The organism is Agrobacterium bohemicum (genome assembly GCF_001562555.1).
Taxonomy (GTDB): Bacteria; Pseudomonadota; Alphaproteobacteria; order Rhizobiales; family Rhizobiaceae; genus Agrobacterium; species Agrobacterium bohemicum.
Window position 1 is genome coordinate 217,635 of sequence record NZ_KQ961025.1, and the last position, 41,009, is coordinate 258,643.

Below are 41,009 nucleotides of genomic sequence, written 5' to 3' on the forward strand. Positions count from 1 at the left end.
ACCACCCGATCAACCGTCCGGTTCACGATCCCGTCACGGGCCGCGTCATCCATGGTTACGGCCTGCTTCAGCCACGCGTGACACCATCGCTGACGACGGGCAAGGACGCCTCCGTCTTCCAGCGCGTCTTTTCTATCAATCGCGGTATTGACCCCTACGTCTTTACCGTATCCGACGTTTATCAGGACCTCACGTCCGAAGGCACCTTCACCGGCAAGGGCCTTTACGATGTCGATGCCTTCGAGACGGCCCTCAAGGGTCGCATCGATGAAAATGCCGTTTTGTCCCACGACCTTCTCGAAGGCTCGTTTGCGCGCTGCGCACTTGTGACCGACGTGGAACTGGTCGAAGACTTCCCGACCCGTTACGAAGTCGAAGTCTCGCGTCAGCACCGGTGGGCGCGTGGCGACTGGCAGCTTCTGCCTTACATCATGGATGCCAAGCGCGGCGTGACAGCTATCGGCCGCTGGAAGATGGTCGATAACCTGCGCCGCTCGCTGACGCCGATTGCATGGTTTGCAGCCTCTGTCCTCGGCTGGTATTTCATGGGCCCGCTCGGTGCGCTAATCTGGCAGATTCTGCTGATTTTCTCGCTGTTCGTCGCTCCCACCATATCGCTGCTATCAGGCATCGTGCCGCGCTCCACCGATATCGTACCGCAGGCGCATTTTCACTCGATGTGGGCAGAAATCCGCGCCACCAATGCGCAGGTCGCACTGCGTATTGTCTTCATCGCCGACAGCGCCTGCTTGATGGCCGATGCCATCGCTCGTTCGCTTTACCGCTTGTTCGTCAGCGGCAAGCTTATGCTGGAATGGCGCACAGCCGCCAGCATCCAGTCCAGCGCGCAGGGCAGCATTTTTGATTATTATCGCCAGATGTGGCATGCGCCTGTTGCAGCCCTTCTCGGCCTGGCGCTTGCTTCCCTTCCGGGTGACAACGCGTTTCTCGTTGGCCTTCCCTTTGCTCTGCTATGGATTCTATCTCCGGTCGTCGCATGGTTTGTCAGCCAATCTGCCGAGACCGAAGACCGTCTGTTCGTATCCGAACATGTGTCGAGCGAGTTGCGCAAGATCGCGCGCCGCACATGGCGTTACTACGAAGCTTTCGTGAATGCGAAAGAGAATTATCTGCCGCCGGACAACTATCAGGAAACGCCGGAGCCCGTCGTTGCCAGCCGCACGTCGCCGACCAATATCGGCGTCTACCTGCTGTCGGTCATTTCGGCACGTCAGTTCGGCTGGATCAGCTTTTCCGAAACCGTCGAGCGGATGGAAAAAACCATCGAGACGGTTGAAAAGATGGAGAAATATCGCGGCCATCTCTACAACTGGTATCACACCGATACCTTGCAGACGCTTGGCCCCCGTTATGTCTCCGCGGTCGATAGTGGCAACCTTGCCGGCCACCTGATCGCCATCTCGTCAGCCTGCCGCCAGTGGGCGGAAGCGCCGTCGGCCCATCTTCAGGGAAATCTCGATGGCATCGGCGATGTCGCCGGTATCCTGCGCGAGACGCTGAAAGAACTGCCCGATGATCGAAAGAACCTGCGGCCTCTGCACCGCCGCCTGGAAGAGCGGATCATCGGTTTCTCCAACGCTCTCGCATCGGTCAAGCGCGAGCATGAATTCGCGTCGATCCGTGTCATCAATCTTGCAGTGTTGGCCCGAGATATCCAGAAGCTCGCATCCAACCTCAATCTCGAGGTCAAGTCGGAGCAAAGCGCTGAGGTCACCCGTTGGGCACAGTCACTGCTCGATTGCTGCGAAGCGCATATTTCCGACAGCGCCTTCGATCTTTCCACCATCGATCCGCTGCGGGATCGTCTGAACTCGCTTCGCGATCGCAGCCGCAATCTCGCCTTCTCGATGGACTTCGCGTTCCTGTACCGCAAGGATCGTCGCCTGCTGTCCATCGGCTACCGCGTGGATAGCCAGGAGCTGGACGAGGCCTGCTACGACCTTCTGGCGTCAGAATGCCGCCTGACCAGCCTGTTTGCGATTGCCAAGGGCGATCTGCCGACGGAACACTGGTATCGTCTCGGTCGTCAGGTCGTGCCGATCGGCGCACAGGGCGCGCTCGTCTCCTGGTCCGGCTCGATGTTCGAATATTTGATGCCTCCGCTGGTCATGCAGGAGCGTCACGGCGGTATTCTGAACCAGACCAACAATCTGATCGTCAAGGAACAGATCAGCCATGGCCGTCGCCTCGGCACACCGTGGGGTATTTCCGAAGCGGCGTTCAACGCCCGCGATCACAACATGAACTATCAGTATACCAACTTCGGCGTGCCGACGCTGGGCCTGAAGCGCGGCCTTGGCCAGAACGCGGTCATCGCGCCCTATGCCTCGATCCTCGCCTCGCAATACGACCCGGACGCGGCTCTGGAGAACCTCGACAAGCTGCGCAAGCTGGGTGCTCTCGGCCAGTACGGTTTCCACGATGCTGTCGACTTCACACCGACCCGCGTGCCGGATGGCAAGGTCTGCGCCATCGTCTACAACTATTATGCCCACCACCATGGCATGTCGATTGCGGCTGTCGCCAACGTGGTCATGGACGGCGTATTGCGCGAACTCTTCCACGCCGATCCGGTGATCGAAGCAGCCGAACTGCTGCTTCAGGAAAAGGCACCGCGCGAAGTGCCTGTCATGAGCGCCAAATACGAGCCGGAAACACCTGGCAAAGAACAGGCGGATCTCTTGCGCGCAGAAGTGCGCACCATCAACGATCCTGCCGTGCGTGACCGTGAGGTCGTATTCCTGTCGAACGGTCACTATTCGACCATGCTGACGGCAACGGGTGCCGGTTATTCCAAGTGGAATGGTCAGGCGATATCGCGCTGGAAGGCCGATCCGACCGAAGATCGCTGGGGTACCTTCCTGTTCCTGCGTGATACGACATCCGGGCAATGGTGGAGTGCAACAGCCGAGCCACGAGTTGCCGAAGGCGAAAAGACCAAGACCGTCTTCTCGGACGACAAGGTCGAATTCCACAAGACGGTGGGCGATCTGCAAAGCGTGGTCGAGTGCATCGTCGCTACCGAACACGATGCCGAAGGCCGTCGCGTGACGCTCCTGAATGTCGGTTCGGAAGATCGTTATATTGAAGTGACGTCCTATCTGGAGCCCGTCATCGCAAATGAAGACGATGACAATGCTCATCCGCTCTTCTCGCGTATGTTCGTGCAGACCGAGATCGGCAAGCGTGGTGACGTCATCCGCGCATGGCGCAACAAGCGCAGCCCGAGCGAACCCGGCACTGTTATCGCGCATCTGGCTGCCGATAATGCCGGTCCCGCCCGTCCCACCGAGTATGAGACGGATCGTGCCAAATTCATCGGTCGTGGACGCTCGCTGGGTGAAGCTGCGGCTTTCGATGCGGCGGCTACGCTTTCCAACACGGATGGGTTTACGCTCGACCCTATCCTGTCACTTCGTCGCGTCGTCCGCGTCCCGGCGGGCAAGAAGGTCAGCGTCATCTTCTGGACGATCGCCGCACCCAACCGCGAAGACGTGGACAAGGCCATCGACCGCTACCGCCACCCGGATGCCTTCGCGCATGAATTGGTGCATGCCTGGACCCGCACACAGGTGCAGATGCGCCATGTCGGCGTGACCTCGCAGCAGGCAGCTGCCTTCCAGCATCTGGCCCGTTACCTCGTCTATCCCGACATGCATCTGCGCGCCGACTCCGATACGCTGAAAACTGGTCTCGGCTCCCAGCGCTCCCTATGGCCGCTGGCAATTTCCGGGGATTTCCCGATCTTCAGCCTGCGTATCAATGACGACATGGACATGGATATCGCCAAGGAAGCCTTGAGCGCGCATGAATATCTGCGCGCCCGTGGCGTTATCTTCGATCTCGTCATCGTCAACGAGCGGGCCGCCTCCTACGCGCAGGATATGCAGCACGCCCTGGACTTCATTTCCGAGGCACAGCGCCGCATCAACCCGGCAGATGGCGGCAGGCAGCATGTCTTCTCCGTCCGCCGCGATTTGATCGATGAGGAAACATGGTCGGCGCTGCTGGCTGCATCGCGTGTCGTTCTTCACGTTCGCAACGGCAAGATTGTGGATCAGGTCAACCGCGCAGTATCTCTGTTTGCGGCCCATCGTGGGCCGGAAGGCAGCGACACTGCACAGGCTCGCCTTCCAGCACCGATGTTCCCGCATGCGGAGCCGGTCGAAGACGCGCATGATCTCGATTTCTGGAACGGCTTTGGCGGCTTTACCAAAACTGGTGACGAATATGTCGTGCGCCTACACGGTGGCCAATCGACGCCGCATCCTTGGATCAACGTCATCTCCAACGAGAAGTTCGGCTTCCACGTTTCTGCTGAAGGTGCTGCCTTCACATGGAGCCGCAACTCGCGTGACTATCAGCTGACCCCATGGAGCAACGACCCCGTCGTCAACCGTCCGGGCGAGGCGATCTATGTCGCGGACGTCGACAGCGGCAAGATATACTCACCGTTTGCCGCACTGTCTCGTAACCCGGAAGCGATTTTCGAAACCCGTCATGGCCTCGGCTATTCCGTGTTCCGAAGCATTGAAGACGGTCTCGATATAGAAGTCACCCAGACGGTTGATCGTGAAAAGCCGGTCAAGCTGTCTCGCCTGACGGTTCGTAACGTCGGCACACAGAACCGCCGCCTGAAGACCTATGGTTATGTCGAATGGGTTCTGGGCAACAACGTCCAGAAGTCTGCACCGTTCATTCTCAGCTCTCATGATGAGGAAAGCGGCGCGCTGTTTGCGTCCAACCCCTACAGCATCGACTATAATGCCCGCACCGCTTTCTTGGCGTTGGAAGGCCCGGCTGGCAGCTTCACCACCAGCAAGCGCGAGTTTATCGGCCGCTATGGCTCGATCCATGCTCCGCAGGCTGTGTTGTCGGGTGCTGCCCTGTCTGGCAGCCTGGAACTCGACGGCGCGCCTTGCGCCGCCGTCATGCAGGAAATCCACCTGAAACCGGGCGAAGAGAGGCACCTGTTGTTCTATGTCGGTGATGCCGATACCGCAGAAGAAGCACGCGCACTGGTGAAGGATATTCGCCAGTCAGACTTCAACGCGGTGCTGGACGCCAACAAGACATTCTGGAACGGCTTTATCGGCCAGTTGCACGTGTCCACACCGGATGCCAGCTTCAACCACATGGTCAACAGCTGGCTGCCATATCAGGCACTGGCCTGCCGCATCATGGCGCGCACCGCATTCTACCAGTCCAGCGGTGCCTTCGGCTTCCGTGATCAGCTGCAGGATACGCTGGCGTTCCTGCTCTATCAGCCGGACCTCGCGCGTGAGCAAATCCTGCGCGCCGCCGGTCGACAGTTCCCGGAAGGTGACGTTCAACACTGGTGGCTGCCACTGACGGGCGCCGGTGTCCGCACGACCATCTCCGACGACGTCGTCTGGCTGGCCTATGCCACCCACCAGTACATCGTCGCCACCGGCGACAAGGGCATCCTTGAGGAAAGCATTCCGTTCCTCAAAGGCCCTGCCTTGACGCCCGGCCAGCACGACGCTTTCTTCCAGCCGGAGACGACGGACAATGCCGTCAGCCTCTACGAGCACGCCGCACTGGCGCTCGATCTGGCCATTTATCGCACCGGAGAAAACGGCTTGCCGCTCATCCTCGGCGGCGACTGGAATGATGGCATGAACCGCGTAGGCGTCGCCGGCAAAGGCACCAGTGTGTGGCTCGGCTGGTTCCTGTCTGGAACGCTTCGCGATTTCATTGAAATTGCCGAAGAGCGCCGCGATCTGGACCGCGTCGAAAAGTGGAAGACCCATCGCGACAAGCTGCGGGCATCGCTCGAAACCGCTGGCTGGGACGGCGAATATTACCGTCGCGGTTATTTCGATGACGGCACCCCGCTCGGTTCCATCACCAGCGAGGAATGCCGCATCGATTCGCTCGGCCAGAGCTGGAGTGTTCTGTCAGGCGAAGGCGAAGAGCAGCGTTCCGCGCAGGCCATGGACGCCGTAATGAAGGAGCTCGTTGACGAGGAAACGGGCATCATCCGTCTCTTCACGCCGCCCTTCAAGCGCTCTCCGCAGGATCCCGGCTACATCAAGGGCTATCCACCGGGTGTCCGTGAAAACGGCGGCCAATATACGCACGCCGCCACCTGGGTCGTTCTGGCGCTGGCCAAACTGGGCCGCAACGAGGATGCATGGAAATGCTTCTCGATGCTCAACCCGGTCAACCACGCGCTCGACCGCTCGGCTTCGGAAACCTACCGTGTCGAACCCTATGTGGTGACGGCGGATGTCTATGGCGAAGGTGCCTATGCTGGCCGTGGTGGCTGGAGCTGGTACACCGGTTCTGCCGGCTGGCTCTACCGCGCTGCCGTCGAAGGCATTCTCGGCATCACCCGCGTCAACGGCACGCTGCACATTGCACCGTCCTTGCCGGAGGCATGGGATAACTTCTCTGCAAGGATCACGCTTGAAGGCAAGGTCCGCGAAGTCTCGGTCAAGCGCACCGTTGGTTCGCCGGATATCGAAGTATCCGTCGATGGCAAGCCAGTCACGGGCAAGGACAGAGCAATCCCGTTCGATTAAGGGTTCGGGGCTTCGGCCCCAACCGCTCAACAAAAAGCCACGGCTCCAGACGGTGCCGTGGCTTTTTCATTTTGATGAAGGTTCGCTCAGCGTGTGCCGAAAATCGCCGATCCCACCCGCACGCTCGTCGCGCCGAATTCCACCGCAGTTTCGAAATCACCCGACATGCCCATGGACAGTTTTTCCAGTCCGCATTCTCCGGCAAGCTTTGCCAGAAGCGCAAAGTGTGGACCGGGATTTTCATCGGCGGGCGGAATGCACATCAGACCTTCCACATTCAACGCCAGCTCATCCCGGCACATCGCAACAAAGGCGACCGTCTCACGCGGGTCGATACCTGCCTTTTGCGGCTCCAGCCCGGTGTTGACCTGAACGTAGAAACGCAGCGCCCGCCCCTGCTTCTTGACTTCTTCGGCAAGTGCTTTGGCAATCTTCTCGCGATCGACGGTTTCGATCACGTCGAACAGCGCAACCGCATCCGCCGCTTTGTTGGATTGTAGCGGCCCGATCAGATGCAGCTCGATACCAGCGGTCTTTTCCTTCAGAGCGGGCCACTTGCCCTGCGCTTCCTGAACGCGGTTTTCGCCGAAAGTGCGCTGGCCGCAATCGATCACGGGCTGGATCGCATCGCCATCGAATGTCTTGGACACCGCAACGAGACTGACACTACCGGCTTTCCGCCCTGCTTTTTCCGCAACCGCTTCAATCCGCTGCGTGACATCCAAAAGGCGCGCTTCGATTTCCATGACCAGACCTTCATTTAAACTCGAGGAGAGTGGGTTCAGTAGCCGCCGTTGGGCTTGATGCCAAGCGCCATTGTCACCATTTGAACGCTGTCACCCAAGATTGCACCCGCAGCAGCCCCGCCAAACTTGACGCATACGCCGTTTCGTGGTGAAGGTCAGCGCGAATTTTCCCCTTGATACCCGGATTTCAGAAGTATGGCCATCGAACGTTATAATCCTCGCGACGCAGAGCCGCGCTGGCAGCAAAAATGGAACGAAGACAATGTCTTCGTGACAGATAACAGCGATGCCCGTGAGAAATATTACGTTCTCGAGATGTTTCCATATCCATCCGGCCGCATCCACATGGGACATGTCCGCAACTATGCGATGGGTGACGTCGTTGCCCGCTACAAGCGTGCGCGCGGTTATAACGTGCTGCACCCCATGGGCTGGGACGCCTTCGGCATGCCTGCGGAAAACGCCGCCATGCAGAACAACGTCCATCCCAAGGACTGGACCTATCAGAACATTGCCAGCATGCGCGGCCAGTTGAAGTCCATGGGCCTGTCTCTGGACTGGACCCGTGAATTTGCCACTTGTGACGTGGAATATTACAGCCAGCAGCAGGCGCTGTTCATTGACTTCATGGAAAAGGGTCTGGTCTATCGCAAGCAGTCCAAGGTCAACTGGGACCCGGTCGATCATACCGTGCTGGCCAATGAGCAGGTCATCGACGGGCGCGGCTGGCGCTCCGGTGCCTTGGTCGAACAGCGCGAATTGACGCAATGGTTCTTCCGCATCACCGATTTCAGCCAGGACTTGCTGGACGAACTGGATCAGCTCGACCAATGGCCGGAAAAAGTCCGCCTGATGCAGAAGAACTGGATCGGCAAGTCGGAAGGCCTGTCACTGCGCTGGCAGACGGTGGCCTCCACCGCGCCTGCGGGCTTCAACGACATTACGGTTTACACGACCCGCCCCGACACGCTGTTCGGCGCATCGTTCCTGGCCATCGCCGCCGATCACCCCTTGGCCAAGACCCTGTCGGAGACCAACGCTGACATCGCTCAGTTCTGCGACGAATGCCGCCGCCAGGGCACGTCGCTCGCTGCTCTTGAGACAGCCGAAAAGCGCGGTTTCGATACCGGCGTCAAGGTCGTTCATCCGCTCGACCCGTCTTGGGAACTGCCTGTTTACATCGCCAATTTCGTGTTGATGGATTACGGCACCGGTGCCATCTTCGGTTGCCCGTCCGGCGACCAGCGCGATCTGGATTTCGCCCGCAAATACAATTTGCCGGTGGTGGCCGTTGTCATGCCGGAAGGCGAAAACGCTGAAACCTTCGGCGTTGACGATACCGCCTATGTCGATGACGGCGTCATGATCAATTCGCAGTTTCTCGATGGCATGACAACGACGGAGGCTTTCGAAGCCGTCGTGTCGAAACTGTCAGCGCAGACACTGGCCGACGCGCCACAGGCTGAGCGCAAGGTCAATTTCCGTCTGCGCGACTGGGGTATTTCCCGCCAGCGCTACTGGGGTTGCCCGATCCCGGTCATCCATTGCGAAGTCTGCGGTGTCGTTCCGGTTCCAAAGAAGGACCTGCCGGTCAAACTGCCTGATGACGTGACCTTCGATGTGCCCGGCAATCCGTTGGATCGCCACCCCACATGGCGTCATGTTTCCTGCCCGCAATGCGGCCATGCAGCACGGCGCGAAACCGACACGATGGATACATTCGTCGATTCGAGCTGGTACTTCACACGCTTCACAGCGCCTTGGGAAAGCCAGCCGACCGACCCGAAGGTCGCCAGCCATTGGCTGCCGGTGGATCAGTATATCGGTGGCATCGAACACGCGATCCTGCATCTGCTCTACTCGCGCTTCTTTACACGCGCGATGAAGGCCACCGGCCATGTGGACGTAAAGGAGCCCTTCAAGGGCCTGTTTACGCAAGGCATGGTCGTGCACGAAACCTATCGTCTCGGCGAAGGCCAGAACGGCCAATGGGTTGTGCCTGCCGATATCCGCATCGAGGAAGTGGACGGCGCACGCCGTGCCTTCCTCTTGTCAGGCGGTGACGAGGTTCAGATCGGCTCCATCGAAAAGATGTCGAAGTCGAAGAAGAACGTTGTCGACCCCGACGATATCATCGCCTCCTACGGGGCCGATACCGCTCGCTTCTTCGTTCTGTCGGACAGCCCGCCCGATCGTGACGTGATATGGTCGGAAGCCGGTGTCGAAGGCGCACACCGCTTCGTACAGCGCGTCTGGCGCATCATCGGCGAGGCGGCGGATGAGTTGAAATCCGTCAAACCGGCTCCAGCCACGCAGGGCGAAGGACTTGTGGTCTCCAAGGCTGCCCACAAGACGCTGAAAGCAGTGCAGGACGATCTGGACAAGCTGGCCTTCAACAAGGCGATTGCCCGCATCTATGAACTCGTCAACACGCTGGCCGGTCCGTTTGCGGATATCGCCAATGGTGGCAAGGCAGACGATGTAAAGGCCGCCGCGCGTGATGCCGCCGAAATCCTCATCCGCCTGATTGCACCGATGACGCCGCATCTGGCCGAGGAATGCTGGACGGCGCTGGGCAATGACGGCCTTGTTGCGCAAAGCCCATGGCCTGCCTTCGTGCCTGCATTGATCGAAGAAAATGACGTCGTCATGCCGGTTCAAATCAATGGCAAGAAGCGTGGCGAATTGACAATCGCGCGCGATGCGGATCAAGATGCCGTCAAAGCGGCGGTGATGGAACTGGATGCCGTGAAAGCGGCGCTGGCCGGAGCCGAGCCGAAAAAAATCATTGTGGTGCCACAAAGGATTGTGAACATTGTTGTCTGATGCCTATTCCAAATGGGGCCGCATAGCAGCCGCAATCTCTGTCGTTTTGTGCGCTGGCATCCTTGCAGGGTGCCAGGTCCGCCCGCTCTATAGCCAGGCCTCCGGTACGCGTGAGAAGTTCGAGACCGTGAACTTTTCGTCAGCTGAAGACCGGATCACGCAGGAAGTTCGCAACCATCTCGTCTTCCTCGCTTACGGCGGTGCTGGCGCTCCGAAAACCAAGGAATACGACGTCAAGCTGACAGTGACATCCAGCGCGACCTCCACCGAGGTCACCGACGACACCAGCCTGTCTGTCAGCAAGAACAACTATGATGGTCCCTATCCAGGGCGTGTCAGCATGACAGGCAAATATGTGATAACCCGTATCTCCGATGGTCAGGTTCTGCGCGCAGCAACCCGCACCGTCACTTCCATGCTCGACCTGCCGCAGCAGGAATTCGCCAAACTCCGCGCTATCAGGGATGGCCAAAACCGTGCGGCACGGGAACTGGCGGAAATCATCGGTACGGATATCGCCGCCACGCTCGGCCGCTAAGAACCGGCTGATGACGGAAATAAAATCCCATGAATTCGAACGCTTCGCCGAAAAACCGGCGGAGCGTTTTCGTGTTTTTGTCCTCTACGGACCTGACCGCGGTCTTGTCTCCGAACGTGCGTCCCTCATCGCGTCGAGAACCGGCATCGATCCCAACGATGCTTTCGCATCGCTGAAGATTACCGCTGCCGATCTGCAAGGTGATCCCGGCCGTCTTCTGGATGAGGTCAATGCCATTGGCCTTTTCGGCGGCGAAAAGCTGGTCTGGGTCAAGGGCGCCGCCAATGAAAAGGCGCTGGTAGACGCCCTGCAGATTCTGTCGGAAACCCCACCCGAATCGAGCTTCCTCATCATCGAGGCAGGCGATCTGAAGAAAGGCACCGGCCTTCGCAAGATCTCAGAGCCATCACGCGCCATTGCCGCCATTCCCTGCTACGCCGACGATGCCCGCGCATTGAACGCGCTGATCGATCAGGAGTTCTCGACCGAGCACCTGCGCATCGCACCCGCCGCTCGTCAAAGACTGACGGAATCGCTTGGCGGCGACCGTATTGCATCGCGCAACGAGGTGCGCAAGCTGGCGCTCTATTGCCGGGGCCGCGATGTGATCGAAGAAGACGATGTCATGGCCATTATCGGTGACGCGAGCGCCGTGTCCGCCGACGATGCCGTCGATGCGATTCTCAAGGGTGACCGCAACGCCTTCTTTCACGCCACCCAGAAAATCATCGCCTCCAAAACGCCGATCTTTCTGGTCCTGCAAGGTTGCCTGCGGCAGTTCCAGCTGCTGGACCAGATGCGGGCCGAAATGGACGACAAGAAACAGCAGGCCGGTCAGGTCATGCTGACGCTCGGGCGCGGCGTCCACTTCCGTCGCAAACCGATCATCGAACGCGCGCTGCGCACATGGCAGCCAGCGGCGATTGCGCGTGAAATGAACCGATTACAGTCAGCCATACTCCAAAGCCGCCAGCGACAAAGCCTGGAGGAAAGTGTGGCCTTGCTGACCCTGCTCTCAACCACGCTACAATCCGGGCGTGGTAGCTGACGATAACCGAATACGAAAAAGCCTCCACGGTGCAAACCGGGAGGCTTTTTTAAATCCTGTGACAGATGATGGATCAGTCGCCCTTACCCGGCTCAGCCGAAAAATATAGATCGAGCTTGCCGCTGACGCCGTCCATCTCCTTGGCTTCGGGCATCGGATCGCGCTTGATGGTGATGTTGGGCCAGATTGCCGCATATTCGGCATTCAACGTCAGCCACTTGTCGAGACCTGGCTCCGTATCCGGCTTGATTGCCTCTGCGGGACATTCGGGTTCGCACACACCACAATCGATGCACTCGTCCGGGTTGATCGCCAGAAAATTCTCACCCTCGTAGAAGCAGTCGACAGGGCACACTTCAACACAGTCGGTATATTTACAGCGAATGCAATTATCAGTCACGACATACGTCATGATGGACTCCAGAATATGCAAGGCCGGGTCATTGAGCTATCGAACACAAGCCCTCGCCCGGAATTCAGAAAGGGCATTTTTGCAAGTGAGGTAATGCCTTTACCAAGAGATAGCAAGGACAAACGTTTCTGAAAAACCAGCCTATATGAGTGATTTATTCCAGGCCAAGTCGACGTCTTTGGGTTGGATAGCTGCCAAGGTCCATCACTCGAAGCCTTCGCCGCTATCGGAAATAAACCGGTCGAGTGCACGGCGCTCTTTCTTCGTCGGGCGTCCGCTACCTGGCTCTCGCATCGCCTGCTCGAATGGTGTCATGTGGTCGCTTGGTGCGGGTGGTGGGGTCTGGTCGTCGTAGAGAAGCTTGGCTTCCTCATAAGGACCACGTCGCTCGCCGGAAGCCAGAACGACAAGAATACGGCTCGAACGCTCGAAGGAAAGTTCCAGCTTATCACCCAGCTTCACCAAATGGCTGGATTGGCGAACGGCATTGCCGTTGATCCGTACATTGCCGGATTGAATGTAGCTCTGGGCAAGGGAGCGGGATTTGACCATACGGGCGAAGAACAGCCACTTGTCGAGGCGCTGACGGCCTGCATCCTGTGGCTGTTGCTTTTCACCCATACCTTACTTCTTCAGCTGGTCCTTCAGAGCAGCGAGCTTGGCGAAAGGCGAATCCGGGTCCAGCGGCTTCTCCTTGCGCGGTGGCTTGGCTTCGAAACGCTGCTGACCCTGCGGCTTGCCGCCACGGTCGTTGCGATCAGGTCTGTCCTTGCGCTCGCCACGATCGGGACGATCATTGCGATTGTTGTTGCTGTTGCGGTCTGGACGACCACCGTCGCGTTTGCGGTCGCCGTCACGCTTGCGATCACCATCGCGGGCAGCGCCATCACGACCGGCATTGTCACGCGGCGCAGGCTTGCGGTCTTCGCCACCCTCTGCACGGCGTTCTCCCTGGCCACGGTTGCCGGGACGCCTGTTGTCGCTGCGCTGGGTGTCGTTACGACCGCCGGGACGCCACAGCAGAACCGGCTTCGGTTCGGTGACTTCGGCAGGTGCAGCGTCAGCGGACGGCTCCTGCGCCGTCTCAGTGGCTTCAGTTGCTGCTGCCGCTTCTTCTTCCGTTGCAGCGGCAGGCGCTTCTTCCGCCTTCACGTCGGCAGGAGCCTCCGCAGCGGACGTGTCTTCCGAAGATGTTTCTGCATCAGCGTCATCATGTGATGCCGTCTCTTCAGACGGCGCAGCGTCGGCAGACGCTTCAGTCTTTGCAGCATCGGTAGTCTGGCCAAGGAAGATCGCAGCCTCTTCGGCGCTCACCTGATCGGCACGGTAACCAAGACCTTTGAGAATTTCTTCCATATCGTCGAGTGTCGCACCCAGAATGGACAGCATGGCGGTGGTCGTTGTGAAACGACGTCCGTCATAAGCACCTTCAGGACGCGCCTGTGCACCCGGCTTCCACTGCAACAGTGGACGGATAAGATCGGCAAGGCGTTCCAGAATGTCGATACGCACGGCGCGCTTGCCCAGGAAGCGGAAGCCCGCAAGCTTGTAGAACATGCGCTCATAGCTGGCATCCGTCACCACAGACGTGCGGCCGGCGGCAAGAACCGGGATGAGATCACCGTAACCGGGCTTGCCCAGACCATCGTTCTTCAGCGCCCACAGCAGCGTCACCAGCTCCGCCGGAGCAGGCTTCAACAGCGCAGGCAAGAAAACGTGGTAGGCGCCAAAGCGAATGCCGTAGCGGCGCATGGAGGCGCGCGCATCCTGATCCAGCGTCTTGACCTCTTCGGTCACGTCGCGACGGAACAGGACGCCGAGATTTTCCACCAGCTGGAACGCCAGACCCTTTGCCAGACCCTGAAGGTCTTCGGCGCGGGAAATATCGTCCAATGGCTTCAAGACGGTTGCGATCTGGTGGTTCACGAAACGCTCGATGCGGGCAACGGCGTGATCACGCGCATTGCCGCTCAACTGTTCGTCGGCCAGCATGATGACACGCGGCTTCATGATATTGTCGCCAGCGGTCAGACGAGCGACGGGTTCACCCAACCAGCGGACCAGCCCATCAGAGCTCAGCGCGAGATCGCTGTTGCCACTGGCATGCAGGCGCGCGGCACGCGCCTCGTATTCCAAAGCAAGCGCCTTCTGCGCTGCGCCTTGCACAGCCTTGGCATCTGGACCTTCAGCTCCGGCCACCGGTGTAAACCGGAAACCCGCCAATTGGCCGACATGATGTCCTTCAACAAAGACATCACCATTCACACTGATTTCAGCTTCAAGCATCGCATTCTCTCTTAGGCGCCTCATGAGCACAGATGTCCTGCGATCAACAAAGCGTTTCGTCAACCTGTCATGTAAGGCATCGGACAATCGATCTTCGATTTCCCGAGTCTTTTCTTGCCAGTGTGTCGGATCGGCAAGCCATCCTGGGCGGTTTGATACATACGTCCATGTTCTGATCTGCGCAATCCTTGCAGATAGCGTATCGATCTCTCCGTCGGTGCGGTCCGCCCGCCGCACCTGTTCGGCCATGAAATCCTCATTAACGGCTCCACGTTTGACGAGGTCGAAGTAGAGGGTCGAAATCAAGTCGGCATGCTGTGCCGGCGCGATGCGGCGAAAATCCGGTAAGGCACAGGCCTCCCACAGTTTTTCCACGCGCGCAGCATTGGTGGTTATGTCCACGATTTCAGGATAACGCGCAAGATGTTCCAGCGCCTGCTGGTCGATTGCGGGCAATGCGCGCGTCAATCCCTGAATGGTTGGAGGCGTATCGAGGCTCGCCCGCAAATTTCCAATAGATGAATAATCGAAGTTCTTGGTGCGCCATTGCAGCACTTTGACCGAATCGAACTGATGTGATTCGACCCGGTGCACGAGCTCGTCATCGAAGGGATCGACCTGACCCGTCACCCCGAACGTACCATCGCGAAGGTGGCGACCGGCACGACCGGCAATCTGCCCCATCTCGCCGGCATTCAGATTGCGGAACTGATAACCATCGAACTTGCGGTCCTGCGCAAAGGCAACATGATCGACATCGAGGTTGAGACCCATGCCGATGGCATCGGTCGCGACCAGATATTCGACGTCACCGGACTGATAGAGACCGACCTGTGCATTGCGTGTTCTGGGGGAAAGCGCACCCAGCACCACAGCCGCCCCGCCACGCTGGCGGCGCACCAGTTCGGCAATGGCATAGACCTCGTCGGCGGAAAACGCGACGATGGCCGTGCGCTGCGGCAGGCGGGTGATTTTCTTCTGTCCGGCGTAGAATAATTGCGAAAGCCGGGGCCGCTCCACCACGACAATACCCGGCAAAAGCTTTTCCAGAATAGGTCGCATGGTGCCAGCGCCCAGCAGCAGCGTTTGCTCACGACCACGAAGATGCAGGATGCGATCGGTAAAGATATGGCCGCGCTCGAGGTCTCCGGCCAGTTGCACCTCATCGATAGCCACAAAGGCCGCCGTGGTTTCACGCGGCATCGCCTCGACCGTGCAGACTGAATAGGGTGCCTTGGGCGGAGTGATTTTTTCTTCACCGGTAATCAGCGCCACGTTGGGCGCACCGACCTTTTCCACCAGCCGCGTATAGACTTCACGGGCAAGCAGCCGCAACGGCAGGCCGATCACGCCGCTTCCATAGGCAACCATGCGCTCGATGGCATAATGCGTCTTGCCGGTATTGGTGGGTCCAAGAACGGCCGTAACACCGCGGCCGCTCAAGATCATGGGGCGAGAATTCAACGTATTATCCGTAAGATCGACTGAACTGCTGTTTTAGAACCATTCGGAAACGTTCCGTCCGCCTCTTGTCACCACACATGGCAATCGTGAAGGTCAAAGGCAAGGAGGGAACACGCGAAAGGCGCATCGGCCAAGGGTTTTGCCTGTTTTAATGCGACTGGAACATCTTGTGAACGAATCAGAGACGAATCGCTAAGGTTGTGGATTCAGCTTTTGTTCACGGCAACATCTGGTCTGCACGAAGGTTGTTACCACCAAATCCTGAATCGACATATCTGGATTAAAGCGGCTGACCGGCCAACAATCGCGGCCCGCCTTTGTCGGTGGTGCCTGCCGCCTGTCCGATGAAATAGGATTTGAGACCCGGAATCCGGTCCACGATCCCCAGGCCGAAGTCACGCGCAACACGAATGGGTCCGACATCGTTGGAAAACAACCGGTTCAGCACATCGGTGGTAATGCCCATGCGCACCGTATCGAACCGCCGCCATGACTGGTAACGCTCCAGCACGTTCAGCGAGCCGATATCGAGGCCCAGACGATCTGCCTCGACAATCGTTTCAGCAAGGGCTGCCACATCCTTGAAGCCGAGATTGAGCCCCTGGCCCGAAATCGGGTGAATGCCGTGCGCCGCATCACCTGCCAGCGCAAGACGCGGTGCCACGAAAGCGCGGGCCAGCGTCAGACCCAGCGGAAAAGCCCGCCGTGGGCCAACCGGCCTGATAGGGCCAAGCTTGTGGCCGAAGCGGCGTTCCAGCTCTTCCTCGAACACCAGATCGTCTGCTGCCACCAATTGATCGGCGTCAGCAGTGCGCTCCGTCCACACCAGCGACGAACGATTGCCCTTCAAGGGCAGAATGGCAAAGGGGCCGGACGGCAGGAAGTGCTCTTCGGCGCAGCCATTATGCGGGCGCTCATGTTCCACCGTCGTGACGATGCCGGATTGATCGTAGGCCCAATGTACCGTCTTGATGCCGGCCATATCGCGAAGCGCCGAGCGGACACCATCGCAAGCCACCAGCAGCCGTGTCTCGAACGTGGAGCCGTCGGACAGCGTGATAAGATTGCTGCGATGTCCGGCCTCGAAGCCGGAAACACTCAGGCCATGGCGGATGGTCACGCCCAGCCGTTCGCACAGCCCGCGCAACGCCCCCACCATGGCGACATTGGACACCATATGCGCAAAAGGCTGGCCGTCTGCCACGTCGCCATCGAAGGTCAGAAACACCGGGCGGACCGGGTCGGAGGTCTTGGAATCCGTTACGATCATCTTGTTGATCGCCTGCGCTTCCGGCAACAACTCGGTCCATATGCCGAAAACATCCAGCATCCGCGATGCCGCGGCGATGATCGCGGACGCCCGCATGTCCTTCTTCCAGACATTATCAGGGGCAGCCTCGATGACCTCGACATTCAGATGTGGCGCGCCCTGCTTGATGGCGACAGCAACGCCAAGTCCGACATATCCGCCGCCTGCAACAACCACATCCAACATCATGACTTCTCCCGCATTCTTGTGAATCTCACAGCTCCACTATAGACCATCACCAAAGGTCTTCCTACAGCCGGAGCATGTCGAAAATGTCGCGCCCTCTCGAAAATACAGCGCCGATGGAAAAACTGATTTCCACGCTCGATCTCGAAAAGCTCGAGGAAAACCTGTTTCGCGGCACAAGCCCACAGGTTGGCTGGCAGCGTGTTTTCGGTGGTCAGGTCATCGCCCAGGCGCTGATGGCCGCGCAACGCACCGTGCAAGACGACCGTTTCGTCCATTCCCTGCACGCCTATTTCATGCGCCCAGGCGATCCCCTGGTGCCGATCATCTATCAGGTCGACCGCATCCGCGACGGGGCAAGCTTCAATACACGGCGCATCGTCGCCATCCAGCATGGTCACGCGATTTTCTCCATGTCGGCATCTTTCCAGATCGATGAGGGTGGCTTCGACCATCAGGCAACAATCCCCACCGTTCCCCAGCCGGAACAGTTGATGAGCGAAGAGCAGATGCGCGACGCCTTTTTGGCCAAGGCGCCGCCCGCCATCCGGAAATACTGGGAAAACAAGCGCCCCATCGAGATCAGACCGGTTTCGTTGACGCATTACATCTCGAAGGAAAAGCTCGATCCGCATCAGGACATCTGGGTCAGAGCGGTCGGCAATGTACCGGATGACCGACACTATCAGGCGGCGGTTCTCGCCTATCTTTCCGACATGACATTGCTCGATACATCGCTTTACGCTCACGGCACGACGATCTTCGACCCCGCCGTTCAGGCCGCAAGCCTAGACCACGCCATGTGGTTTCACCGACCCTGCAAACTGGACGACTGGCTGCTCTATAGCCAGGACAGCCCCAGTGCGTCAGGCGCGCGCGGATTGACGCGCGGCAGCCTTTTTACACGCGACGGCATCCTGGTTGCTTCCATGGCTCAGGAAGGCCTGATCCGCAAAATGGCAAATGATTAAATATTAAGCAATTTTTGAATTTCGCATATTAATTTTGCATGAATGGCGCAGGCCCGTGCCTATTTTACAGACTTATTTATTATAACCTATATTTTTCAATAACTTAAAAAAACATCATCAAACTGGCACACGCCTTGAATGTACGAGGTCAGTCGCTGTTATCGATCGGCCAGCGGCAGGAGGGTCGGCTCCATGCCGAGGACAAACAAAGGATGGGAAACCAGATGAAAATTGTGATGGCCATTATCAAGCCGTTCAAGCTGGACGAGGTGCGCGAAGCACTTACCGCTGTCGGCATTCAGGGCCTGACCGTGACCGAGGTCAAGGGTTACGGTCGCCAAAAGGGACACACCGAAATTTATCGCGGCACCGAATATGCGGTCAGCTTTCTTCCCAAGTTGAAGATCGAAATCGCCGTTGCCTCCGATCTCGTGGAGAAGGCCGTCGAGGCAATCGCGTCCTCCGCCAAGACCGGGCAGATCGGCGACGGCAAGATTTTCGTCTACTCGATTGAACAGGCCGTGCGCATCCGTACCGGCGAAACCAACACAGAAGCGCTTTAAGCTCGGCTGACAGGGGAGTTTTCAAACCATGCGATTCAACAAAATTTCAACACTCGGTCGGCTCAGCGTCGGCGCCGGCGCGGCGGCCCTTCTCGCCCCCGCCTTTGCGTTTGCGCAAGACGCCGCGGCTCCGGTTGCAGCTGCCGCCGCAGCCGTTCCTGATAAGGGCGACACCGCCTTTATGTTCCTTTCCACCATCCTCGTCCTGTTCATGGCGATTCCTGGCCTTGGCCTGTTTTACGGCGGCCTCGTTCGCTCCAAGAACATGCTGTCCGTTCTGATGCAGTGCACCGTCATCGCCGCTTCGGTCATGATCATCTGGGTCGTCTACGGCTATTCCTTCGCCTTCGGCGGTTCCGAAAGCCCGTTCTTCGGCGGCTTCGCCAAGATGTTCCTCTCCGGCGTCACCAAGGACAGCACGGCTGCGACCTTCTCGCAGGGCGTCGTCATTCCTGAATACATCTTCGTGATGTTCCAGATGACGTTTGCTGCCATCACACCGGCACTCATCATCGGTGCGTTCGCGGAACGCATCAAGTTCTCCGCCTCCATCCTGTTCTGCATTCTTTGGGTCACCTTCGTTTACTTCCCGATTGCGCACATGGTCTGGGACGCGAAGGGCTACCTCTTCGGTCTCGGCGCGCTCGACTTCGCTGGCGGCACGGTTGTTCACATCAACGCCGGTGTTGCCGGTCTGATCGGTGCGATCATGGTCGGCAAGCGTACCGGCTTCGGCAAGGACATGATGGCACCTCACTCCATGACGCTGACCTATGTCGGTGCAGCCATGCTCTGGGTTGGCTGGTTCGGCTTCAACGCCGGTTCCAACCTCGAAGCCTCCGGCGGCGCGATGCTTGCAACCGTCAACACCTTCGTTGCAACGGCAGCAGCTATCCTGTCGTGGTGCCTGGTTGAAACCTTCACACGCGGAAAAGCATCCATGCTGGGTGCAGCATCTGGCATGATCGCCGGTCTGGTTGCCGTTACGCCTGCGGCCGGTATCGTTGGCCCCATGGGTGCCATCGTCATGGGTATCATCGTCTCTCCGCTATGCTACTTCTTCGTCTCCGTGGTGAAGAACAAGTTCGGCTATGACGACACCGCAGACGTCTTCGGCGTTCACGGCGTTGGCGGCATCTTCGGCGCTCTCGCAACCGGCATCTTCGCAAGTGCCTCGCTCGGCGGCATCGGTTATGCCGGCGAACAGACGATGAGCGGTCAGTTCATGGTTCAGGTACAGGCCGTCGTCATCACGCTTCTGTGGACCGGTATCGGCTCTGCGATCCTCTACAAGCTCGTTGATCTCATCGTTGGTCTGCGCGTTCCAGTCGAAGCCGAACGCGAAGGTCTCGACCTCGCATCGCACGGCGAAGCAGCTTACCACTCTTGATAAGAGAAACGCCGGGCCGGTCAGCGGCCCGCGCATAAAGACGAGAAGCCCGGCACATCGCCGGGCTTTTCGTTTTAAAAGCCATTGGTGATGCCTGATTTTGCATGGTTAATGCCATATTAACCACCCACCCGCTATTTTGCCCTGTCATCCCGTCTCGCCACCTGTGGCCGGACTTCGGAAGCAACGAAAAAACGACAGGTTCAGCATATGGACAGAGTGACGTCTCCGGCTTTCAATGGTCGCGATAACCGCTTCGTACTGACGGCATTCGTCGTGCGCCAGATCATGGCTCTCTGCGGCTTTGCCGTGCTGGCCGTGCTGGCGCTCGGCATCACCGCATTGGCCACGTGGAATGTCGCAGATCCCAGCCTGTCCTACGCCACCGGCAACGAGCCCACGAACCTCTTAGGCCATGGCGGCGCCATCTTTGCCGATATCATGATGCAATTCCTCGGTCTGTCCGCGCTCATCGCCATGCTGCCAATTCTCGCATGGGCGTTTGCGCTGATCTCGGGCCGAAATTTCAACCGCATTCCTGTCCGCCTCGTTGCCTGGATCAGCGGCGCTTTCATCGCTTCGGCCTCTCTCGGCTGCTTTCCCGCCCCTTTGACATGGCCGCTACCCAATGGCATCGGCGGCGTCATCGGTGATATGATCCTGCGCTTCCCGGCCCTTTTCATCGGCGCTTATCCCACCGGCACCTTCGCCACGGTTCTCGGCGTCATTTTCGCCGTTCCCGCAGCCTGGCTCATGCTGTTTGCCTCCGGCCTGCTCGGCGCACCTGACGATGTCGAAGAGGTATTCGTTCCTCAGGCGTCAGCAACCAGCAAGGCCCGCAAGGTCGAGGAGCTAGACGACGAAGGAGACGATGGCGACGGCTTCTTCGCCAACCTGCTCGCCTTCGGCGCAATCGCCCACTATTGGTACATCACCCAGGCCCGTTTCCGCCGCCTGTTCGGCCTGAAGCCGAAGTCGATGCGCGGTGATTTCGAGCAACCCTACGACTTCAACGATTACGAGTTCGGCACGCTGAACGAGCCATCGCGCCTGAAAACGGCCATCAACCGGCTGGATCGCGCCGACCCCTCCTTCGAAGAACGCGCCGAAGCCCGCGCACGCATCGACGTATCACCGCCACCGATTTCGATGGGTGATGAAGACGACGACAGCCTGCCCGCGGGTGTCCTCTCCGGCGACACGCAGTTTTCGGCCCGCCCGCCCGCAGGCCAGACCCGCATCACGCCGCCATCGGCACGTCCAAAGCCCAGCGAGCGCCTTGCCCGCGATGCACAGCCATCCTTCATCGCCAGAGACGGTTTTCAGCTTCCCTCCGTTCATCTTCTCGCTGAGCCCAAGAGCGTCGTGCGCGACAGCACGTTGAACGCAGATGTTCTCGAGCAGAATGCCCGCAGGCTGGAAGGCGTGCTGGAAGATTTCGGCGTCAAGGGCGAGATCATCCATGTTCGCCCCGGCCCCGTCGTCACCATGTACGAGCTTGAACCCGCACCCGGCATCAAGTCGTCGCGCGTCATCGGCCTGGCAGACGACATCGCCCGTTCCATGAGCGCGATTGCCGCCCGCGTCGCCGTCGTGCCCGGCCGCAATGCCATCGGTATCGAACTGCCAAACAAGGTGCGTGAGACGGTCTATCTGCGCGAACTCGTGGCGTCGCGTGATTTCGAAAACAACAAGGCCAAGCTGCCCATGGCACTCGGCAAGACCATCGGCGGCGAAGCCGTCATCGCCGATCTGGCCAAGATGCCGCATCTGCTGGTCGCAGGCACCACCGGTTCCGGTAAATCGGTGGCGATCAACACCATGATCCTGTCGCTGCTCTATCGCATGACGCCGGAACAGTGCCGCCTGATCATGATCGACCCGAAAATGCTGGAATTGTCGGTCTATGACGGTATTCCGCATCTGCTCTCGCCCGTCGTTACCGATCCGAAAAAGGCCGTCGTCGCGCTGAAATGGACCGTGCGCGAAATGGAAGAGCGCTACAAGAAGATGTCGAAGATCGGTGTGCGCAACATCGATGGCTTCAACACCCGCGTTCAGCAGGCGCTCGACAAGGGCGAGGTGCTGACCCGTACCGTGCAGACCGGCTTCGACCGCCAGACCGGCGAAGCCATGTACGAAACAGAAGAATTCGATCTGAAGCCCCTGCCCTACATCGTCGTCATCATCGATGAGATGGCCGATCTGATGATGGTGGCTGGTAAGGACATCGAAGGTGCGGTGCAACGTCTGGCCCAGATGGCGCGTGCCGCCGGCATCCACGTCATCATGGCCACACAGCGCCCTTCCGTGGACGTCATTACCGGTACCATCAAAGCCAACTTCCCGACGCGCATCTCCTTCCAGGTCACCTCCAAGATCGACAGCCGCACCATCCTGGGCGAACAGGGTGGCGAACAGCTGCTCGGCATGGGCGACATGCTCTACATGGCCGGTGGCGGACGCATTCAGCGTGTCCACGGCCCCTTCGTTGCCGATAACGAGGTCGAAGAGATCGTGTCCTATCTCAAGACGCAAGGCTCGCCGGATTATCTCGAAGCCGTCACCGAAGACGATGACGAAGAGGATGGCGGCGGTCCGGCAGGCACCGGCAATCTGGCCGAGTCCGAAGACCCTTACGATCAGGCAGTTGCCGTTGTGCTGCGGGATGGCAAGGCATCGACATCCTATGTCCAGCGCCGTCTGGGCATCGGTTACAATCGCGCCGCGTCGCTCATCGAGCGCATGGAGCAGGAAGGCATCATCGGTCCCGCCAACCACGCGGGCAAACGCGAAATCCTGGTGCCGACCGAACAGGATTGATTAGGGAACGGCAAACAACGCAACGGTGGCTGAATACCGTGTTCCCTCACGGAAATATCAGCAACCAAGGCGTGGTTTCGGCGTTATATCAAACTGCCTATGTCATGAAGCCGCCGCGTTTTTTCGGCATACGGAATGCGATGAAGGAGAAAAGAATGAAAAAGAATATTCCGGTCGCGTCCGCGCAGTCTAACGCCTTTGAAGGCAACATGACGCGCCGTGGTGTGATGACCCTGTTTTCGGCGACAGCAGCGATGGCCGCTCTCCAGCCCTTCGCCGCCTTCGCACAGGCCGATGCGGCAGCGCAGAAGATCGCCAGCCACTTTTCTTCCGTCAAAACCATGATGGGCGAATTCGTACAGTTCGGCCCGCGCGGTGAGCAGACGGGTGGCAAGTTCTATATCGCCCGCCCCGGCAAGCTGCGGTTCAACTATGAAGACCCATCCCCCATGCGCGTCATTTCCGATGGCAAGAATGTCGTGATCGGCAACAACAAGCTGAAAACCTGGGATCTCTACCCGCTGTCGAAGACACCTCTCAGCCTGCTTCTGTCCGACAAGATTGATCTCGGAAACCAGAAGGTCCGCGATGTCAAACAGGAATCAGATCTGACGACCATCGTCCTTGGCGACAAGAGCGTCTTCGGCGATTCGACCATCACGCTCATGTTCGACCCAAAAACCTTCGATCTGCGCCAGTGGACCACCACGGATGCGCAGAACAAGGATACGACTGTGATGATTTTCAACGTTCAGACCGGCATGGCCTTGGACGACAAGGTCTTCGCCATCGATTACGAAGAAGTCCGCGGTCGCGGTTGATCAAATCTTTAGGGTCGAGAAAAGCATTTCCGTTTTCTGCCTGATGTAATAAGCCTGCCTCCACCTTTTCTTGAAGGACAAACGGAGCGCAGGCATGACTTTTTCGATAACCACCTGGAACATCAACTCGGTGCGGCTGCGCATGCCGATCGTCGAGCAGTTTCTCGTGCGTTACAAGCCAGATGTCCTCTGCCTCCAGGAAACGAAATGCCCCAATGGCGAGTTTCCACTCAAGCCTTTGAAGGCTCTCGGCTACGAACACATCATCATCCATGGCCAGAAAGGCTATCACGGCGTGGCCATTGCCTCGAAACTGCCGCTGACCGAAGATCACCGGCAGGACTATTGCGGCATTGGCGACGCGCGCCACATATCCGGCGTCATCCAGGTCGGCTCGCGCAAGATCCGCCTGCATAATTTCTACGTTCCCGCAGGCGGTGACGAACCGGATCGCTCGATCAACCCGAAATTCGGTCACAAGCTGGATTTCATTGAGGAGATGAAGGCATTGAGCGCCGACGGCGTTCCCGGCACATCCTCTATCCTCGTCGGTGATCTGAACATCGCACCATTGGAAAACGATGTCTGGTCACACAAACAGCTGCTGAAAATCGTCAGCCACACGCCTGTAGAGACGGACGGCATGCTGGAGATCATGAAGAAGGGCAACTGGCTGGACCTGATGCGCCTGAACGTGCCGGAAACCGAAAAAATCTACACCTGGTGGAGCTACCGCGCCAAGGACTGGGAAGCCGCCAATCGCGGTCGCCGCCTCGACCACATCTGGTCCTCGCAAGACCTCGGCCCCTCACTGGACCGCATCGAAATCCTGCGCGAAGCCCGAGGCTGGAACCGCCCATCGGACCATGTGCCTGTGACGGCGCATTTCAAATTTTGAGACTTACGAGAAGCGGCCCTGCAGTGCCGTTGCGCCCGCTGAAAGCGCGGCGATATTGTCCCTGATACGGGTCATGACCACGTCCGCCACATTGGGAAATTCTTCGATCATGCGGTGAAAAAGAATGCGGGTGATGCGGATGACCTCGGAATCCTCCGAGGCGACGGCGGTATATTTGCGCTCGCAGAGCGTGAAGAGGGCCAGTTCCGACAACATCGTGCCAGCCGTTGGCGCTGCCTGAAGCTCCGCTTGTCCGCTCCGACCGGTGCTGTAGAGATGAAAGCCGCCACGGGCGATGACGAAAGCGCATTCAGAGGGCGAGTGCTCCCGAAACAGCGCCTGTCCCTGCGCAATCTTGCGGCGCTCGGCACCGAACGCAATCAGTCGCAACTGGTCGTCGCTCAAACCCTGAAACAGAGGCACCTGCGCCAAAAGCTGGATATCGTCGTTCAGTGCCATTTCGTTCGAAGCCCCGGATCACTCAAGAGTAGGATAGGTTTTCGAACAACGGCGCGGTTATGACAAGCCCGCGCCGCCAGAAATGTCGTCACGGCACAATCTTGTAGCCACCGTTTTCTGTCACCAGAAGCTCCGCATTCGACGGGTCGCGCTCGATCTTCTGGCGCAAACGGTAGACGTGGGTTTCGAGCGTGTGCGTTGTCACACCGGAATTATAGCCCCACACCTCTTCGAGCAGCACATCACGCGTCACGACGGCACTGCCAGCGCGGTAGAGATAGCGGATGATGGCCGCTTCCTTTTCCGTCAGGCGGATTTTCTTGCCGTCTTCGGTCGTCAGCAGCTTCTGGCTGGGCTTGAACTGGTAGGGGCCGACGGTAAACACCGCGTCTTCGCTCTGCTCATACTGGCGTAGCTGCGCACGAACGCGCGCCAAAAGCACGGCAAAGCGGAACGGCTTTGTCACATAATCATTGGCGCCAGCCTCCAGACCAAGGATCGTATCGGAATCCGTATCGTGGCCAGTCAGCATGATAATCGGGGCTTTGAAGCCGTTTTTACGCATCAGCTTCACGGCCTCGCGCCCATCCATATCAGGCAGACCGACATCCATGATCAGCAGATCGACCTGCGTGGATTTCGCTGTCTGAATTGCGTGATTGGCGTTGGCACCGGTGAGAAGATTGAACTCCTCATAGGGAGACAGTTGCTCGGCAAGTGTCTCGCGAAGGTCGTCATCGTCATCCACAAGGAGAAGTGTACGGGCCGTCATGGGATATCTCAGCCTTTCATTGTATAGTAAAACATGTCGCACAAAACTGCTTACTCGTTTTGCAGGAATGACATGCCTTTCGCTTTAGTGAGCCAATTCAGCGGTTTGAGGCCGCTACGTCAACCCTTCGTCGTAAGATTAGGCGGAGCTATGAGGTCACGTTGGCTCACCTGCAAAGCAAAATCTCGTGAGAACGATGCTCAAGAACAGAAAAAATCCGCCGAAATCGCCTGCGAAACTCATTCTCCGCGCCGCGCCGCGCTATAAAACCCGCGCTTTGCTTCAGCTTGGCCATCTCACATTTCAGGCCGCGATAGGCCGCAATGGCCGCACATGCCTCAAGCGGGAAGGCGATGGAAAAACACCGATGACCACCATGCCGATACTGTATGGTTTTCATCGCGGCGACAGGATTTCCGCTTTAAAAACATCGCTGACGATGCATCGCACCCGCTCCGATATGCTATGGTGCGATGCGCCTGCGGACCCCAACTATAACCGCCCTGCCAAAGCACCCTTCAAGCCAAGCCATGAGGAAATACAGCGGCAGGATGGTCTTTACGATGTCTGTCTCGTTCTCGACTGGAACATCACATCTCGCCGCCGCAATCTCGGTTCGGCGATCTTCATGCACATGATCCGGCCCGGTTATGAGCCAACAGCGGGATGCGTGGCGCTGCATCCTCGGGACATGCGCCGCATTCTACCGTTTCTGCGCAAGGGCAGAAAGATCATGGTCCTGTAGACAGGACGAGAACAGTTACTATTCCCGGCCTAGTCTCAATTCACTGCCACTCACGGATATCCACGAAGTGGCCGGCCACCGCAGCCGCAGCCGCCATGGCGGGCGAAACGAGATGGGTGCGGCTCTTGTAGCCCTGGCGCCCTTCGAAGTTGCGGTTGGAAGTGGACGCGCAACGCTCGCCGGGCGCAAGACGGTCGTCATTCATGGCAAGGCACATGGAGCAACCGGGTTCACGCCACTCGAAGCCCGCTTCGAGGAAAATCTTGTCCAAACCTTCCTTTTCGGCTTGCTCTTTCACGAGACCGGAACCGGGAACGATCATGGCAGATACGGTCGGCGCAACCTTGCGTCCCTCGACAACCTTGGCAGCAGCGCGCAAATCCTCGATACGGCCATTGGTGCAGGAGCCGATGAAGACGCGGTCGATGGCGATGTCCGTCATCTTCGTGCCCGGCGTCAGGCCCATATATTCCAGAGCGCGCTGCTTGGAATTGCGCTTGTTCTCATCCTCGATCACTGCCGGATCAGGAACTTCACCCTGCACGGACACGACGTCTTCCGGCGACGAGCCCCAGGACACGATCGGCGGCAGGTCGGCAGCATTGAGCACCACGACCTTGTCGTAATGCGCGCCCTCGTCGGACTTCAGTGTCTTCCAGTAGGCAATGGCCTGCTCAAGCACCTCACCCTTGGGCGAACGCGGCTTGCCCGTGATGTAATCGAAGGTCGTTTCGTCAGGCGCGATAAGCCCGGCGCGCGCGCCACCTTCGATGGTCATGTTGCAAACCGTCATGCGGCCTTCCATGGACAGCGAACGGATCGCTTCGCCAGCAAACTCGATAACGTGGCCGGTGCCACCAGCCGTACCGATCTCGCCGATGATGGCCAGGATGATGTCCTTTGCCGTCACACCGTCCGGAACCGCGCCATCCACACGCACCAGCATGTTCTTGGCCTTTTTCTGGATCAGCGTCTGCGTCGCCAGAACATGTTCCACTTCGGACGTGCCGATACCATGCGCCAGCGCACCGAAGGCGCCGTGCGTCGATGTATGGCTGTCACCGCAGACAATCGTCATACCCGGCAGTGTGAAACCCTGCTCCGGTCCGACGATGTGAACGATGCCCTGACGCTTGTCGCGCTCGGAGTAATATTCGACGCCGAATTCCGCAGCATTCTGCGCCAGGGCTTCGACCTGAATCCGGCTTTCCTCGTTCTTGATGCCCTCAAGACGATCCGAGGTGGTGGGAACATTGTGGTCCACCACCGCCAAGGTGCGGGTTGGCGAATGAACCGGACGACCGGCCAGGCGCAGCCCTTCGAAGGCCTGCGGGCTCGTCACCTCATGCACGAGGTGACGGTCGATGTAGAGAAGACAGGTTCCATCCGGGTCGCGGTTGACGACGTGATCATCCCAGATTTTATCATAGAGGGTGCGAGGTGCGCTCATGGCTATATCCATCGGATTTTGAAAAATTGAATTGGGTTCGCAGCAAAACTGACAGTCTCTTTGAAAGAGATATCAGGCAAACGTAAGTCGGCCGCCGAGCGCGCCGGAAATGCGCGCGAAAAACCGTGCCGGCAGACGCTTATGATCCTGCAGCACAAAAATGTTTTGCGCGAGACATCCGAATTTCGATCCCATTCATCCCTCATAGCAGATCGGCTTTTCAACGGCAATATTGCCGTACTGGGCGAAAACGCACGCCCGACCGACCGAAGATGGATAAAACTGCCATCTCGCACGTTAGCGTCTGTCAGAGCCATATCACGATGCTATAACGCTGTCGTGAAGGCGGGGGCAATGATCAGAGCATAGCTGCATATGTTGCAGTGAGAAGGAGGATACGTCTTGGTATCTGAAAAGGCACTTATTTCAAAAATCACCTGGCGGCTCATGCCGTTCCTGGGACTTCTCTATCTTATCGCCTATATCGACCGGCAAAACGTCAGCTACGCAAAGCTGCAAATGGTCGGCGATCTCGGCCTCAGTGAATACGCTTACGGTTTGGGCGCATCGCTGTTCTTCATCGGCTATTTCATCTTCGAAGTACCGAGCAACCTGCTGCTCACCCGCTTCGGCGCCAGTCGCTGGTTTGCCCGCATCATCATTTCCTGGGGACTGGTCACGATCGCGCTGGCCTTCACCAGCAGCCAGACCATGTTCTACATTCTGCGCTTCCTGCTGGGTGCCTGTGAAGCCGGTTTCTTCCCCGGCGTTCTCTATCTTCTGACGATCTGGTTCCCGCGTGACTACCGCGGCCGCATGGTCGGCCTGTTCATGATTTTCAGCGCGCTCGCCAATGCCATCGGTGCACCGCTGGGCGGCATGCTGCTCGATCTCGATGGCCTCATGGGTCTGGCAGGCTGGGAGTGGGTCTTCCTCGCCACCGGCGTTCCCGCCGTCATTGCCGGCATCTTCACCATCTTCTATCTGGACGACACGCCTGAGAAGGCAAAGTTCCTGACCCAGGACGAGAAGGACTGGCTGAACAAGAAGATCGCCTCTGAAAATTCCAACATGGAAGAACATGCCGAAAACGGCTTCCGGGCGTTGATCAACAAGCAGGTTCTGTTCATGTCGCTCTGCTTCGTCGGCTTTCCGTTGGCGGCTTATGGCCTCAGCTACTGGCTGCCGACCATCGTCAAGAGCTTCGGCGTGTCCAACACCACCAACGGCTTCATCAACATCATTCCGTGGATAGGCGTGGCCATTGCCCTTTACGCCATCCCGGCAGCAGCGGACCGCGCGCAGAACAAGATCCCCTTCATCGTCGGTCCTGCCTTTATCGGCGCCTTCTGCCTGTTGATGTCGGCGCTGGTGACGGCACCCGTCGTCCAGTTCACGTTTCTCTGCATCGCAGCCGCTGGCATCTTTGCTGGTCAGCCGGTGTTCTGGAGCCTGCCCGGTCGTTTCTTGAGGGGTGCAGGTGCAGCAGCCGGTCTTGCCGCCATCAACTCGGTCGGCAATCTCGGCGGCTTCGTCGCCCAGAACGTCGTGCCATGGATCAAGGACGAGACGGGCAGCACCATTGCCCCGATGTTCTTCCTTTCCGCCTGCCTTGCCGTGGCTGGCGTCTTGGTCATCATCGCCGGTCGCATGATTGCCAGACAGGAACAGGCACAAAACGCCCGCGCCTGAGTGAAGCTTTCCGCCGCTGGTTCCCTCAAGGTTACCAGCGGCGGAAATACTGCCTTCTTTCCCGCTTAACCGCCATTTCCTATGGTCTGCGCATCCACCGTCCGCATTCAGGAGATCACGATGTCCAGTTTCATCACCAAATTTGCACTGGTCGCAGCGCTGGCCTTGCCCGCCTCATCGTTTGCAGTCGTTTCCGCCCACGCCCAGGAAGCCGTCGTCAAGGCACCCGATGTCGAAGCCTTGTTCACCAGCCCCGACCCAAAGCTCAACGCCAACAAGCAGGTGACCTACAAGATCATCCGCGATCTTCTGGAAGCCGGCCATTGGGACAAGGCCGACCAATATCTGACCGAGCGTTATCTCCAGCACAATCCCAACGCCGCATCGGGCCGCGATGGCGTGATCAAGTTCTTCACCGAAGTCTTGAAGGTCGAGAAAAAACCGATCCCTGATAAAATCGGTTCACCCGTCGCCTTCGTCACGGCAGAAGGCGATCTCGTCACGGTCGGCTTCGTGCATGAGGTCAAGGACCCGAAAGACCCTGCCAGGACCTACACGACAACATGGTTCGACACATGGCGCTTCGTTGATGGCAAGGCGGATGAACATTGGGATTCCGCTTTGAAAGGGCAGTAAACCCTACCCGCGAGGACTGCGGCGCAGGGATTTTTCCACGCGCCGCAACACCAGCGAAAGCCCCAGCGTCAGGATGAGGTAGATATAGGCGACGATGGAATAGGTTTCGAAAAACCGGAACGACCCCGCCGCATAGACCTTGCCCAGCTGGGTAATGTCCATCACCCCCAGCACCGACACCAGCGAGCTGTCCTTGACCATCGACACGAAATCGTTGGAGAGCGGCGGAAAGATCGTGCGGATGGCCTGCGGAAAAATCACGAGTCGGAAGCGCTGATAGCGGTTGAGCCCCAGCGCCTTGGCCGCCTCGATCTGCCCCTGATCGACAGCTTCGATACCCGCCCGGAAAATTTCCGCGATGAAGGCGGCATAACAGATCGTCAGCGCCAAAATGGCCCGCCATGTCAGCGAAAAATCCCTTACCAGCATCGCCTCTACCCACCCGGCTTGAACAAGCGGCGTGATCATCCAGTTGAACAGGCTGACAAAGGCAGGCGCGCCGACAAAGGCGATGTAGAACAGCACGACGAGAACAGGAATGCCCCGAACCGTCTCAATGTAGAAACGGGCGATCTGGCGCAAAACAATGCTGTCAGCCATGCCCAGCACGGCAATCACCAGCCCCCATAGCGAGGCCAGCGCGAAAGCCGTCAGCGTTACTGATACCGTCATGCCGATGCCCGTGATGACGGTGGAAAACACCTGCGCATAAATGCCGTTGACTGCAATCACGACAGCAAGCACCAGACCGATGCCGACAAGCGCCACCAGCCACCACGGAAAATCATCGGCAGTGGAAGATTTGGGCCGGGCGCTCACGCGCTTGCCTTTCGCTGGTCAGGTCGCATGTGCTTACTGGCCAAGCTTGTAGTCCAGAAACCACTTCTTATCGAGCGCCGCAAACGTGCCATCTGCTTTCAGCGCCGCAATTGCCGCATTCACAGGCGCCACCAGATCCGACCCCTTCTTGAAGATGAAGCCGAAATCGTCGCCACCCAGGGGACCGCCAATTAGCTTCAACGCACCATCGGAGGCATCGACATAACCCTTGCCCGCCACGCCATCCGTCAACACCAGATCGACATCGCCGGTTTTCAGCGCCTGCACGGTGGCGCCAAAGGTTTCCATCAACTTAACCCGCGGGTTCTGCTCGTTTCCGTCAAGCACGTCATAGACAACGGTATAAAACGGCGTCGTGCCCGCCTGCGCGCCCACCAGCCCCTTGTCGAAAGCGGCAAAGCTTTTCGCGTCGGTAAAGCGCGTCTCGTCGGCGCGCACCAGCATGAACATTTCAGAGCGCATGTAGGGATCGGAGAAATCCACCTTCTCTTTGCGCTCCTCCTTGATGCTGATGCCGGTCATGCCAATGTCGTATTGCCCATCCGACACCGCCTGGATCATCGCATCCCACGATGTGTTCTGATACTCGACCTTGAAATTCAGCCGCCTGGCGATCTCCCCCATCGCATCATATTCCCAGCCGATGGCGCTACCGGATTTCGGATCGACGAATTGCAGCGGCGGATAGGCGTTTTCGGTGACGACAACAACAGTCTTTCCCTTGAGGTCCGGCAGGTCGGCGGCAACGGACATGACAGGCGACATAAGCGTCGCGGCAATAGCGATGAGAAAAGAGCGTCTGAGCAATGTCGTGTCTCCTGCTGGCAATGCGGGAAAATGACATGGTTTGAAGTGTTAGGGCAAGAGCGCACTGATGGCAGGGCGCGTACTTGCCGTGGAGCAAGAGACGAAATACGAATCTTAAACTACTAACGCACCGTCTTGCTTGTAGAACTATTTATTGAGTTAGAATGTAGAACCTTCTGCTCAAGGCCCACACGCCAGTACTCACTTATAATGAACTTTAAGACTGGCTGCCCCCTTAGTTCCTCTACAAGATCGGCGTAATAGCCCTTCTCTTTCGCGAGCTCTGTAAGCTCTCTCGCTCGCAGTCTGGCTATGTAATCTTGGTCCGATGGTTCAACATAGTCACCGAGATATTTGATGTTCTCCTTCAACCAATCGCGGAGAAATTCACCGAATAAGGATTTCCGTTCCATTTGTTAGCATCCCCGTAAACTAGCGAATCCGATGTATTGATTACATAGGGAGCAACAGACCACGTTCAAAAGAAAAGGCGGCCCGAAGACCGCCTTTTTAAAGTTCCCGAAAAACGGAAAAGCTTATTCAGCTGCGCCTTCGGCAGGCTTTGCAGCCTCTTCAGCAGCCTTTGCTGCTGCGGCTTCTTCGGCTGCCTTGGCTTCAGCAGCTTCTGCTGCGGCCTTTTCAGCGGCCAGAGCCTGTGCTGCTGCAACCTTTTCAGCTTCGAGGCGTGCCTTTTCTTCGGCAGCAGCCTGACGCTCGCCGTCGTTGAGCTTGCGAGCGCGAACGCCGGTGTCTTCAACGATACGGGCAGACTTGCCGCGACGGTCGCGCAGGTAATAGAGCTTCGCGCGACGGACCTTACCGCGGCGAACGATTTCAACGCCTTCAACCAGCGGCGAGTAAACAGGGAATACGCGCTCGACGCCTTCGCCGTAAGAAATCTTGCGAACGGTGAAGCTCTCGTTGATGCCGCCGCCGGAACGGGCGATAACGACGCCTTCGTAAGCCTGTACACGGGTACGTGTACCTTCCGTTACGCGCACGTTGACGCGAACGGTGTCACCTGGAGAAAATTCTGGAAGCTTGCGCTTCGCTTCGATCTTGGCAGCCTGTTCGGCTTCCAGCTGTTCGATAATGTTGGTCATATTAACCTCTGAGTTCTTCTGAAACAGCCAGAGCGCTCAACTGTCATCCCTTGAAACCAGGTCTCGGGACCATGCCTTGCGGCAGGAGCGGGTTCACCATTCTTTGCTTGCGGTTAAAGGGGTAAACCCCAGTTCCACGCGGGCCATTACAGCAAGACAACGCATTTGTCATCCCTTTTGCAAGATTATTTTGTCGGTCACGACCTAATTGTCGTCCGTCCCATCACCGGATATGGAGTGACGGGGGCGCAAGATGCGCCGGGAGGGGTCATGTCATTCTTCATCATTCTGCTGCTGCTTGCCAGCGGCTTTCTGTCCGGCGCGGTCAATGCCATCGCAGGCGGAGGCACGTTTCTGACCTTCGGGGCCATGACGCTTGCCGGTATCGCCCCGATTTCCGCCAACGCCACCTCTTCCATCGTGCAATTTCCCGGCTACGTCACGTCCGTCATCGCCTATTGGCCGGAAATTAGGGCCCACTGGAAAGGTGCTGTTTTTCTGGCCCTGCTATCGATTGCTGGATCGACCGCTGGCGCGCTTCTTCTGTTGTCGCTGGACAACCCGGCCTTTCGCCAGCTCGTGCCCTGGCTCCTCCTCGCCGCCACACTTTTGTTTGCCTTGGGGCCATGGCTGCGTCCGCGCACGAATGCGCAGCGCTCGCCCGGCAGCGCCGCGAGCCTCATCGGACAATTCTTTACGTCGATCTACGGAGGCTTCTTCGGCGCTGGCATGGGCATCATGATGCTGGCGGTCCTGGGCCTGACATCAGGCGGGACCTACCATCACCTCAATGCTTTGAAAAATCTGCTCGCCGTCGTCATAGCCGCCGTCGCCATCGTGGTTTTCGTCGGCGGTGGTGTCGTGGCATGGCCCGCAGCGCTGATCATGATCCCGGCATCGGCCATCGGCGGTTATAGCGGCGTCTATATCGCGCGGCGCGTACCGCAATGGGTCATCCGCGCTTTGGTGATCTCGGTCGGTTTGTTGCTGTCGGTCTACTACTTCGTCTCGACCTGAGACGTTTTCGCCAGAAGGTCGGGGCGGCGCTCTTTCGTCAGCGCCAGCGCCTGCTCATGACGCCATTTTTCAACGGCCTTGTGGTTGCCGGAGGTTAGAACCGCTGGAATCTCGCGCTCTTCCCACACTTGCGGGCGGGTATAATGCGGATGCTCCAGCAACCCACCCTCGAAGCTCTCATGCACGCCGGAGAGATCGTTGCCCATCACACCGGGCAGAATGCGCACCACCGCATCCAGCAACGTCAGTGCCGCCGGTTCGCCACCGGAGAGAATATAGTCGCCGATGGAAACCTCTTCGAGGCCACGCGCATCGATCACCCGCTGGTCCACACCCTCGAACCGCCCGCAGATGATGATGACGCCGTCACCGGCGGCAATCTCGCGCACCCGCTCTTGGCGCAGCGGTAGCCCACGCGGGCTCATCAAGAGGCGGGGACGTGTATCATCGGTCGAGACAGCATCGATTGCCGCCGCCAGCACGTCCGGTTTCAGCACCATGCCAGCGCCACCGCCAGCTGGCGTATCGTCCACGCTGCGGTGCTTGTCTGCCGCGAAGTCCCGGATCTGGACCGGCTCGATCTGCCACTGGCCGCGCTCCAGCGCCCTGCCCGCCAGCGAATGGCCCAGATGCCCCGGAAACATGTCCGGGTACAGCGTCAGAACGGTTGCCTTGAATGTCATGTTATTTTTTCTTGCCGAAGATCGGATGATCCGGATCGTCCTTGCCGTCTTCAGGATTGTCGATCAGGCCAGCGGCAAACGGATCGATCAGAATTTTTCCGCCTTCGAGATCGATTTCCAGAACGGCGGCCTCGGAAAAGGGAATGAGCGTCGGACGGCGACCAGCACCTTTCAGCTCCAGCAGATCGCCAGCGCCGAAATCATGAACAGCGGCAACGGAGCCGTAGCTCTTGCCTTCGGCATCGACAGCCTCCAGCCCTTCAAGATCGGTATAATAGAATTCGTCTTCTTCAAGATCGTCGTCGGGCAGGTTGTCGCGCTCGATGAACAGTTCCAGTCCGTTCAGAGCTTCCGCCGCATTGCGGTCGTTGATGCCGCGAAAGCGCACGATGACCACGGTCTTCGCTTCGCGAATTTCAAGGATTTCGAACATCCGGCCATCGGCAGCAATCAGGTTGCCGTATTCTCCCAATGCAGTCGGATCATCCGTGAACGAGCTGACCCGGACTTCGCCACGCAGCCCTTGTGCCGCGCCAATCTTGGCCATGAGAATAGGGTTTTCCAGCTTTGCCATCGGTCGTCCGTTCCGGTGTTCGTCTTTTAAAGTCTGTGTACGGCATGTTGCGGTCAAAATAAACATAAACGGGTGGCGCGGAAATCCACACCACCCGTTCATATCGTGCCAACCGGACTTATTCGGCAGCAGTAGCTTCTGCAGCAGCAGCAGCGGCGTCATCGGCCTTCTGCTTCTTCTCGGCAATTCGCTCTACGGCCTTCTTGCCTGGCTTTGCCTTTTCAGGGTTGCTGCGGGCATCGCGCGTTACGATGCCGGCTTCTGCGAGGAAGCGCAGAACGCGGTCTGTTGGCTGTGCGCCCTTGGCAATCCATTCCTTGATCAGGTCGCCGTTGATCTGGATGCGATCAGCGTTGTCCTTGGCAAGCATTGGGTTCCAGGAACCGACCTTCTCGAGGAAACGGCCGTCGCGTGGCGAACGGGCGTCTGCAACGACGATCTGGTAGTACGGGCGCTTCTTGGAACCACCGCGTGCGAGACGAATTTTCAGTGCCATGTTGTTTCTCCTTAAGAATGGCTAGTCCGCCGGTCAGGCGGTCTTGTCGGTGCCGTTGTGTTCAGCGGCAATTGCTTCATGATGCCGGATGACTTCCTTGATGATGAAGTTCAGGAACTTCTCGGCGAAATCCGGGTCCAGATCGGCGTCCTTTGCCAGGCGGCGCAGGCGTTCGATCTGGTATTCCTCGCGCGCCGGGTCCGCCGGCGGCAATTCGTAGGTTGCTTTGAGAACGCCCACCGCCTTGGTGCGTTGGAACCGTTCCGCCAGCATATGCACCAGCGCCGCATCGATATTGTCGATGGACTGGCGATATTGCGAAAGTTGAGCCTTTACGTCTGCGTCGGTCATCACAGCTCTCACTTCTTCTTCCCAAAACCGGGCAGGCCGGGAAGTCCGCCAAGACCCGGAAGTTTCGGTCCGCCCAGACCGGGAAGACCGGGCATTCCACCAAGACCGGGCGGCATGCCACCCGGCTTGCCGAGACCGGCTGCTTCCGCCTGTCTCTGAAGGGCTTCAAGCTGCTTGGGGTCCATATTGGCCAGATCAGGCATGCCGCCCATTCCACCACCAAAACCCATCTTGCCCGCAAGGCCGCCCATCATCTGTTTCATGATGCCGCCCTTGCCCTTGCCGCCCATGGCTTTCATCATGTCGGCCATGCCGCGATGCATCTTGAGCAGCTTGTTGATTTCGGCGGCATCCGTGCCGGAACCGGCAGCAATGCGCTTCTTGCGGCTGTGCTTGAGCATGTCAGGATTGGCGCGTTCGGCCTTGGTCATCGATGAAATGATGGCGATCTGGCGGTCGAACATCTTGTCGTTGAGACCCGACGCCGCCATCTTGTCCTTCATGCCGGACATGCCGGGCATCAGACCCATAATGCCGCCCATGCCGCCCATTTTCTTCATCTGACCAAGCTGGTCGGCCAGATCGTTCAGATCGAACTTGCCCGACTGCATCTTCTTGGCCATCGCCGCGGCTTTTTCCGCATCGATGTTTTCAGCAGCCTTTTCGACCAGCGAAACAATGTCGCCCATGCCGAGAATTCGGTCGGCGATACGGCGCGGATGAAACTCGTCCAGCTCGCCCATGCGCTCGCCGGTACCGATCAGCTTGATCGGCTTGCCGGTGACGGCACGCATCGAAAGCGCTGCACCACCGCGACCATCGCCATCCATACGGGTCAGCACAAGGCCGGTAATGCCAACGCGCTCATCGAAGTTACGCGCCAGATTGACGGCGTCCTGACCGGTCAGACTATCCGCGACCAGCAGGATTTCGTGCGGTTTGGCGTTTTTCTTGATCTCCGCCATTTCCATCATCAACGGCTCGTCGATGTGGGTACGACCGGCGGTATCGAGGATCACGACATCATGGCCACCGAGCCTGGCAGCCTGCACGGCGCGCGAAGCGATATCGGTCGGCGATTGTCCGGCAATGATGGGCAGCGTATCGACGCCGGTCTGCACACCCAGCTGGCGCAACTGCTCCTGAGCTGCTGGACGACGCGTGTCGAGAGATGCCATCAGCACCTTCTTCTTGTCGCGTTCCGTCAGGCGCTTTGCAATCTTGCCTGTCGTGGTCGTCTTACCCGAACCCTGCAGACCCACCATCATGATGACGACGGGGGCCGCCGCGTGCAGATCGATCGCCACGCCTTCGGAGCCCAGCATCTCGACCAGCTCGTCGTGGACGATCTTGACGACCATCTGGCCGGGCTTGATGGCTTTGAGAACCGAGGCACCAACGGCCTTTTCACGCACCTTGTCGGTGAAGGAACGCACGACTTCCAGCGCAACGTCCGCTTCCAGAAGCGCACGGCGAACCTCGCGCAGGGCAGCCGTTACATCGGCTTCCGAAAGCGCGCCACGGCCGGTCAGTCCATTCAGAATGGAGCCAAGGCGGTCCTGGAGGTTTTCAAACATTGCGTCATCCTTCTTCGTTCCGGGGAACCCGAAACGTCGGTGCTTTTGCTGTCAAAAACAAGACGCATAGCCAAAAAGCACCCGAGGGCGCTTCGCGCTGTCGGATGTTTGCCTCCGGGATCTTCTATACCTTGCGGGTCCCGGTCGGCGGCGTGCGGTCATGAAACTGCCAGCTGATTGGCGCGGATAAACAGGAAAAGGCCATTCGAGTCAAGGAAAACGTCACATTTGCCGCTTTACGCTTATTTTTTCGAGAGCTTGGCGGTATATTCCTGCTCATAGCGCCGGATGGCTTCATTGTATTTCAGCGTATTGGTCGAATCCTTTTTGGCCTCCATCGCCATGGCTCGCACCCAACGGCCCGCTTCCTGGGAATATTCATAGGGCGTCAGATTATGCTCTTCGAGAACGGCGGCGGGATCGATCTTGAGTTTCGTCGCCGCCTGCAGATGGCCCTGCACCCGTGCGTAATCATCCAGCGTCGCCAGCTTGCCCTCGATATCCACCTGCTCGGTCTTCGCAAACCGGCCACGGTTGGGATCGCCGAATGCCTCGCCGAACACACGCATGATATCGCCATTCGACCCTGACGTCTTCAACGCTTCGGTAAACGCCACATTGACGGCTTCAAACGACTGCTTGTTCAAACCAAGAACGGCAAACACCTCGGCCTCGTCCTGCTTGTTGGCAATGCGCCCATTCGCGGACGCCCATTCCTCGAACGTCACTCCATTGACGGGCGCTGGTAGCTGCTCGGCAGATACGGGCATCGCGAGCAACACCATGAGCAAAAATGGCAATGACAGAAATTTGATGATGGTCACGGTCTTGTCTCCCGGAAACAGGCATTGGCAAAATAATATCTACTGGAGGATGTATTTTAAACCCGGGAAGCAAAAAACGGCAAGACCGCAATGCGCCGCCATTGAATGCGCAGACGTGCAGACCTAAACTTGGAGAATGAAAAGACGCACCCTCTTCAAACTCTCTTTCCTCGGCGCGCTTCTGGCGGGTGGCGGTCTTTATGCGCGCCAGTCCAGCGCCAGCGCCTATTACAAAGGCCCGCTATCGGACCATTTCGATGGAGCGCGTTTCTTCAACCCCGGTGGCGAGACACCCAACGGTTTCATGGACCTGATGAAATGGCGGTTCGATGGCAACAAGGCGACATGGCCGGAGGCCTATCCCAGCCCGTTTCCCTTCGTCAAACCCGATGAGCGCGTCAACGGCAAAGACCTGCGCGTCACCTTCGTCGGCCATGCGTCCTTTCTCATCCAGACGGCGGGCATGAATATCCTCGTCGATCCCGTGTGGTCGGAGCGGACAAGCCCCTTCAACTTCGTTGGCCCCAAACGCGTCAACCCGCCCGGCATCAAGTTCAACGATCTGCCGCCCATCGACATCGTGCTGGTCACACACAATCATTACGACCATCTCGATCTGGAAACGCTACACCAGCTTCACATCGCCCATAAACCGCATTTCATCACGCCACTCGGCAATGATGTCGTCATTCGCACCCGCGTCGAGGCGGCGAAGATATCAGTGGGGGATTGGGGTGATGTGCTGAATGTGGCGCCTGATGTGAAAATTCATTTCGAGCCCTGCCATCACTGGTCGGCGCGTGGCCTGAATGACCGGCGCATGGCGCTGTGGGCGGCCTTCGTCATCGAAACACCGGGCGGTAAAATCTACCACATCGGCGATACCGGCTTTCACAGCGGCCTTAATTACCATGCCGCGCGCAAAAAACACGGCGGCTTCCGCCTCGCCAACCTGCCATTCGGCGCATATGAGCCGCGCTGGTTCATGAAAGGCCAGCACCAGAATCCGACTGAGGCCGTAGAAGGCATGAAAATTTGCGGCGCGGCTTACGCCTGCGGCCATCACTGGGGAACCGTTCAACTCACCGATGAGGCCATCGATGCACCGATCATTGCGCTTAAGGCAGCGCTGACGGAACACGGCGTAGCGGAAGATCGCTTCCGCCCCATGCATCCGAGCGAAGTCTTCGACGTACCCATGACATGAGGCTTGTGGGACAGGCGCTTTGACAGTTCAGCGCCTCGCTTTCACGTCCTGAGAGTTTCGCTCCCAAGCGTCTGCGTCGTCCCACAATACCCCAACGTCATTACTTCTTCTTGGTCGTGCTTTCGCTGGCTTTCACCTGCGATCCAAGTGTCGGTGCCGCCGCTTGTGCGGCCTTGTCTTTTTTAGGTTTTCTAACTTCTTTGTTGCTGCGAACTTGACCCTTGGCCATAGTATTTTCTCCCTGCTTCGTTCGCCAATTAGCGGACATCTGGAGAGCAAAGGCAAGCGGTTTATTATGGTGTTTTTTGGGTTGGGTGGATGCCACGGTGGCAGCTGCCATTCTGATATGCCCGATAGCAGCCTTGAAGGGCGATGGTGCGAGAGGGAAAAGGTCGGCGTATGCCGCTCACCCCCCTCTGTCCTGCCGGACATCTCCCCCTCAGGTGGGGAGATCGGTAAAAGGCACGCTGACTGCTCCAATCGTAGCCGTCAGAGGGATGCACCGGCAAAACAGGCTGTCGTCCCCGCCGCAACGTTCAAGATGTCCGGTGAGCCCGCCCCCAGCCAATCTCCCCACCTGAGGGGGAGATGCCCGGCAGGGCAGAGGGGGGTGAGCGGCACCCTCCAACGCCACAATAAAAATACTTCCCAACCAAATCAACACCTTACCCGAAAGCCCGCAAAAAACATCAAAAAATCCTCCACACGTTTCTCCACCTCCCGCGAATCACCCGCACAATTGTCCCGTTCCGCCCTCGGATACACCGCAAGGCGTTGCGGCGAGGCGGGACCGGCGCTGGTGACAGGGAGGTTACGCATCCTCTCTGTCACCGGGGTCCGGCAGCAATCCCCCCGGCGGCAACGGGAGGAGGAGGACACCGGTTTCGGACCGGCCAGTGTCATTCTCCCGATGCCCGACCTGGCCG

At 58.4% G+C, this 41,009-nt stretch carries 34 protein-coding genes (1 of these 34 only partly in view); 16 read left to right on the top strand and 18 right to left on the bottom strand.

Annotated features, from left to right (window positions below):
* Nucleotides 1-6,569 carry the 3' portion of a glycoside hydrolase family 94 protein gene (locus ATO67_RS06660; protein WP_067645895.1) on the top strand. Its footprint begins 1,924 nt before the window's first position, so the window shows 6,569 of its 8,493 coding nt (coding positions 1,925-8,493); its start codon lies off the left edge, out of view; the stop codon is at nt 6,567-6,569.
* A gap of 86 nt (nt 6,570-6,655) precedes the next feature.
* Here the strand turns inward: ATO67_RS06660 and ATO67_RS06665 are convergent, their stop codons facing one another.
* Nucleotides 6,656-7,315 carry a YggS family pyridoxal phosphate-dependent enzyme gene (locus ATO67_RS06665; RefSeq protein WP_067645897.1) on the bottom strand — a complete coding sequence of 220 codons (660 nt, stop codon included), beginning with the start codon at nt 7,313-7,315 and terminating at the stop codon, nt 6,656-6,658.
* Between the two features lie 195 nt (nt 7,316-7,510).
* Between ATO67_RS06665 and leuS the strand changes: the two genes are divergently transcribed.
* From leuS to holA, 3 genes are read left to right on the top strand one after another with little or no spacing between them, the layout of a single operon-like run.
* Nucleotides 7,511-10,141 carry a leucine--tRNA ligase gene (gene leuS, locus ATO67_RS06670; RefSeq protein WP_067645899.1) on the top strand — a complete coding sequence of 877 codons (2,631 nt, stop codon included), beginning with the start codon at nt 7,511-7,513 and terminating at the stop codon, nt 10,139-10,141.
* Complete coding sequence (locus tag ATO67_RS06675; RefSeq protein WP_245303909.1) at nt 10,131-10,679, top strand: hypothetical protein; 549 nt, start codon at nt 10,131-10,133, stop codon at nt 10,677-10,679. The genes leuS and ATO67_RS06675 overlap by 11 nt, the downstream gene beginning before the upstream one ends.
* A gap of 10 nt (nt 10,680-10,689) precedes the next feature.
* A complete protein-coding gene (gene holA, locus ATO67_RS06680; RefSeq protein WP_067645902.1) occupies nt 10,690-11,727 on the top strand; it encodes a DNA polymerase III subunit delta in 1,038 nt (345 codons plus the stop codon).
* Between the two features lie 73 nt (nt 11,728-11,800).
* On the opposite strand, the gene fdxA is transcribed toward holA, so the two are convergent.
* The 4 genes from fdxA to ATO67_RS06700 all read right to left on the bottom strand — a co-directional run bounded on the left by fdxA (nt 11,801) and on the right by ATO67_RS06700 (nt 17,411).
* Nucleotides 11,801-12,139 (bottom strand): ferredoxin FdxA, encoded by a 339-nt coding sequence (gene fdxA / locus ATO67_RS06685; RefSeq protein WP_067646240.1) that lies wholly within the window; start codon nt 12,137-12,139, stop codon nt 11,801-11,803.
* Nucleotides 12,140-12,343: 204 nt separating this feature from the next.
* Entirely contained in the window at nt 12,344-12,760 is a 417-nt protein-coding gene (locus ATO67_RS06690) for an RNA-binding S4 domain-containing protein (RefSeq protein ID WP_067645904.1), read from the bottom strand.
* A 3-nt stretch (nt 12,761-12,763) separates the two neighbouring features.
* Complete coding sequence (locus ATO67_RS06695) at nt 12,764-15,874, bottom strand: helicase-related protein (RefSeq protein WP_067645907.1); 3,111 nt, start codon at nt 15,872-15,874, stop codon at nt 12,764-12,766.
* A gap of 295 nt (nt 15,875-16,169) precedes the next feature.
* Nucleotides 16,170-17,411, bottom strand: coding sequence for a ubiquinone biosynthesis hydroxylase (locus tag ATO67_RS06700; protein ID WP_280940014.1), 1,242 nt, complete (start codon nt 17,409-17,411; stop codon nt 16,170-16,172).
* A gap of 59 nt (nt 17,412-17,470) precedes the next feature.
* Between ATO67_RS06700 and tesB the strand changes: the two genes are divergently transcribed.
* The 6 genes from tesB (at nt 17,471) to ATO67_RS06730 (ending at nt 24,850) form a co-directional block, all read left to right on the top strand.
* Nucleotides 17,471-18,355, top strand: a complete 885-nt coding sequence (gene tesB, locus ATO67_RS06705; RefSeq protein WP_067645909.1) for an acyl-CoA thioesterase II — start codon at nt 17,471-17,473, stop codon at nt 18,353-18,355.
* A 212-nt stretch (nt 18,356-18,567) separates the two neighbouring features.
* Nucleotides 18,568-18,918 carry a P-II family nitrogen regulator gene (locus ATO67_RS06710; RefSeq protein ID WP_045230924.1) on the top strand — a complete coding sequence of 117 codons (351 nt, stop codon included), beginning with the start codon at nt 18,568-18,570 and terminating at the stop codon, nt 18,916-18,918.
* A gap of 28 nt (nt 18,919-18,946) precedes the next feature.
* The gene (locus tag ATO67_RS06715; RefSeq protein WP_067645911.1) at nt 18,947-20,308 is read left to right on the top strand and encodes an ammonium transporter; all 1,362 of its coding nucleotides are present in this window, start codon (nt 18,947-18,949) and stop codon (nt 20,306-20,308) included.
* A 210-nt stretch (nt 20,309-20,518) separates the two neighbouring features.
* Nucleotides 20,519-23,131 (top strand): FtsK/SpoIIIE family DNA translocase, encoded by a 2,613-nt coding sequence (locus tag ATO67_RS06720; protein WP_106404913.1) that lies wholly within the window; start codon nt 20,519-20,521, stop codon nt 23,129-23,131.
* A gap of 155 nt (nt 23,132-23,286) precedes the next feature.
* Entirely contained in the window at nt 23,287-23,952 is a 666-nt protein-coding gene (locus ATO67_RS06725) for an outer membrane lipoprotein carrier protein LolA (protein WP_245303911.1), read from the top strand.
* Between the two features lie 94 nt (nt 23,953-24,046).
* Nucleotides 24,047-24,850, top strand: coding sequence for an exodeoxyribonuclease III (locus tag ATO67_RS06730; protein WP_067645914.1), 804 nt, complete (start codon nt 24,047-24,049; stop codon nt 24,848-24,850).
* Nucleotides 24,851-24,853: 3 nt separating this feature from the next.
* On the opposite strand, the gene ATO67_RS06735 is transcribed toward ATO67_RS06730, so the two are convergent.
* The gene (locus tag ATO67_RS06735) at nt 24,854-25,309 is read right to left on the bottom strand and encodes a cyclic nucleotide-binding domain-containing protein (RefSeq protein WP_067645916.1); all 456 of its coding nucleotides are present in this window, start codon (nt 25,307-25,309) and stop codon (nt 24,854-24,856) included.
* A gap of 88 nt (nt 25,310-25,397) precedes the next feature.
* Nucleotides 25,398-26,081, bottom strand: a complete 684-nt coding sequence (locus ATO67_RS06740; protein WP_067645918.1) for a response regulator transcription factor — start codon at nt 26,079-26,081, stop codon at nt 25,398-25,400.
* 196 nt (nt 26,082-26,277) lie between these two features.
* On the opposite strand from ATO67_RS06740, the gene ATO67_RS06745 reads away from it, so the two are divergent.
* A complete protein-coding gene (locus ATO67_RS06745; RefSeq protein ID WP_067645921.1) occupies nt 26,278-26,826 on the top strand; it encodes a L,D-transpeptidase family protein in 549 nt (182 codons plus the stop codon).
* Between the two features lie 40 nt (nt 26,827-26,866).
* On the opposite strand, the gene leuC is transcribed toward ATO67_RS06745, so the two are convergent.
* Nucleotides 26,867-28,276: a 3-isopropylmalate dehydratase large subunit gene (leuC, locus tag ATO67_RS06750; protein WP_067646252.1), complete on the bottom strand. Its 1,410-nt coding sequence runs from the start codon at nt 28,274-28,276 to the stop codon at nt 26,867-26,869.
* A gap of 402 nt (nt 28,277-28,678) precedes the next feature.
* Between leuC and ATO67_RS06755 the strand changes: the two genes are divergently transcribed.
* Together ATO67_RS06755 and ATO67_RS06760 are read left to right on the top strand one after the other, a co-directional pair.
* Nucleotides 28,679-29,968 (top strand): MFS transporter, encoded by a 1,290-nt coding sequence (locus tag ATO67_RS06755; protein WP_067645923.1) that lies wholly within the window; start codon nt 28,679-28,681, stop codon nt 29,966-29,968.
* Nucleotides 29,969-30,088: 120 nt separating this feature from the next.
* Nucleotides 30,089-30,604 carry a nuclear transport factor 2 family protein gene (locus ATO67_RS06760; protein WP_082760193.1) on the top strand — a complete coding sequence of 172 codons (516 nt, stop codon included), beginning with the start codon at nt 30,089-30,091 and terminating at the stop codon, nt 30,602-30,604.
* Nucleotides 30,605-30,607: 3 nt separating this feature from the next.
* Here ATO67_RS06760 and ATO67_RS06765 read toward each other — a convergent pair whose 3' ends face one another.
* The 3 genes from ATO67_RS06765 to rplS all read right to left on the bottom strand — a co-directional run bounded on the left by ATO67_RS06765 (nt 30,608) and on the right by rplS (nt 33,354).
* Nucleotides 30,608-31,423, bottom strand: a complete 816-nt coding sequence (locus ATO67_RS06765) for an amino acid ABC transporter permease (protein WP_067645925.1) — start codon at nt 31,421-31,423, stop codon at nt 30,608-30,610.
* A gap of 33 nt (nt 31,424-31,456) precedes the next feature.
* A complete protein-coding gene (locus tag ATO67_RS06770) occupies nt 31,457-32,209 on the bottom strand; it encodes a transporter substrate-binding domain-containing protein (protein WP_067646258.1) in 753 nt (250 codons plus the stop codon).
* A 578-nt stretch (nt 32,210-32,787) separates the two neighbouring features.
* A complete protein-coding gene (gene rplS, locus ATO67_RS06780; RefSeq protein ID WP_067645929.1) occupies nt 32,788-33,354 on the bottom strand; it encodes a 50S ribosomal protein L19 in 567 nt (188 codons plus the stop codon).
* A gap of 270 nt (nt 33,355-33,624) precedes the next feature.
* Between rplS and ATO67_RS06785 the strand changes: the two genes are divergently transcribed.
* Nucleotides 33,625-34,371: a sulfite exporter TauE/SafE family protein gene (locus ATO67_RS06785; RefSeq protein WP_067645931.1), complete on the top strand. Its 747-nt coding sequence runs from the start codon at nt 33,625-33,627 to the stop codon at nt 34,369-34,371.
* On the opposite strand, the gene trmD is transcribed toward ATO67_RS06785, so the two are convergent.
* The 6 genes from trmD to ATO67_RS06815 all read right to left on the bottom strand — a co-directional run bounded on the left by trmD (nt 34,353) and on the right by ATO67_RS06815 (nt 38,876).
* Entirely contained in the window at nt 34,353-35,054 is a 702-nt protein-coding gene (trmD, locus tag ATO67_RS06790; protein WP_067645934.1) for a tRNA (guanosine(37)-N1)-methyltransferase TrmD, read from the bottom strand. The genes ATO67_RS06785 and trmD overlap by 19 nt on opposite strands.
* Before the next feature lies 1 nt (nt 35,055).
* Nucleotides 35,056-35,628 carry a ribosome maturation factor RimM gene (gene rimM / locus ATO67_RS06795; RefSeq protein WP_067645936.1) on the bottom strand — a complete coding sequence of 191 codons (573 nt, stop codon included), beginning with the start codon at nt 35,626-35,628 and terminating at the stop codon, nt 35,056-35,058.
* Between the two features lie 118 nt (nt 35,629-35,746).
* A complete protein-coding gene (gene rpsP / locus ATO67_RS06800; RefSeq protein ID WP_067645938.1) occupies nt 35,747-36,124 on the bottom strand; it encodes a 30S ribosomal protein S16 in 378 nt (125 codons plus the stop codon).
* A gap of 33 nt (nt 36,125-36,157) precedes the next feature.
* The gene (locus ATO67_RS06805) at nt 36,158-36,475 is read right to left on the bottom strand and encodes a chorismate mutase (RefSeq protein WP_067645940.1); all 318 of its coding nucleotides are present in this window, start codon (nt 36,473-36,475) and stop codon (nt 36,158-36,160) included.
* 8 nt (nt 36,476-36,483) lie between these two features.
* Nucleotides 36,484-38,052, bottom strand: coding sequence for a signal recognition particle protein (gene ffh / locus ATO67_RS06810; RefSeq protein ID WP_067645942.1), 1,569 nt, complete (start codon nt 38,050-38,052; stop codon nt 36,484-36,486).
* A gap of 242 nt (nt 38,053-38,294) precedes the next feature.
* Nucleotides 38,295-38,876: a hypothetical protein gene (locus ATO67_RS06815; RefSeq protein ID WP_067645944.1), complete on the bottom strand. Its 582-nt coding sequence runs from the start codon at nt 38,874-38,876 to the stop codon at nt 38,295-38,297.
* A gap of 136 nt (nt 38,877-39,012) precedes the next feature.
* On the opposite strand from ATO67_RS06815, the gene ATO67_RS06820 reads away from it, so the two are divergent.
* Nucleotides 39,013-40,083, top strand: coding sequence for an MBL fold metallo-hydrolase (locus ATO67_RS06820; protein ID WP_067645946.1), 1,071 nt, complete (start codon nt 39,013-39,015; stop codon nt 40,081-40,083).
* A 100-nt stretch (nt 40,084-40,183) separates the two neighbouring features.
* Here ATO67_RS06820 and ATO67_RS23065 read toward each other — a convergent pair whose 3' ends face one another.
* Complete coding sequence (locus ATO67_RS23065) at nt 40,184-40,423, bottom strand: hypothetical protein (RefSeq protein WP_157940948.1); 240 nt, start codon at nt 40,421-40,423, stop codon at nt 40,184-40,186.
* Nucleotides 40,424-40,693: 270 nt separating this feature from the next.
* Between ATO67_RS23065 and ATO67_RS23345 the strand changes: the two genes are divergently transcribed.
* A partial coding sequence (locus tag ATO67_RS23345; protein WP_210176111.1) for a hypothetical protein occupies nt 40,694-41,009 on the top strand: 316 nt, incomplete at its 3' end.

Coding starts and splice junctions, on each gene's coding strand:
- ATO67_RS06740 (WP_067645918.1), bottom strand. CDS start 26,081: ATGACGGCCCGTACACTTCTCCTTGTGGATGACGATGACGACCTTCGC.
- ATO67_RS06720 (WP_106404913.1), top strand. CDS start 20,519: ATGGACAGAGTGACGTCTCCGGCTTTCAATGGTCGCGATAACCGCTTC.
- trmD (WP_067645934.1), bottom strand. CDS start 35,054: ATGACATTCAAGGCAACCGTTCTGACGCTGTACCCGGACATGTTTCCG.
- ATO67_RS06805 (WP_067645940.1), bottom strand. CDS start 36,475: ATGACCGACGCAGACGTAAAGGCTCAACTTTCGCAATATCGCCAGTCC.
- ATO67_RS06710 (WP_045230924.1), top strand. CDS start 18,568: ATGGGAAACCAGATGAAAATTGTGATGGCCATTATCAAGCCGTTCAAG.
- tesB (WP_067645909.1), top strand. CDS start 17,471: ATGTCGCGCCCTCTCGAAAATACAGCGCCGATGGAAAAACTGATTTCC.
- ATO67_RS06785 (WP_067645931.1), top strand. CDS start 33,625: ATGTCATTCTTCATCATTCTGCTGCTGCTTGCCAGCGGCTTTCTGTCC.
- rimM (WP_067645936.1), bottom strand. CDS start 35,628: ATGGCAAAGCTGGAAAACCCTATTCTCATGGCCAAGATTGGCGCGGCA.
- ATO67_RS06745 (WP_067645921.1), top strand. CDS start 26,278: ATGCTCAAGAACAGAAAAAATCCGCCGAAATCGCCTGCGAAACTCATT.
- ATO67_RS06760 (WP_082760193.1), top strand. CDS start 30,089: ATGTCCAGTTTCATCACCAAATTTGCACTGGTCGCAGCGCTGGCCTTG.
- ATO67_RS06735 (WP_067645916.1), bottom strand. CDS start 25,309: ATGGCACTGAACGACGATATCCAGCTTTTGGCGCAGGTGCCTCTGTTT.
- ATO67_RS23065 (WP_157940948.1), bottom strand. CDS start 40,423: ATGGCAGCTGCCACCGTGGCATCCACCCAACCCAAAAAACACCATAAT.
- ATO67_RS06715 (WP_067645911.1), top strand. CDS start 18,947: ATGCGATTCAACAAAATTTCAACACTCGGTCGGCTCAGCGTCGGCGCC.
- ATO67_RS06690 (WP_067645904.1), bottom strand. CDS start 12,760: ATGGGTGAAAAGCAACAGCCACAGGATGCAGGCCGTCAGCGCCTCGAC.
- leuC (WP_067646252.1), bottom strand. CDS start 28,276: ATGAGCGCACCTCGCACCCTCTATGATAAAATCTGGGATGATCACGTC.
- ATO67_RS06730 (WP_067645914.1), top strand. CDS start 24,047: ATGACTTTTTCGATAACCACCTGGAACATCAACTCGGTGCGGCTGCGC.
- holA (WP_067645902.1), top strand. CDS start 10,690: ATGACGGAAATAAAATCCCATGAATTCGAACGCTTCGCCGAAAAACCG.
- leuS (WP_067645899.1), top strand. CDS start 7,511: ATGGCCATCGAACGTTATAATCCTCGCGACGCAGAGCCGCGCTGGCAG.
- ATO67_RS06770 (WP_067646258.1), bottom strand. CDS start 32,209: ATGTCGCCTGTCATGTCCGTTGCCGCCGACCTGCCGGACCTCAAGGGA.
- fdxA (WP_067646240.1), bottom strand. CDS start 12,139: ATGACGTATGTCGTGACTGATAATTGCATTCGCTGTAAATATACCGAC.
- rplS (WP_067645929.1), bottom strand. CDS start 33,354: ATGACCAACATTATCGAACAGCTGGAAGCCGAACAGGCTGCCAAGATC.
- ATO67_RS06695 (WP_067645907.1), bottom strand. CDS start 15,874: ATGATCTTGAGCGGCCGCGGTGTTACGGCCGTTCTTGGACCCACCAAT.
- ffh (WP_067645942.1), bottom strand. CDS start 38,052: ATGTTTGAAAACCTCCAGGACCGCCTTGGCTCCATTCTGAATGGACTG.
- ATO67_RS06820 (WP_067645946.1), top strand. CDS start 39,013: ATGAAAAGACGCACCCTCTTCAAACTCTCTTTCCTCGGCGCGCTTCTG.
- ATO67_RS06665 (WP_067645897.1), bottom strand. CDS start 7,315: ATGGAAATCGAAGCGCGCCTTTTGGATGTCACGCAGCGGATTGAAGCG.
- ATO67_RS06725 (WP_245303911.1), top strand. CDS start 23,287: ATGAAAAAGAATATTCCGGTCGCGTCCGCGCAGTCTAACGCCTTTGAA.
- rpsP (WP_067645938.1), bottom strand. CDS start 36,124: ATGGCACTGAAAATTCGTCTCGCACGCGGTGGTTCCAAGAAGCGCCCG.